The organism is Bradyrhizobium macuxiense (genome assembly GCF_007993935.1).
In the GTDB taxonomy this organism is placed as follows: Bacteria; Pseudomonadota; Alphaproteobacteria; order Rhizobiales; family Xanthobacteraceae; genus Bradyrhizobium; species Bradyrhizobium macuxiense_A.
Map to the genome: position 1 here is coordinate 1 of NZ_VITY01000001.1, position 57,182 is coordinate 57,182.

Sequence of the window (57,182 nt, forward strand, 5' to 3'; positions counted from 1 at the left end):
CATCCCGCGGTTTGCTCATCGCATTCCCCAATGTCGACGACGCCGTCAGGGAATCACGAACCGCCCAAAAACGAAATCCCAAAACGCAGGAAAGCGAGGTCCCACACACCGCTTTCCTGCAAAATCGAATACTTTCTCAACACAATTTTTGCTTATTTTTCAGGTCAATCCGCATTCTTCACGGACGACTGATAAAGCGACTTCCCGCGCGCCAACAAGTGGCCGCCGGATCGAGCTGATCCGTCCGGCATCAACATGCGCAGCCGCCTGACATCTGATAGCCGCTCTGGAGAGAGTTTGCCTAGATAGGCGGTGTCTGGCGCATCACGGTATTGACCTGAGAAAAGAGCCTCCGTCTCGGACACGGCAAGCGTGTGGCACCCAGCTAGACTTGTCTTGTGGAAAGTTAGCTCAAAGCGGCCGCGGATCCTACAGATCGGAAACTCTGTGTAAAAGAAGGCTGTGGCGTCGGCCCCGGACACGTTCAGCGCGTAACAATCCGCAATCGAGTAAGAGCTTTCCGTTGGAAACTCCCACACCTTCTCGCCAATATCGGAGAAGCAAACGAGCCCAGCTGCGCCGATTGGCTTCGGCCCAACTCGAAATCCCCAACCAAAATTGCCGAATACTCCTTCGTCGAGATAACCGACCCAAATGCGACCGAGATCGTCGACCTGCACGGCACTTATGCCGTCCCCCAGCAGCATCCGAGCTACCTTCCCGGTGCTCGGTTGGATAATGGCGCCGTTCAGATCGAAGTCGTTTTCGCCGCGCCACTCACACCTCGGCCCCGCGATGAGAATTCGCCCATCGGTAAACACGTCGACAAATGGAGCTGTCAAATCCAGCCCGGGAAGCTCGACCACCTGCGACTTCTCTGAAGTCATCCTCACGAGGTGAAGTCGCACCGGCATTTGTGTTCGCGTACGCGAAAATATGCCAATGCCTTGCTGATACGTTTCAAACAGATGCTTGGTCGCAGCCTTCTCGGCGAAAAGAAACAGCAGCGAGCCATCGTTCGCAATGGAGATCCTAATGAGCGCAAGGCCAGGCAGAGCTGGGATCGCGCAGACGTCTTGGAATCGGATCGATGCAGCCAACGGCTTGCTCCCGATATTGCTTAACTCGGAATACCGCATCGGCGATCATTGGCAAACTAGGGGTCACCCACTGTCGTCGAACACTCATGCTTGACACCGCCGCCCTTTCGGCGGTATGGCCCTGCGCCATGAAGCTGAACCGGACCCACCGCCGCGCCATCTGCCGTCGTCGCACCCGCGACGATGCTGGGCTGCGCCGTGTCCGACGCCATCGCTGATTAGCTGACATCAGCCAAGGTTTTCGAGAAGGCCGCGCCCGCAAAGCGCGGCCTTCTTGCTTTTCGGCCTTTCCCCAATCCCCACACCGACCCCAGAGGAGATCGATATGACCAACGCCGCCCATCCGTTCGACGCGCTGATGGACATCACCGCCCGCCCCGAGGTCGTGTTCGTGCGCGGCGCCGGCTCCTATCTGTGGGACGCCAACCGCAACCGTTATCTCGATTTCGTGCAGGGCTGGGCCGTCAATCCGCTCGGTCACTCGCCGGTCATCGTGGCCGACGCGCTGGCCGCGCAGGCCCGGCGGCTGCTGACGCCGAGCCCGGCCTTCTACAACGAGCAGAGCCTGAAACTGGCGAAAGCACTGGTCGACAACAGCTGCTTCGACCAGGTGTTCTTCGCCAATTCCGGCGCGGAGGCCAATGAAGGCGCAATCAAGCTCGCGCGGAAATTCGGCGCCAAGTACAAGAATGGCGCGCACGAGATCATCACCTTCGAGGGCGGCTTTCACGGCCGCACGCTCGCGACCATGTCGGCCTCGGGCAAGAGGGCATTCGAGCCGTTGTTCGAGCCGAAGGTCTCGGGCTTCCGCAAAGCCAGGCTGAACGACATCGTGTCGGTGCGGCAGTTGATCAATTCGTCGACGGTCGCGGTCATGCTGGAGCAGATCCAGGGTGAGGCCGGCGTGTGGCCTGCGAGCGACGCATTCTTGCAAGAGTTGCGGGCGCTGACCCAGCAGCGCGGCCTGCTGCTGATCGTCGACGAGATCCAGACCGGCATGGGCCGGACCGGAAAATTGTTCGGCTACGAGCATGCCGGGATCGAGCCCGACATCATGACGCTCGGCAAGGGCATCGGCGGCGGCGTGCCGCTCGCAGCGCTGCTCGCGACCGAGCATGCCTCCTGCTTCGATCACGGCGATCAGGGTGGCACCTTCAACGGCAATCCGCTGATGTGCGCCGCCGGGCTTGTCGTGCTCGATCAGATCAGCCAGCCCGATTTCCTGAAGTCGGTTGTCGACACCGGGCTGCTGCTCGAGCGCGAATTGCAACGGCTGTCGGCGCGGCACGGGCTCGGCGAGATCAGGGGCCGCGGCCTGCTGCTCGCGCTCGACCTCAAGATGCCGATCGGCGCCGCCGTCGTCGCCGAGGCATTCGCCGCCGGTGTGCTGGTCAACTCGCCGCAGCCGGACACGCTGCGCTTCATGCCGGCGCTCAATGTCACACGGGAGGAGATTTCCTTGATGATCGACTGTCTGGATACCGTGCTGACGAAAGTCGGTGCAGCAAGAAGGGTGGCGTAACGACCGGCACGTCCGTCATTGCGAGCGCAGCGAAGCAATCCACGTCCCCGCTCGGGGATAGATGGATTGCTTCGTCGCTTCGCTCCTCGCAATGACGTGGAGAACTACGGCCTTAAAATCGCCGCGCCGGTGGTCGCCCGGCTTTCCAGGTCGACATGCGCCTTCGCCGCATCCTTCAGCGCATAGGCGTGGTTGATCGGGACGTGCAGCTTGCCGTTGATCACGGCCGCGAACAGCGTGTCGGCGCCTTCGAGCAATTCCTTGCGGGTGCCGACATAGTCGTTGAGCTTGGGCCGCGTCGCGAACAGCGAGCCGTGGTTGTTGAGCTCGGCGAGCGGGAACGGCGGTACCGGACCTGAGGCATTGCCGAACGAGACGAACAGGCCGCGTGGCCGCAGGCAGGACAATGATCCGGGAAATGTGGTCTTGCCGACGCCATCATAGACCACGTCGCAGAGCTCGCCGCGGCTGATCTGCTTGACGCGTTCGACGAAGTTCTCCTCGTTGTAGAGGATGACATGATCGCAGCCATTGGCGAGCGCGAGATCGGCCTTCGCCTTCGAGCCGACGGTGCCGATGACATGCGCGCCGAGCGCCCGCGCCCACTGGCAGGCCAGCAGTCCGATGCCGCCGGCCGCGGCGTGGATCAGCACCCGATGGCCCTGCTCGACCTTGAAGGTCTTGTGCAGCAGGTACCAGACCGTGAGCCCCTTGAGCATCAGCACGGCGCCCTGCTCATAAGTGATGTGGTCGGGCAGTTTTACAAGTTTGTCGGCCGGGATGACGCGCTCGGAGGCGTAACCGCCGAGGTTGTAGTAGTAGGCGACGCGATCGCCGGGATGGAAATTCGTCACCCCCGGACCGACCGCCAAAACCTCGCCCGCGGCCTCGTTGCCGGCGATGAACGGCAGGCCGGGCGCCTTGTAGAGGCCGGTGCGGAAATAGACGTCGATGAAGTTCAGCCCGACCGCATGCTGGCGGATGCGGACCTCACCGTTCCCGGGTGCGCCCACCTCGACGTCCTCATAGGTCAGGACCTCCGGGCCCCCAACCTTGTGCACGCGCACAGCCTTGGTCATGTCGTCGCTCCCCTCAGATATCAGCGTCAAGCGAGCGAATGCCATCGGCGCCGCCTTGTCAACCAAGCGGGGCCGGAACTGGCCTGGCGCCCCCCTACGCCCTCTTGCGGTTGCGCTTGGCCATGACGTTGAACGCCTCGACCGCTGCCGAGAACGCAATCGCGAAATAGATGTAGCCGCGCGGGATGTGGAATTTGAATCCGTCGGCGACCAGCGCCACGCCGATCAGCACCAGGAAGGCAAGCGCCAGCATCTTGGTGGTCGGATGCTCCGCGACGAACCGCGCCACCGGTCCGGACGAGAGGTACATGATCGCGCAGGCGATCACGACCGCTGCGATCATGATCTCGATGTCCTGCGCCATGCCGATCGCGGTGATGATCGAGTCCAGCGAGAACACCAGGTCGATGACGATGATCTGCACGATCACCCAGAAGAACGCACTGGCGCTCGGCTTGTCGTCGGCCTCCCCCTCGCGCGCCTCGACCTCGCCGTGAATTTCGTGGGTCGCCTTGGCGATCAGGAACAGGCCGCCGCCGATCAGGATGATGTCGCGCCAGGACAGCGCGACGTCCGTGATGGTGATCACCGGCTGCGTCAGCCCGATCAACCAGACCAGGATCGACAGCAACAGGATGCGGAACACCAACGCCAGCAGCAGGCCGATCTGCCGCGCGCGGTTGGCCTGCGCCGGTGGGATCCGCGACACGATCACCGAGAGGAAGATCACGTTGTCGATGCCGAGCACGATCTCGAGCGCAGTCAGGGTCAACAGCGCAGCCCAGGCTTCCGGGCTGGTGATCAATTGCATCATGCTCTGAAGGCTTTCATCCGGCGGATCACGGTATCGCTGCCGACGATGTAGACGGCAATGGCGCAGAGACCGAAGGTGATCGGGGCCCCGACCACGAAATCGTTGGCGAGGGTGTAGGCGCCGAGCAGTGCCCAGGCGCCGAGCAGCCACAGCGTCAACCAGCGCAGTCGCACCACCCGGAACGGGTGCAGCACATGGAACGGCGCGAAGGTCAGCACGATCAGGAGCGCGACCACGATGGTCGACAGCACCGGCGGCAGATGCAGCAGGAACAAATAGAACGCCGCCGCATTCCACAGCGCCGGGAAGCCGCGGAAATGGTTGTCGTCGGCCTTCATGCGACGATCGGCGAAATACAGCGCGCTGGAGACCACGATGCCGATGCCGAGGATCGGCGCGGCCAGCGGCAGCAGCATGCCGCTCGCGGTGATCGCATAGGCCGGCACGAACACATAGGTGACGAAATCAACCACCAGGTCGAGCACCTCGCCCGACCAGTTCGGCTGCAGCCGCACCACGTCGAGCCGGCGCGCCAGCGGGCCGTCGATCCCGTCGATGATCAGCGCGACCCCGAGCCAGGCGAACATGTTGGCCCAGTGCTCCCGCACGGCCTCCAGCATCGCCAGCAGCGCCACCCCGGCGCCGAGTGCCGTGAAAATATGAACGGAGAATGCGGCGGTCCGCATCCGTTCTGGCAACGCATCCGGCTGGCTCGAGTGCTCCATCGGCCGAAGTGCTATCAGGAATCGGCCAGCTTTGCATATGCAGTCTTGCGGCGTTCCGCCGCGCAAGGCGCTGGAAACTCTTGGTGGTTACCGATGGCTTGAAAATCGGGCCAAGCATGTCAAATGTCCTGATATGACCGACAGCTCGCAGGATTATGACGTTATCGTAATAGGCGGCGGCCCGGCCGGATTGACGGCTGCGATTGCCCTCACTGAGGCCGGCGCCCGGACCGCGCTCCTGGCGCGCCGCGCGCCCTATGCCGACAACCGCACCACCGCGCTGCTCGGCGCCTCGACCGACATCCTGGAGCGGCTCGACGTCTGGCGGCGCTGCAGCGACAAGGCTGCCGCGCTCAAGACCATGCGCCTCGTCGACGACACCGGCCGCCTGATCCGCGCACCGGAGGTGCGGTTCAATTCCGACGAGATCGGCCGCGAGCAGTTCGGCTTCAATATCGACAATCGCGCGCTGGTCGCAGCGCTCGAGGACCGCGCCGGCGAGATATCAGCGCTGACGCGGTTCGACGACGAGGCCGCCTCGGTGCAGCCGGATGATGCAGGGGTCACCGTTGTGACGCGGCAGGGCCAGTCGCTCAGGGCCCGGCTTGTGGTCGGCGCCGACGGACGCAATTCATTGTCGCGCGAGGCTGCCGGCATCGAGGTGACGAGCCGCGCGCTCGGACAGTCCGCCCTCACCTTCAACATCACCCACACCAGGCCGCACCGGAATATCTCGACCGAGTTTCACACCGAGCACGGCCCCTGCGTGTTCGTGCCGCTCGCCGGCAATCGCAGCAGCGTGGTCTGGGTCTCGGCACCCAAGGAGGCCGAGCGGCTGATGGCGCTCGGCGACGCTGAACTGTCTGACGCGGCGGAGCGGCAGTCGCATTCGATTCTCGGCCGCGTCGAGGTGCAGGGCGGCCGCCACGTGTTTCCGCTCGCCATCGAACGGCCCCGGCAATTCGCCAGGGACCGGATCGCGCTGGTCGGGGAATCCGCCCATGTGCTGCCGCCGATCGGCGCGCAGGGCCTCAACATGGGGCTGCGCGATGCCGCCGATATCGCCGAGATCACGGGCCAGGCGATCGGCCGCGGCGAGGATCCCGGCGCGCCGAACGTGCTGGCGCGCTACCAGGCGGCGCGGCGTCCGGATGTGGCCAGCCGGACCTGGGCGATCGACATCGCCAACCGCTCGCTGCTGAGCGATTTCCTCGGCGTGCAGACCGCGCGCGCCGCCGGTCTGCATCTGCTCGGCGCCGTCGGCCCGCTGCGGCGGCTGGCGATGCGCGAGGGGCTCGCGCCGTCATGGCGGCGCTGATTTTCGTCTTAAGGAAACACCAGCCGTCCGCTCTGGATGAACCACATCACGCTGGTCAGCGTGACCACCGAGGCGAAGGTGCCGATCAGCACGGCAACCGACGCCGGCTCGATCCAGGTGTCGTTCTGGCGCGCGATCACGAACACGTTGAGCGCCGGCGGCAGCGAGGCCATCAGCACCGCGGTCGCGGCCCAAGGCTGCGCGAACGGGCCGAACAGCAGCATCAGTCCGAATGCCAGCAGCGGATGGATCAGGAGCTTGATCGCAACCACGCCCGGCACCTCCCACGGCACCCGCTCGAACGGCCGCAGCGCCACGGTGACGCCGAGCGCGAACAGCGCCATCGGTGCTGCGGCGTTCTGCAGGAACTGGATGGTGCGGTCGAGCGCTGTCGGCAGCGGGATGTGAAACGCGGCGACCAGCGCGCCGAACACCGCCGACATGATCAGCGGGTTCTGCACGATCTGGCGCAGCACCACGCCGAGCGCGTGCAGCAGCGAGGGATGGTCGCGGTCGGTGAGCTCGATCAGGAGCGGCACGATCGAGAACAGGAAGATGCTGTCGCAGCAAAAGATCAGCGCGGTCGGCGCCGCCGCCTTGGCTCCGAGCACGGCGAGCGCGAGGCCCGGGCCCATATAGCCGATGTTGCCGTAGGCACCGGACAGGCCGGCGAGCGTCGCCTCGCGCAGCGAGAGGCGGCCCATCAGCTTGCCCGCGACCATCGCCAGGAAGAACGCGATCACGGTTCCGAGCGTGGTCGCGATCAGGAATGGCGGGTTGTTCAGCTCCGCAAACGGCGTCTTGGACATGATCCCGAACAGCAACGCCGGCAACGAAACGTAAAGCAGGAAGAAATTCATCCAGGCGAGCCCGCTCTCGGGCAAACCCTTGGCTTTTCCGCACGCATAACCGATGAAGATCAAGCCGAAATACGGCAACGCCAGATTGAGGATATCGATCATTCTGAATGTAGTTTCTCGGCCGGTTTTCGGGGCGTTTTTGCAGGCCTGGAATCGGTAAACCGGGGGTTAATTCGAAGCTTAGCCCCTAGCATCGGCCACAATGTTGGTCTATCGACGAACCATGATCAAAGCGCGCACCGCCAAGTTTCAGATCGGGCAGATCGTCCGTCACCGGGTGTTCTCCTTCCGGGGCGTGATTTTTGATATCGACCCGGAGTTCAACAACACCGAGGAATGGTGGCTGTCGATCCCCGAGGACATGCGGCCGCACAAGGACCAGCCGTTCTATCACCTGCTCGCGGAAAACTCGGAGACCGAGTACGTCGCCTATGTCTCGGAGCAGAACCTGTTGCCCGATGATTCCGGCGAACCGATCCGGCACTCGCAGGTCGCGGAGATCTTCATCAAGGACAAGTCGGGCGGCTACCGTCCGCGCAATCCTTCGCTGAACTGACATTTGGCGCGGGCGCTCACACGCCCTCGCGCCTGGCCAACACCACCGCAATCGCCCAGACCACGAACCCCGCCAGCGCCAGTCCGGCGCCGACGAGCCCGGTCGACGTCCAGCCGTAGCCGGCCGCGACCGCCATTCCACCGAGCCACGGCCCCAGCGCATTGGCGACGTTGAAGGCGGAATGGTTGAGCGCTGCAGCGAGACTCTGCGCCTCGCCCGCGACATCCATCAGCCGGGTCTGCAGCACGGTGGCGAGCGCTCCGCCGAGCCCGATCAGGAACACGTCGGCGCTCAGCGTCCAGAAATTCACCGCCGCCAGCGGATACAGCGCCAGCGTCGCGGCCGACCACAGCAAGAGGCCGCCTGCGGTCGCCATCAGCGCGCGGTCGGCAAAGCGCGGCACGATGATGTTACCGGCGGTGAGGCCGGCCCCGAACACGCATAGCGTGACCGGCACTAGCGCCGGCGAGGTGTGCGTCACCGCCAGCATGGTCGATGCGAGATAGGTGTAGACCGAGAACAACCCGCCGAAGCCGATCGCACCGATCGCCAGCGTCAGCCAGACATGCTTGCGCCCGAGCGCCGACAGTTCGCGGAGCGGGCTCGCATTGCTATTGGCGACGTCCCGCGGCGCGAAGATCAGGACCAGGATGGCGGTGAGCAGCGCCAGGCCGGCAACGATCGCAAAGGCCCAGCGCCAGCCGATCGCCTGCCCCACCCCGTTGGCGAGCGGCACGCCGATCGTCGTCGCAATGGTGAGGCCGAGCAGGACGCGGCCGACCGCCGCCGTGCGTTTATCCATCGGCACCAGCGAGGCCGCGACCAGCATGGCGATGCCGAAATAGGCGCCATGCGGCAGCCCGGCGAGGAAGCGCAGCGCCAGCATGGTGTGATAGTCGGGCGCGAGCCCCGAGAGGCCGTTCATCAGCGCGAAGAAGCCCATCAGCGCAATCAGCAGATTCCGCCGCGTCATGCGCGCCGACAGCACGGCGATGACGGGCGCGCCCACCACGACGCCGAGCGCGTAGGCGCTGATCGCGTGACCGGCCTGGGGCTCGCTGACATGCAAGTCGTGGGCAAAGAACGGCAGCAGGCTCATGGTTGCGAATTCGGCGATGCCGATCGCAAAGCCGCCCATCGCCAGCGCGAGATGGACGATGCCCGGATGAAAGGCGCCGGGGACGTTGTCCTGGTCGACGCGCCCGCCCGCACCGGCCGAAGCGCGGCCGGTCGGCTGCTGCAAGTCCTCGTTGTTGGGCCGGGGGAGCGGTTCCCGCCGCTGCGTGTTGACTTGCTGCGACATTCGGCGACTTCCATGACAGCGAACGGCGGCCAGGGTCCGCGAGAGAACCACGCGCGCATTTGCGCATCGACAGCGCGCATTGCGCGCTTTCGTCTGGCCTCCCGGTTCGGATTTATGATTGTGCTTCGGCGCCGGACTTTATCCGGACAAGGAAACGACGATGCGGCTTGGCGCGATCGATGTGCCCTGACAAACCATCGCACACGATGTGCACGATCACCAGCGCGGCAGGCTGCCACCAGCCAGTCCGTATCGCATGACAAAAAAGGCGCCCTTTCGGGGCGCCTTTGATTTGCGATGATCTCGCGATGTCGTGAACGCTTGATCGAAAGTTTACTTGGCCGCCGGGTTGGCCGGAGCCGGCGTCGCACCAGCAGCGCCCGCGCCTTCCAGCTTCTTGCGCTGCTCTTCGGCGCGCTTCTGCAACTCTTCCTGCAGCTTCTTCGAGTTTTCCTCGAACACCTTCGGATCGGTCGGCGGGCCGTCGAAGGCCTTGGCGAATTCGGTGTTGAGCGGCAGCGGCAGCGTCAGCGGCGCGCCGTTCGAATTGATCGCCTGAACAACGAGGTTCTGGCCCTTCTTCATGTTGGCGATCAGCTCGGGGGTTGCCTCATAGTCGGACATGCAGCCGTTCTGGAAGCAGATCACATAGGGCGCCTGCTGCGGCGGGTTGTTGTCGACGATGATACGGGTGCCGTGCACGAGCTGCATGCCGAGCGGCAGCGTGACGCGCAGGATCTTCTTCGGCTCGCCTTCCGGCTCGATGATCACGGCGGCGATGACGGGCTGGCCGGACTCGATGCGGCCGTCCTTGCCGGTGAAGCAAACCTGCTTGGCGTTGGCTTCCTGACCCTTCAGACAGAACTTGGTCCAGGGGGCGTAGATGAGCTGGATCTGCTGATCCTGGGGCGGCTGCTGGGCGGCGGCAGCGGGCGGCTGACCTGCGGCCGGTGCTTGGGCCGCTGGTGCCTGGGCCGGAGCCGGCGCTGCCTTCGGAGCTGCCTTGGGTGCCGCCTTGGGCGCAGCCTTCGGTGCCGCGGGCGCCGGCGCTGCCGGCTGCTGGGCCTGAGCGGCAGGAACCAGGAGCGCTGCAGAGAATGCCGTCGCCGCCATCAGGGCAACAATTCGCCCATGCGGCCGGACCGGGGCGGCCAAGATACGGAAATTCATTGCGGAAAACCCTTTCTGAACGGCAGCGCCCGAAACCGCTGCAGGCGCCGACACATAGCCGTTTGGGCGGCTGTCTCCTAGTCAATTGAGGCGGATACGTGACAGGCGTTCCCGCCTTCGAATTGCACGCCTTCAATACAGCGGCGCGCGGAAAGATCAATGCCGACAAGCGCATTTGCGCCTATGTGACGACGAGTTTCGGCGGCCTGTGATAAACCTCGGCCGTGACGTTTCGCGAATCAAATCCGGCGCCTCACGCACGTGTTCCCGGGCACGGTTGGCGCGCCGCATTGGCCGCCATCTGGCTCGGCTTGCTATTCGTCCCGGCGCTGCTGACGGGCGCGCCTGTCCCGGCTTTGGCCGCCGAGAGCCACGCGATCGCGATGCACGGCGCGCCCGCGCTGCCTGCCGATTTCACCCATTTGCCCTATGCCAATCCCGACGCTCCCAAGGGCGGCCGCCTGGTCCTGAGCCCACGCGAAGGCACCTTCGACAGCCTCAACCCCCTGATTGTCCGTGGCCTCGCCGTGCAGCAGCTCCGGGGCTACGCCTATGAGCGCGGCTACGTCTACGAAAGCCTGCTGGTGCGGAACAATGACGAACCCTTCACGCTCTATGGCCTGCTCGCCCGCAGCGTCGAGACCGACGACGCCAGAAGTTATGTGACATTCCATATCGATCCCCGGGCGCGCTTCTCCGACGGGCACGAGGTCACGGCCGACGACGTGGTGTTCTCGCTCGAATTGCTACGCGATCACGGCCGTCCGCTGCATCACCAGTATTATTCGAAGGTCGCAAAGACCGAGGTGCTCGACCCGCTGACGGTGCGGTTCGACTTTGGCGGCGTTGCGGATCGCGAGTTGCCGATGATCCTCGGCCTGATGCCGATCCTGCCGCGCCACGCCACCGACGTCGCCAGATTCGAGGAGACCACATTGGCGCCGCCGATCGGCTCCGGCCCGTATCGCGTGACGGCGGTCAAGCCCGGCACCAGCGTGACCTTCACCCGCAATCCCGATTACTGGGGCCGCGACCTGCGGGTGAACCGCGGCCTCTGGAATTTTGACGAGATCAGGCTCGACTACTACCGCGACGCCAACGGCCAGTTCGAGGCGTTCAAGCGCGGTCTCTATGACTTCAGGACCGAGCCCGAACCGCTGCGCTGGCACGATGGCTACGATTTCCCCGCAGCAAGAAACGGCGAGGTGATCCGCGAGGCCATCAAGATCGGCACCCCGCAACCGTCTGAATTCCTGGTGTTCAACACCCGCCGGCCGAAATTTGCCGACGTCAGGGTGCGGCAGGCCCTGCTGATGCTGTTCGATTTCGAATGGATCAACCGCAATTACTATTTCGGGCTGTATTCGCGCTCCGGCGGCTATTTCGCCGGATCGGAGCTGTCCGCCTATGGCCGCCCGGCCGATGATCGCGAGCGCGAACTGCTGAAGCCGTACCTGTCGCATATCCCGCCCGATATTCTCGAAGGCCGCTATCGCCTCCCCGTCACCGACGGGTCAGGCCGCGACCGCACCATCCTTCGCGACGCGCTCGCGCTGCTGTCCGAGGCGGGCTACGCGCTCGACGGCACGGTGCTGAAGCAGCGCTCGACGGGAACGCCGCTCCGGATCGAGATCCTGGTGACGACACGCGAGCATGAGCGGATCGCCCTCGCCTACCAGCGCGACCTGAAGCGCGCCGGCATCGACTCCGCGGTGCGGGTAGTCGACGCGGTGCAGTTCGAGCAGCGCAGGGTCGCCTATGATTTCGACATGATCCCCATTCGCTGGGACCAGTCGCTGTCGCCCGGCAACGAGCAGTGGTTCTACTGGGGCAGCCAGGCGGCCGACGTACCGGGCACCCGCAACTACATGGGCGCCAAGGATCCGGCCATCGACGCCATGATTGCCGCGCTGCTGACGGCGCGGGAGCGGCCGGCCTTCGTCTCGGCGGTGCGGGCGCTGGACCGGGCCCTGACCTCGGGCTTCTACGCTATCCCCCTATTTAACTTGGGAGAGCAATGGATCGCGCGGTGGAATCGGATAGAACGGCCTTCGACCACGGCGTTGACGGGCTACCTGCCGGAAACTTGGTGGCAGAAGCCCGGCGCGCAATCAAAGTGATCTGCCACGTAATTTTCCAGGTGATGCAGACCGACGCGGCATGACCTGGTCCGATCGAAGCGATGCAACCGACGTTGAACCTGTGAACCAGTCGATCACCTCGCCCACGCTCGACACGCTGTTCAAGCGCACCCTGGCGCGGCAACCCGAGGCGCTGGCGCTGGTCGATCCGCTCAACAAGCAGCGCATCACCGGTCAGACCCGCAAGCGCCTGACCTACGCGCAGGCCGACCGCGCCATCACCGCAATTGCAGCCCATTTCGTCGAGATCGGATTGCCGGCCAATACGGTGATCGCGGTTCAGCTGCCCTCAACGGTCGAGTTCGCGCTGACGGTGCTCGCCGCGCATCGGGTCGGCCTCGTCGTGGTGCCGATGCCGCTGCTGTGGCGGCAAGCCGAGCTGACATCCGTCCTCAACCGCACCGCGGCACGTGCGATCGTCACTTGCAGCAAGATCGACGGCGTCTCCTACGCCGACATCGCCATGAACGCCGCGGCGGAAGCCTTCTCGATCCGGCATGTCTGCGGCTTCGGCGCCGATCTGCCCGAAGGCATGTCCTCGCTCGACGAAGCGATCCTGCAGGACTCCCGGACCACGCGCCGCATGATCGAGGACGGCCGCAAGCCGGCGCTGATCTCCTTCGACGTCACCAGCGACGGTTTCCGTCCGGTGCCCCGCGCGCATTTCGGCCTGATCGCCGGCGGGCTCGCGATGTCGTTGGAGAGCGACCTGCCGCAAGGCGCGACCATCATGTCGGCGTTCGCGCCGATGTCGTTTGCCGGCATCTGCGCGTCGCTGGTGACCTGGTTGCTGTCGGGCGGAACGCTCGTCATGCATCACCCGTTCGACGAGGAGACGTTCGAAGCCCAGTTCAACGATCACGCCTGCGATACGTTGATCGCGCCGGCGCAGCTCGCACTGCGGCTCGACGAGCAAGGCCTCTCGGAGCGGCTGCCCACCCTGCGCAATGTGATCGGCCTCTGGCGGACGCCGGAACAGGTTGCCTCCAGTGCGCACTGGACCTCGCGGCGGGTGACCATGACCGACGTCTACCTGTTCGGCGAGGCCGGGCTGTTCGGCGCCCGCCGCACTGCCGAGGACGGGTCGCCGGCGCCGATCAAGCCCGGTCCGCACAGCGCACCGCGCGAAGCGCCGGGCGCATCGATCGCCGGCGAGATCCTGCTGACCCCGAAGGGCACGCTTGGCCTGCGTGGCCCCATGGTGCCGGTCGCGGCCTACGCGCCGCCGCCGCCTCCGGGCGACAGCCTGATCGCGCCGCCGCCGCGCGATTACGTCGACACCGAATATGCCGCCCGGCTCGACCGCGTAACCGGCGCCGTCAACATCACCGCCCCGCCATCGGGGGTCATGACGGTCGGCGGCTACCGCTTCCTTGCCCAGGAGCTGCAGGAATGGTCGCGCCGGCTCGGCCAGGGCGCGCTGTTGACGGCATTGCCGGACCGCCTCAGCGGCCACCGGCTCGCCGGACGGGCGCAGGACAACGCGCGGGCCCGCGACGCCCTGACAGAACTTGGGCTTAACCCGTTGATGGTCGAGGCATTTCGCGACCGTAACGGCACCGGAATGCCGTAAAATCTTATCATTGTGTTAGTCTTAGCATTGTGTTGACGCATGATTAAGCCATGCCAACTAGCATCGCAGCCGTTGCTGTTCTTAAGCATTGGTTTCGAGCGTTCGAATGTCTCAACAAGGTCCGGTCCTCATCGTCTCGGCGTCGGCAAAGCCGCCGTTCGCCGCGGTCCTCGATGAGACCAAGCTGTTTCCGGTCGTCGTCTCCGACTGGAACGAGGTCGGGCGCGCCATCGAGCAGGTCAAGCCGGCGGCGATCATCGCGGCCGCCGAGGGCGTCGACTTCATCACCCTGTCGGGCCTGGCCAAGCGCGCCGCCGCCCGCGCGCCCTATCTGCCGCTGATCGCGGTCGATCCCGCGACCACCCTGCCCGACACCGTGATCGCGTTCTTCCAGCACAAGGGCGTGCCGGATCGCCTGGTGGCCCGGCTCAACGCGTCCTTACGCATTCGCGCGCTGCATGCGACCGTGATGCGCCGCCTGGTGCCTCCGGCGCCGATCGCAATGTCCGATATCGATCCGGTCGGAGAGGCCACGGCGCTGCTGATCGGCCGTGGCGGCGCCTACCCGGCGCTGTCGGTCGCGCTCGGCGAACGCGCTGGCGTGGTTGGCGCGCTCAGCATCGAGGCGGCCGCCAAACATCTCTCCAACCGCGACATCGACGGCATCGTGCTGGCCGAGGGATTCACGCCGCGCGTGATGGATGCGTTCCTGACGGTGCTGACCGAGGATGTTCGCTTCCGTCCGTTGCCCGTGATCGTCGCATCCGGCGATTTGGCGCCGCGCTACGAGCTGCCCAATCTCGAGATCGTCACCGCCGGGCCGACCCGTGTTGCCGACATGGCATTGCCGATGATCCGCCAGCATGCCTTCGAGGCGCGGCTCGGGCGCATGCTCAAGGCGATCGACGCCAAGGGCCTGATCGATCCCCGCACCGGCCTGCTCACCAAGGCCGCGTTCGAGCGCGACTTCGCGACCGCCGTCTACCACACCGCCGAGGGCGGCGGCGCGCTCTCGGTGGCCCGCTTCACCTTCGACAACGCGCAACCGCGCGCGCAATTCGATGGTGCGCGGATCATCAGCCGGCTGATGCGCCAGGCCGATTTCGGCGCCGTGTATGACGACCGCTCGCTGATCGTGGCGTTCGCCGGCACCGACCTGCGCAACGCGCAGGCGATCACGCGGCGATTGGCGAGCGTGATGCGCCACACCCAGAACGGCCGCCGCGACGTCAGGGCCGAGCCCGCCGTCAGCGTCGCCACGCTGCTGCCGAGTGATTCCGCGATGTCCCTGCTGGGACGCCTGTTCGCGGCGCCGGAGCGCGCGGCGTCGTAGCAGCGCCTTAGCGCCTATCTGTTGTTGCGATAGCTGCATGGGCATCGCCGACAGGCGGAGCCACTACTCATCGTGGCGGCTCCGCATGCCTATCCTTCGCGCCCTCACGCGTGCTGCGGTTGCGCCAGCTGGCTGACCTGCGTCGCCGGCGGATCGACAACCAGGGTACCGCCATGGCCATCGCTCGACGTCGTGAATGTCGAGGTCATGTAGTTGCCCAGCAGCGCAATGCTCGCCGTGACGGTGCCGTCCGTCACCGTGAGCGTTCCACCCGATGTGTTGCCGCTGAAGCTCGGGGTTTGAACGTTCGCGAAACCGATGTTCGCGAAATCGATCGCGTCCGAATCCGTCATCCCGGCGACGGTGCCGCTAAAGCTCGCGGAATTGTCGAGCTTCAGCGTTCCCGTCGAACCCTGGAACGACACGGCAGCGTTCGAAGCCCCGGGCAATTCCAAGGTAGCGCCCGCTGCGATGCTGGCGCTGCTCGGGCTCTCCCCCGTTACGTTGAAGGACTGCCACGCCCCCCACGCGATGCCATCATACGCCCGGATCCACAATTGGTCGGTACCCGAGCCGGCCTGATAGGTCGCCTGGGAGAGCTGCGCCGCGGTGACGTCGATCTCGGTATTCGCCGGCTGATTCAATCCACCGACGGTCCAACGCCCGTTCGTGTTGGAATCCCACAACGCATATTTCGTGATGGGATCGCCGTCCGCGTCCGTCGCCGTGACAAGGTTCGCGGCAGCAAAGGTCTGCCCCGAGACCGTCAATACGTTTGCGACTGCTACCGTCGGCGCCTGGTTCGTCGCGGTGGCCGTGAAGGCCGTCCAGCTGCTCCACTCGCTGCCATCGTTGGCCCGCACGTAGAGCGTATCCGACGGCGAGCCGCCGGGACCGAACACGTAGCTGACCTGTGACAGGTTCGCCGCCGAAACATCGATCTCAGTGTCGGCGGCCTGGACGACGCCGTTGACCACGAAGTGGCCGTTGCCGCCGGTGTCCCAGAACGCGTACTGGGTCATCGTATCGCTGTCGGCGTCGGTGACCGAGAACAGGCCGGTCGCTGCGATCGAATGGTCGTGAATTCCGCTGACATTCGCCGCCGTCACGACCGGAGCATGGTCGGGTCCCGGAGTTGCCGTGAACGCGGTCCAGCTGCTCCACTTCGATCCGTCGTTGGCGCGCACGTAAAGCGTGTCCGACGGCGAGCCGCCGGGACCGAACACGTAGCTGACCTGCGACAGGTTCGCCGCCGAGACATCGATCTCGACATTGGCGGCCTGGGCGACGCCATTGACCACCCAATGGCCGTTGCCGCCGGTGTCCCAGAACGCGTACTGGGTGATCGCATCGTTGTCGGCATCGCTGACCGAGAACAGGCTCGAGGCGAGCACCGAGAACTGGCCGTGATTGGCGGCGACGTTCGCTGCCGTGACCACCGGAGCCGTATCGACCCCTGATGCTGCCGTGAACGCAGCCCAGGCGCTCCACTTCGATCCGTCGTTGGCCCGCACGTAGAGCGTATCCGGTGTCGAACCGCCGGGACCGAACACGTAGCTGACCTGCGACAGGTTCGCCGCGGAGACATCGATCTCGACATTGGCGGCCTGGGCGACGCCATTCACCACCCAATGGCCGTTGCCGCCGGTGTCCCAGAACGCGTACTGGGTGATCGGATCGCTCTCGGCATCTGAGACCGAGAACAGGCTCGAGGCGAGTGCCGAGAACTGGCCGTGGTTGGCGGTCACGTTCGCTGCCGTCACCACCGGGGCCGTATCGACCCCCGGCGCTGCCGTGAACGCGGTCCAGGTGCTCCACCGGCTGCCGTCATTGGCCCGCACATAGAGCGTATCCGGTGTCGACCCGCCGGGCCCGAACACGTAGCTGACCTGCGACAGGTTTGCTGCCGAGACATCGATCTCGACATTGGCGGCCTGGGCGACACCATTCACCACCCAGTGACCATTGCCGCCGGTGTCCCAGAACGCGTACTGGGTCATCGTATCGTTGTCGGCATCCGTCACCGAGAACAGGCTCGAGGCGAGCGCCGAGAACTGTCCGTGATTGGCGGTCACGTTCGGCGCCGTCACCACCGGGGCGGTATCGGGGCCCGGCGATGCCGTGAATGCAGTCCAGGTGCTCCACGGCGATCCGGCGTCCTTCGCCCGCACGTAAAGCGTATCGGACGCCGAGCCGCCGGGGCCGAACACATAGCTCACCTGCGACAGGTTCGCCGCCGCGACGTCGATCTCGACATTGGCCGCCTGAGCGACGCCATTGACCACCCAGTGGCCGTTGCCGCCGGTGTCCCAGAACGCGTACTGGGTGATCGGATCGCTCTCGGGATCCGTCACCGAGAACAGGCTCGAGGCGAGAGCCGAGAACTCCCCGTGATTGGCGGTCACGTTCGGCGCCGCCACGACCGGCGGATCATCGATCCCCGGAGTCGCCGTGAACGCAGTCCAGCTACTCCACAACTGTCCGTCGTTCGCCCGCACGTAGAGCGTATCGGGCATTGAGCCGCCGGGACCGAACACGTAGCTCACCTGCGACAGGTTCGCCGCCGCGACGTCGATCTCGGTGTTGGCGGCCTGGGCGACACCATTCACCACCCAGTGGCCGTTGCCTCCGGTGTCCCAGAACGCATACTGGGTCATCGTATCGTTGTCGGCATCGGTGACCGAGAACAGGCTGGAGGCAAGGGCCGACACCTCCCCGTGCGTCGCGGTCACGTTCGGGGCCGTCACGACCGGAGCGGTGTCGCCTCCCGACATTGTCGAGAATGCGGTCCAGCCTCCCCACAACATCCCGTCGCTTGCCCGCACGTACAGCATGTCGGGCGCCGAGCCGCTCGGACCGAACACGTAGCTCACCTGCGACAGGTTCGCCGCCGAGACATCGATCTCGGTGTTGGCCGCTTGGGCGACACCATTGACCACCCAGTGACCGTTGCCGCCGGCATCCCACAAAGCATATTGTGTGATTGGATCGCCGTCGGGATCCGTCGCCGAGAAGATACTCGTAGCCGGAACCGACAGCTGCAGGTGCTGTCCTACGAGGTTTGCTGCCGTCACGACCGGAGCCCGATCGGGCCCTGGAGTTGCCGTGAGCGCGGTCCAGCCGCCCCACAATGTTCCGTCGTTCGCCCTGATGTACAACGTATCAGGCGTCGACCCGACCGGACCGAACACGTAGCTCACCTGCGACAGCTGCGCCGCGGTAATGTCGATCTCGGTGTTGGCGGCCTGGGCGACGCCATTCACAACCCAGTGGCCGCTGCCGCCGGTGTCCCAGAGCGCGTACTCGGTCATCGAGTCGTGATCCGGATCGCTCACCGTGAACAGGCTGGATGCCGCAACCGACGTCTGGCCATGCACCGCAGTCACGTTGATTGCGTTCACGGTCGGCGGAGTGTCAACGAATCCCGTTGCCGTGAATTGAGTCCAGCTGCCCCAGGCCGTGCCGTCATTGGCCCGCACGAACAGCGTATCGGTCGAACCGCTCGGACCGAACACGTAGCTCACCTGCGACAGGTTCGCCGCGGGAACATCGATCTCCGCGTTGGTCTGCTGGGCGACGCCGTTGATCGCCCAGTGTCCGTTGCCTTGCGTGTCCCAGAACGCAAATTGGGTGATGGCATCGCCATCGGCATCCGTAAAGCCGAACAGGGCGGAGGCCAGCACAGAGATCTCACCGAGCACTGCAGTCACATTGGCCGCCGTCGTGACCGGCGCGACATCGGCACGCGTCGTGACCAGCGTGCCGGTGCCGGAATCCGCGCTGACGCCGAACCGCACGCCGGGCGTCTGATCGAGCTGCAGATCGTAGGAGGTCCCGCCCTCCGTGACCTGCAGGACATTGCCCGGGAGCAAGGTCACCGACCCGCCGGACGAGAAAGTGACGCCGGCCAGATCGATGCTGTCGCCCAGCACCAGGCTGCTGATGGTCGTGGTCGGCATCGACGTGGCGTCGATCTTGAGCTGACCGCCGGAGCCGCTGAAGGTGATGCCGCCGCTCGCGACGCTTCCCGCCTGCAGTTCGACCGTACCGCCGGAGATCGTGACAGGCCCTGTGGAGCCGCCCGAAGATACAACCTCAGTACCTCCGGCAAACACCGTCACGTTGCTGGCTGCCGCGCCGGCCACGTTGAACATGCCGCCGCTGGAGACGGCAACATGGTGCGCAGTCGCGCCGGACAGAATGTTCAATACGCCGCCACTGCTGACGGTCGTGTGATCGATCGCACCTCCCGACGACACGTTGACCGTGCCGCCCGAAATCCCGGTTCCGGAGCCGGTCACGCCGGTCACCACGCCTCCCGAGAGCACGTTCTCGACGCCGCCGGCAAGGACCGCGACGTTGCTCAGAACCGTGCCGCCGACATTGAAGATGCCGCCGTTCGAGACGGAGATATGGTCAACCGTGGCGCCGGACGAGACATTCAGGTCGCCGCCGCTGAAGATGGTCGCATATTCGAAGGACGCTCCGGAGAGAACGTCGACCAGTCCGGAAATTGCGGTCCCCGAACCGGTGACGCCGGTGACCGAACCACCCGCAGAGACGATTTCATGGCCACCGCTCTGGATAGTGACATTGCTGGTGATCTTGCCCTGCACATTGAGCGTGCCGGACACGTTGATCATGCTGGCCGAACCTCCGGCCAGCACGTTGAGCGTCGCGCCGGCTGCCACGGACGTTCCGGTGCCGGTCGTGCCGCTGATGGTGCCCTGAATGACGCCACCGGACGAAACGTTCTCGACGCCACCGCTCAACACCAGGACTGTATTGGACGTGGTCCCCGTCACGTTGAGCGTGCCGCCTGCCGAAACCGTCGCGCCGGTGGCGAACCCGCCAGCCAGCACGTCGAGCGTTCCCCCGGACACAAGCGTTCCGCTGGCCCTGCCGCCGCCGCTGACATACATCGTCGCGCCGCTTGCAACGAGGGCATTCGTATCGCTGCCCGCAACCGTTTCGGTACCGCCGGACGAGACGGTCGTGCCCGTGTCGCTGCCGCCGTTGCTGATGGTCAGAAGCCCACCGCTGCTGACGGTGGTGCTGACGGCCGACCCGCCGGAGGCAACGAACATCGAACCGCCATTGAGCACGATGTCGCCGGTGTCGCTTTGGCCGCTCGAGACGGTGTAGGACGATCCGCTGCTTACGGTCACGGGGGCGCTTTCGATCACGACCGTGCCGCCATTGCTGGTCACGCCCGTGACGCTGGCGCCGGCAACGATAATCAATGTGCCGCCGCTATTGACGGTGATGCCGCTCGCAGTCCCGCCGGACGAAACCACTTCGGTGCCACCGGAACTGATCACTGTGCTGCTGGCGATGCCGCCCGCCATAACGGTCTCGGTGCCGCCGGCGCTGATCACCGTGGTCCTGGCGATGCCGCCGGACGAAACGATTTCGGCTCCGCCGGAGCTAATCACCGTGTTGCTGGCGATGGGGCTGTACACGCCGCCGCCCCACACGATCTGTTCACCGCCCGCGATCAACGTGGTGGAGATCGCCGTTGCGCTTCCACAGTATTGGCCACTGCCGACGTATTGGATACTGCCGCTGCCGGTGACCGTCGTGTTGATAGCGGTGCCGGTTTCAATGTAGCCGTACGGTGCAATATACTGGATTCCACCGCTGGTGATGGTGGTATTGCTTGCGACACCAGTCGCCGCGGATCCGAAGACGGCATAGCCTATGTACTGCGTACCGCCCGCGACGATGGTGCTGACCGCAGAGCCGGCCCCAAGAAATCCTACATACTGTTCAGAGCCGCTTCCCGTCACCGTGGTATTGGACGCGACTGCGCTGCCTTCAAAGTATCCGTCGTATTCGGTTGAGATGTATTGATTTCCGCTCACGAGCGTCGTGTTGGTCGTGGTGCCGCCATAGATTTCCACTCCACCGCCACTGACGATATTGTTGATTGCGGTCCCGTTGAAAAGGGTCAGCCAACCGTTCCTGGCCGTGGTGTTGCTCGCAACTGAACCACTGTCAACGGACAGCCGGCCGCCACTGATCGTGGTGTCAATCGCGGTTCCACCGGATATGGCGACCATGTTGCCGCCGCTGATCACGGCGCTGATCGCGCTGCCGTAAACTTCTAGCTGCGCGGCGCCATTTGAATCGTTGGAGACGGTGTCGGCGAAATCGGTGCCGCCCGAGGAAACAATGACGGTGCCAACATCGAGGGTGTTGCTGATGTATCCGCCATTCAGCACGTAGAGCGTGCCGCCGTCCTGGACCGTGTTGTTGGTCTCCATATCGGACACAAAACCGCTGGTTCCGCTGGCAACGTTCACACCCATAGACCCCTCCCCGAAAAATGATTCCAACGAAATCCAATACGCCTGCCGGCAATTCGACCCCGCAGCCGACCGTCGCCGATGCCCTGCGGACAACGGAATCAAACGCCTGCAAGCCCTCGCCAATTCACTTGGCTCGAGCTCTCGATCTCTGAGTTTTGGAGAGCAGTTGAAATGCTGGCGGGACGCGAACCAGATTCAAGTTGCTACGTCATCCAAAATATAAAAGCCGGTCTGAATTAAAAACACGATCAGCTTACGATTCGTCGAAAAGCCGTCAAGACCCGGTTGGCCTAAAGTTCAACGTTTCTCGCCTGTTGTTCACATTGTGGAACCGTCGCGCCCGCCTCGGATCTTCGGTTCACTCTCAGTCGAATCCACCTGCGCGAAGAAATGTTTCTGAAGATGAACTGATGTTTCTGAACCGTCATGGCCGGGCTGGTCCGGGCAACGACGCGGTCGACGCATCCGGGAAGCGACAGGCCGTTTCGCCATTCAGCACCAAGCCCATCTGCAGCCGACGAAGCGGTAGTAGTAGATCCGGCGCACGTGATGGCCGCCGGACGCGCGTCGCGGCCCGCTTGTATTCAGCTGCTTTGGCACGTTCGGGTCCTGGCTGCCCGGATCGACCTGGACAGCCCTGCGCCGCAGCTCGGCCGCCTTGGCGGCATCGGGCGCGCCGAGTAATCCCCGCTCCTGCATGACGGCAAGGTATTTGAGAGAAAATCCGTCGTTGAGATCGGCCGCCTGCTGAAAATATTGCGCAGCCGTCGCGTAGTCGCGGGGCGTTCCCTTGCCGTAGAAGTACATCAAGCCGGTCTGGGCGAGGGCGAAAGGATTACCCGCCTCGATTGCCTTCTGATAGAGCTCGAGCGCTCTCGCCTCGTCCTTCTTGACGAAATTGCCGTTGGAATACATCGCGCCGAGATTGCTGATCGCGCCCGGCTCTCCCGCTGCGGCCGCCTTGCTGAACAGCTCGAATGCCCGCGGCATGTCTTTGACGACCCCGCGCCCCGTCGCAAAATAGACCCCGAGCTTGCCTTGCGCCGGCGCGTAACCGGCGTCAGCAGCTTTGGTCAGATAGCGTTGCGCCGCCAGGTAGTTTTTCGTTCCGCCATAGGCAAGGCCGAGCAGGAATTCGAGACGTGGCTGATCGGGATTGGCGCGCACCGCCGCTTCGCAGATCGGGACCGCGGCCGCAAAATCGTGCGTGTTGTCGATCTTCAGCTGTTCAGGACTGGCGAACGGCGGCGCAGGCGCGGCCGCGCGCTCGCATTCGCTGTCGGGGCCGCCGGCGGCAAGCGGCGGCGCCTGGGGTGTGACGCGCTGCGCGTCGGCTTGTGGCGTCACCTGCACCGCGCCAGCGGTCACATGCGCCACGTCGCCTGCCGCCGATAAGGCTGAAGGAGCCGGTTGCGCGGGAGCCGAGGCTGGCGAGGCCGTGGCGGCCGGAGACGGCGGAGCCGCCAGATAGACGTCGCCGACCAGAGACGAACTGTCCCAGGGCGTCTGCTTCTGATCGGTTGCCGCGAGCACGTCGCCGCGAACCCTCGACAGCATCTGGCGCACTTCGATGCCGGGTGTCGCGATATGCTTCAGGAGCGCCGCGGTGAATGGAGAATTTCGCCCGGCACCGTCGAGCGCAACGTTGTTCGGCTGCGTCGAATAGACGATCAGCGACCCCTGCCCGCTGGCGTCGACGCGGCCGAGCCCACGGCTGGGCGCCGCGCGGCTACCGCGCGCGAGCTTCTCGAGAAACGGATTGTTGCGGCAGGCATCGAGGATGATGATGTTGGCGCGTCCCGTCCCCTCCATCTCCTGCTGGATGTCGGACAGGTTCACGGTGTTGAAGCGCACATCGGCCGGCGTTTCGATTTTCGCGTCGACCGGGACCAGATAGTTTTCACCGTTCATCTGCAGACCGTGACCTGCGTAGAAGAACAACGCAACGTCGGCTCCGCCCAACCGCGCGGAAAAATCGCGTACTGCGTTGGCCATGGCCTCGCGGGTCCCGTCGCGCGCTTCGATCACGTTGAAGCCCATGCCGCGCAAAGCCGTCGCAAGATCGGCTGCGTCATTGGCGGGATTGCCGAGGGCGGGAACGGCCCGATACTTGCTGTTGCCAAGCACCAGCGCCAGGCGCGTACCAGCGAAGGCTTTCATCGGCAGGACGGTCAGCGCGAAACAAAGCCCGATCAAAAGCAAGCGGCAATGTAACTTATGCATGGTGGCTTGCTTACAGCCTAGGCGGCTGAACCCGATTTCCGCTGCCAAACTTACCGGCAAAGCTGATGCCAGTCAAAACCCTCATCTGTGATGCTCGCACAGTCGCATCACTGTGCGCGTCGACTTGCTCAACGCTGACGCGCTGTTGCCCGGCGATTCCGCGATGTCGTTGCTGGAACGACCGCTCCCTGCCACAGCGTCATTGCGAGCGAAGCGAAGCAATCCATCTCTCCGCGCTCGCGGAACTAATGGATTGCTTCGTCGCTTCGCTCCTCGCAATGACGTGGAGAGTTCGCGCCTCACGCCGCCTTCTTGCTCTCCGCGAGATTGGCGAGCTGTCGCAAGATCTCTGTCGTGCCGGCGAGCCGCTCTTCCGGCGTATCCCATTCCTGGAAGAACACGACCTTCATGTCGGGCCGCACCTTGGCGGCCTGGCCGTGCTGGCGGATGAAGGTCACCAGCCGCTCCGGATGCGCAAAACTGTTGTCGCGGAATGCGATCACGGCGCCCTTCGGGCCGGCATCGACCTTGCCGACATTGGCCCGGCGGCAATAGGCCTTGATCGCCGCCACCTTGAACAGATAGCGCACCTCGTCCGGCAGCACGCCGAAACGGTCGCGCATCTCGGCGGCGAAGGCATCGATGTCCTCGTCGGTGTCGAGATCGGCGAGCCGCCGATAGAGCGACAGTCGCACGCTGAGATCGTTGACGTAGTCTTCGGGGATCAAGACCGGCATGCCGATCGTGATCTGCGGCGACCAGCGGTCGGCGGCAGGCTCGGCGACGCCGGCCTTGAGGTTGACGATCGCCTCCTCCAGCATCGACTGGTACAGCTCGAAGCCGACTTCCTTGATGTGGCCGGACTGCTCCTCGCCGAGCAGATTTCCGGCGCCGCGGATGTCGAGGTCGTGCGAGGCGAGCTGGAAGCCCGCGCCGAGCGTCTCCAGCGATTGCAGCACCTTGAGCCGCCGCTCCGCCTGCGCGGTGATCTTCTGCTGCGCCGGCAGCGTGAACAGCGCATAGGCGCGCAGCTTGGAGCGGCCGACGCGGCCGCGCAGCTGGTAGAGCTGGGCCAGGCCGAACATGTCGGCGCGGTGCACGATCAGCGTGTTGGCGTTCGGGATGTCGAGACCGGACTCGACGATCGTGGTCGACAGCAGGATGTCGTATTTGCCATCGTAGAACGCGGACATGATGTCCTCGATCACGGTCGGCGGCATCTGGCCGTGGGCGACCGCGACCTTCATCTCCGGCACGTTCTTGTCGAGGAAGTCCTTCACGCCCGCGAGGTCCTCGATCCGCGGCACGACGTAGAACGCCTGCCCGCCGCGGTAGCGCTCGCGCAAGAGCGCCTCGCGGATCATCAGCGGATCGTGCGGCGCGACGAAGGTGCGCACCGCGAGGCGATCGACCGGCGGCGAGGCAATGATCGAGAGCTCGCGAACGCCGGTCAGCGCCAGTTGCAGCGTGCGCGGGATCGGGGTTGCCGACAGAGTCAGGACGTGGACCTGGGCGCGGAGCTGCTTCAGCCGCTCCTTGTGGCTGACGCCGAAATGCTGCTCCTCGTCGACGATCAGGAGGCCAAGGTCCTTGAACTTGATCGCCTTGCCGAGCAACGCATGGGTGCCCACCACGATGTCGACGCTGCCGTCAGTGAGCCCCTTCTTGGTCTGGCTCAACTCCTTGGTCGACACCAGCCGCGAAGCCTGCGCGACATTGACCGGAAAGCCTTTGAAGCGCTCGGTGAAGGTCCGCGAATGCTGGCGCGCCAGCAGCGTGGTCGGCACCACGACCGCGACCTGCCGGCCCTCGAGCGCCACGGCGAATGCCGCGCGCAATGCCACCTCGGTCTTGCCGAAGCCGACGTCGCCGCAGATCAGCCGGTCCATCGGGCGGCCGATCTCGAGGTCCTTCAGGGTCGAATTGATCGCCCCCAACTGGTCCTCGGTCTCGTCATAGGGGAAGCGCGCGCAGAACTCGTCATAGACATGCGGCTGCAGCGGGAATTTCGGCGCCTCGTGCAGCTGCCGCTCGGCCGCGATCTTGATCAGTTCGCCCGCGATCTCGCGGATGCGGTTCTTGAGCTTGGCCTTGCGGGCCTGCCAGCCGCCGCCGCCGAGACGGTCGAGCTCGACATTGGCGCTGTCGGAGCCGTAGCGCGACAGCAGCTCGATGTTCTCGACCGGCAGGAACAGTTTCGTCTCCGCCGCATAATGTAGCTCGAGACAGTCGTGCGGCGCGCCGGACACTTCCAGCGTCTGCAGCCCGACGAAACGGCCGATGCCGTGCTCGACGTGCACCACGAGATCGCCGGTCGCAAGGCTCGTCACCTCGGAGATGAAATTGTCGAGCTTGCGGCTCGCCTTGCGCGGCCGCACCAGGCGGTCGCCGAGGATATCCTGCTCGCTGATGACGGCGAATTCGCTGGTCTCGAAGCCGGACTCCATGCCGAGCACGGCCAGCATGGTCTCGTTGCGCGGCGTCGCCTGCACGATCCGCCAGGTGTTGACGCTGGTGGTGTTGAGCAGCTTGTGGTCGTGCAGCATCGCGCCCATGCGGTCGCGCGAGCCCTCGCTCCACAGCGCGACGATGACCTTCTTGCGCTGCGACTGCAACGCGCCAATATGCCCGACCACCGCCTCGAACACGTTGACGTTGCTGTCGGCGCGCTCCGGCGCGAAATTGCGGCCCTGGCGCGCGCCGGCGTCGAAAACATCTGCCGTGCCTTCGGGCACCGCGAACGGCGTCAGCCGCGCCAGCGGCGCGTCGCCGAGCAGTTTGGTCCATTCGGCTTCGGTCAAATACAGCTTGTCCGGCGGCAGCGGCTTGTAGATCGCGCCGCTGCCCGGGTGCTCCAGCGCCTCGCGCCGCGCGTCGTAATAGTCTGATATCTGCGAGAAGCGTTCGCGCGCGGCATCCTCGCCCTGCGGCTCGATCGCGATCGTTGCGCCGTCGAGATAGTCGAACAGCGTGTCCATCCGCTCCTGGAACAGCGGCAGCCAGTGCTCCATGCCGGGATGGCGGCGTCCTTCCGAGACCGCCTCATAGAGCTGGTCGTCGCGTCCCGGTGCGCCGAACGCCGCGACATAGCCCATGCGGAAGCGGCGGATGGTTTCGGTGGTGAGCTGGAATTCCGACACCGGCACCAGGTCGAGCCCGCGCATGTCCAGATGCGTGCGCTGGGTCTCGGCATCGAAGGTGCGGATCGACTCGAGGCTGTCGCCGAAGAAGTCGAAGCGCACCGGCTGGTCGAGGCCGGCCGGAAACAGATCGAGGATGCCGCCGCGCACGGCATATTCGCCGGGCTCGCGCACCGTGGACGAGCGGGTGTAGCCATTGTGCTCGAGCCAGGCCACGACCGAGTCCATCGGCACCACGTTGCCGGGCGCGACCGACAGCGCTTGGGCCGCGACCTGCTCGCGCGCCGGCACCCGCTGCACGGCGGCGTTCACCGTGGTCAGCACGATCAGCGGCTTGTCGGAGCCCGCCAGCCGCGACAGTTTGGCCAGCGCGGTCAGCCGCTGCGCCAGGATGCCCGAATGCGGCGAGACGCGGTCATAGGGCTGGCAGTCCCAGGCCGGAACCTGCATCACCGCGATATCGGGGGCGAAGAACTCCAGCGCACGGGCGAGCTGCTGCATCCGCGCGCCGTCGCGGCACACCACGGCGAGGCTGACCGCGGGCCGCTTCGGCTGCGCGGCGATGGCGCGCGCCAGGTCGGAGATCACGAGCCCTTCGGCGCCCTCGGCGACGTTGGCGATGGTCAGCACCCGGCCGGGCGCGAGCATCGCCGCCGGCGATTTCATCGGCTGCTTCATGCACTGGGATCCGCGACCTGGAACGCCTTGATGCGGGCAAACAGCGCGGTCTGATGCTCGGCAGCCAAAACCTTGTCGCCGGTCAGCGCGGCGTAGAGGTCGGGATCCGGTACCTCGATCAAATGCTCGAGTTCGCCGAGCTCCTGGTCGGTGAGGCCAGCGATTTCAGCATCGGCAAAGCGGCCGAGGATCAGGTCCATCTCCCGGGTGCCGCGATGCCAGCAGCGAAACAAAAGCCGCTTGCGGCGGTCATCGAGCCCGCTGCTCGATCGTGTCGATCCCGTCATGTCCCAAAATCCATCAAACGCCAAAAGCCCGGACGTGCCGGGCGAGCTTGATATAGCGATGGCGGAGGCCGATGTCAGCCCTCATTCGCCGCCTTTTGGGGTTTCCTTGCGCGCATGCCGTGAGTCGTGTGTAAAGGCACCGATGCGCCCAGCCCTGCTCAATCCGCTGTTTGCCCAGGTCACGACGCTTTCGGGCGTCGGCCCGAAGCAGGACAAGCTGCTGCGCTATCTGCTCGACCGCAGCGAGACGCCGCGGCTGGTCGATCTGCTGCTGCATCTGCCGGCGAGCGTGATCGATCGCCGCGCGCGGCCGAAGATTCGGGATGCTGTGGTCGGAACCATGGTGACGCTGGAGGTCACCGTCGACCGTCATCGCCCGCCGCCGCCGCGCAATTCGCGCGCGCCCTACCTCGTCTATGCCAGCGACGACACCGGCGACGTGGTGCTGACCTTCTTCCGCGCCCAGCCCGGCTATGTCGAGAAGCTGCTGCCGGTCGGCGAGAAGCGCTACGTCTCCGGCACGCTGGCGATGTATGACGGCATCCCGCAGATCGTGCATCCCGATCGCGTCGTCGACGAAGCCGGCTTTGCAAAACTCTCCGGCATCGATCCGGTCTATCCGCTGACCGAGGGGCTGGCGATCGGCTCGCTCCGCCGCGCCATCGCGCAGGCGCTGACCAAGCTGCCTGACTTGCCGGAATGGATCAGCCCCGAGGTGCTGCGCCGCTGCAACTTCCCGCCGATCCGGGAGGCGCTGACCCGCGTCCATGTTCCGGTCGAGCTGACCGACATTTTGCCCGATGGACCGTTCTGGTCGCGGCTGGCGTTCGACGAACTGCTCGCGGGCCAGCTCGCGCTCGCCCTGATCCGCGCCACGCTGCGCCGTCCCGCCGGCGTGCGCAACGCCGGCGACGGCCATCTGCGCAACCGGATCATCGATGCGCTGCCCTATGCGCTAACCAAATCGCAGCAGGAGGCCGTCGCGGCGATAACAGCGGACCTGCAACAGCCGGTGCGCATGCTGCGCCTCGTGCAGGGCGATGTCGGTTCCGGCAAGACCGTGGTGGCGCTGCTGGCGGCCGCCGCCGTCAATGAGGCCGGCAAGCAGGCCGCGCTGATGGCGCCGACCGAGATCCTGGCGCGCCAGCACATCAAGACCATCGCGCCGCTGGCTGAGCGCGCCGGCATGCGGGTTGCGATCCTCACCGGCCGCGAGAAAGGCAAGGAGCGCCGCGAACTCCTGGCGCAGCTCGAGGCCGGCGAGATCGACCTCCTGGTCGGCACTCATGCGCTGATCCAGGACGACGTGATCTACAAGGCACTGGCGCTTGCCGTGGTCGACGAGCAGCATCGTTTCGGCGTGCGCGAGCGCCTCGCACTGACCTCGAAGGGCGAGGCCGTCGACGTGCTGGTGCTGAGCGCGACGCCAATCCCGCGCACGCTGGTGCTGACTTACTTCGGCGACATGGACGTCTCGGAGTTACGTGAGAAGCCCGCCGGCCGCCAGCCGATCGATACCCGCGCGGTGCCGATGAGCCGGATCGAGGACGTGATGGACGGCGTCGGCCGCGCGCTCGGCGCCGGCAAACTGGTGTACTGGATCTGCCCGCTGGTCGATGAATCTGAGGCCGAGGGCACCGAGCACCTCACCAACGCGACCGAGCGTTTCGAGAGCTTGCGAGAGCGGTTCGGCGATCGTGTCGGCCTCGTGCACGGCCAGATGAAGGGCACCGAGAAGGACCGCGTGATGGCGCAATTCGCCGCGCACGAGATCGGGCTCCTGGTCGCAACGACCGTCGTCGAAGTCGGCGTCGACGTGCCGGCGGCGACCATCATGGTGATCGAAAACGCCGAGCGCTTTGGCCTCGCACAACTGCATCAATTGCGCGGCCGCATCGGCCGCGGCTCGGAGGCCTCGACCTGCCTGTTGCTCTACAAGGAGCCGCTCGGCGAGATGTCGAAGGCGCGGCTCAAGGTGATCCGCGAGACCACCGACGGCTTCCGGATCGCCGAGGAAGATCTGAAGCTGCGCGGCGAAGGCGATGTGCTCGGCATCCGCCAGAGCGGCCTGCCCGGCTACCGCATCGCCCGCTCCGAAGTGCACGGCCAGCTCATCACCCAGGCCCGCGACGAGGCGCTGCGGATCATGAAGGACAATCCAAAGCTGAAGGGCGAACGCGGCGAAGCGCTGCGCGTCCTGCTCTACCTCTACGAACGCGACGAAGCCGTGCCGCTGATCGGCGCGGGCTAGCGCCCACCACCGTCATTGCGAGCGAAGCGAAGCAATCCATGGTCCGACTCGGGGATAGATGGATTGCTTCGTCGCTATCGCTCCTCGCAATGACGATGTAGGATAGAGTCCGGGAGAATGCCGTGAAGCAACCGTGCGTTTACATTGTTGCCAACAAGCGTCACGGCACTATTTACACTGGCGTTACCGCTAATCCGCCGAAGCGTTCGTTTGAACATCGCGAGGGCTCGGTGAAGGGCTTCTCGGCGAAGTACGGCTGCAGAATGCTGGTGTGGTACGAATTGCACGAAACGATGTACGACGCGATCACACGGGAAAAGCAGATCAAGGCCGGCAGTCGGGCAAAGAAGATTGCGCTGATCGAGGCGCTGAACCCGGGTTGGAATGATCTCTACGACACGCTGATCTGATAGTGTCGTCACCGATCCTTCCCCACCGTCATTGCGAGCGAAGCGAAGCAATCCATCGCTCCACATATGCGGAACGATGGATTGCTTCGTCGCTTCGCTCCTCGCAATGACGGGGAGAGAACTCGGCTTTGCCCCCAAAGCCCGCTAAGGGCAATGGTGGCGCTATTTGTTATGGGGCTCGTCAGACCCCGCATACGCCACCAGCTCGTGTCCGGCCGCCTGCCAGCCGCGGCAGCCGCCGTGGATCACGGAGACATCCTCGAAGCCGATCTCGCGCAGCGCCTCTGCGGCGCGCTTGGCCTTGCCGCCACCGCCGCAGGTCAGGATGATCGGTTGCTCGCGATCGGCGAGCGCCGCGTCGGCAACCGCGACGGCCGCGATCTCTTCGTGGCTGATATTGCGCGCGCCTGCGATGGTGCCTCGCTCGCGCAACTGCCAGGGCTCGCCGACATCGATCAGCGTCACGCCGCCCTGTTCCAACTCGTGTTTGGCCTCGTCGGGCGACAGCAACCGCGCGCCCGCGCCTTGCTGCGTCGCCTCGGAACCCATCAGCCCTCGACCTTGGCCGGCGTCGCCGGCTGCAACGAGGCCTGGTTGGCGATCCGTGCCGCATTGGCCATGCCGGCAAGCGCCGCGGCGCGCTTCTGGTCGTTGGTGCCGGGCTGCACCACGCCGGCCGACATGATCAGCGTCGCGGCATCCTCGGTGCTCATCTCGATCTCGATGATCTTGCTCTTCGGCACGTAGAAGAAGAAGCCGGTGGTCGGGTTCGGCGCGCAGGGCAGGAACACCGAGATGTGCTCTTCGTCGCCGGGGAAGGCGGCGGCGAGCTCGGCGCTCGGCGCCTGCGAGATCAGCACGATCGACCACATCCCGGGCGAGGGAAACTCGACCAGGCCGACGCGGCGGAAGCTCGAGCCGTTACCGGAGAACAGCGTCTCGAACACCTGCTTCAAGCCGCGATAGATCGCACGCACCGCCGGAATCCGCCCGAGCAGCCGCTCGCCGAGATCGACCAGCGTGCGCCCGATCAGATTGGCGGTGAGGAAGCCGAGCAGCGTCAGCGCGATGACGGCAACGATCAGGCCGGAACCGGGCAGCCCGAACGGCAGATAGGTTTCCGGCCGGTAGGCGGTGGGCACGAACGGCCGGACCAGATTGTCGACCCAGTTCACGAACCACCAGGTCAGGTACAGGGTGATCGCAACCGGCCCGGCGACCACCAGGCCGGTCAGGAAATAGTTCCGGAAACGCGCCATCAGCCCGCGGGGGGCATCCGGGGGCAAATCACCCGTGACGGGAGGCACTTGGTTGGAAGTCATTGCGGTTCCAAGGTCGTCGAAGCGGCCGTAGTCCACCACCCAGCTAAGCCATTCTGTCGCATTTTTGAAGAGCCGCGTGACGGCCCGGCTTGCGACTATTCGACCGTGACCGATTTGGCCAGATTCCGGGGCTGATCGACGTCGGTGCCCATCACCACGGCAGTATGATAGGCGAGCAGCTGCACCGGAACGGCATAGACAATCGGCGCGAAGGTCGCCCCCATGTCCGGCATCACGATCGTCACCAGCGACTGGATGGTGGCTTCCGCGGCGCCCTTGGCGTCGGTCATCAGGATGATCTTGCCGCCGCGGGCGGCGACCTCCTGCATGTTGGAGACGGTCTTCTCGAACACCTTGTCGTACGGCGCGATCACCACGACCGGCATGTGCTCGTCGATCAACGCGATCGGCCCATGCTTGAGCTCGCCGGCGGCGTAGCCCTCGGCGTGGATGTAGGAGATTTCCTTCAGCTTCAGCGCACCTTCCAGCGCCAGCGGATAGCTGGTGCCGCGGCCGAGATAGAGCACGTCGCGCGACTTCGAGATCTCGCGCGCCAGCTTCTCGATCTGCAGCTCTGACGTGAGCGCTTCCGACATCAGGCGCGGAATTTCGACCAGGCCGTGTACCAGCTTGGCCTCGTCGGCATCGGACAGTTCGCCGCGCGCCTTGCCGGCGGCAACCGCGAGCGAGGCCAGCACCATCAGCTGGCAGGTGAACGCCTTGGTCGAGGCGACGCCGATCTCGGGACCGGCAAGCGTCTGCAACACCGTCTCGCTCTCGCGCGCGATCGTCGAGGTCGGCACGTTGACGACCGACAGCGTGTGCGCACCCTGCGCCTTGGCGTAGCGCAGCGCCGCCAGCGTGTCGGCGGTCTCGCCGGACTGCGAGATGAAGATCGCGAGATCCCCCTTGCGCAGCGGCGCCTCGCGGTAGCGGAACTCGGACGCGACATCGAGCTCGACCGGCAGCCGTGCCAGCCGCTCCAGCCAGTATTTGGCGACGAAGCCGGCATAGCTCGCGGTGCCGCAGGCCGTGATCGAGACGCGCTGGATATCCTTGAAGTCGAACGGCAGCTTGACCGGCATGGTGACGCGCTCGGCCGCCAGGTCGACGTAGCGGGCGAGCGTGTGCCCGACCACTTCGGGCTGCTCGTGGATCTCCTTGGCCATGAAGTGGCGATAATTCGCCTTGTCGACCAGCGCGGTCGCCGTCGTGTGCTTGATCGCCTCGCGATGGACGATGGCGTTGTCCTTGTCGAAGATCGTCGCGCCCTTGCGGTTCAGCACCACCCAGTCGCCGTCCTCGAGATAGCTGATCGTGTCGGTGAACGGCCCGAGCGCGATCGCATCCGAGCCGAGATACATCTCGCCGTCGCCATGACCGACCGCAAGCGGCGGGCCGTTGCGGGCGCCGATCATCAGGTCGTCCTCGCCGGCGAAAATGAAGCCGAGTGCGAACGCGCCGCGCAGTTCCGACAGCACCGCCCTCACCGCCTCGACCGGCTTGACGCCGCCCTTGAGCAGATTGTCGACCAGATGCACCACGACCTCGGTGTCGGTCTCGGTCGAGAACTCCGCGCCCTTGGCTTCGAGGTGCTCGCGCAGCTCGCGGAAATTTTCGATAATGCCGTTATGCACCACGGCGACGCGTTCGGTTGAGTGCGGATGCGCGTTGTTCTCGGTCGGCCGGCCGTGCGTGGCCCAGCGGGTGTGGCCGATGCCGGTATGGCCGCCGAGCGGCTTGGCCTCCAGCCGGGCCTCGAGATTCCTCAGCTTGCCCTCGGCGCGGCGCCGCGCCACCACGCCGTTCTCGAGCGTAGCGACCCCTGCGGAATCATAGCCGCGATATTCGAGCCGCTTGAGCGAATCCACCAGTTGCTCCGCGACCGGAGCGCGTCCAAGAATGCCGACGATGCCGCACATGCGGTTCAATGTCCCCAAAAATCGCCGAAAATTTGCCAAAGCGGCGACACGGTCCCTTAACGGGAATCGCCGGCCGCAAGATACTCAATAATTATTGCCGATTGCGACAGTCTTAAACGGCAAGGTTGATGCGAAAGGCTGGTTAATCGGGGCTAACCAATTTGGCAAGAGTGCGTCAGCGGGCCCCCGACGGCACAGGCCACGGTTTCGCCTCCCAGATCGTGGTCCATTCCCGGCCCGTGCCACAGGCAGGCGCGCTGACCTCGACGCGAACCACGATAAGGCTTTCGCGATTGGTCACGCCCAGCCGATAGACGTGCCGCAGATGCGAGCTGGGACATTCGTCCGATGAGGTTTCGGCCTGCAACAAGCCTGCGTCATCCTTCCACGTGATGAAACCAGGAGTGTCCGTCGTGCCGAACCCCTGCTCCGCGATGTAGGGGAACTCCAGTGGTTTTGGTCTGCTGACGTCGGAAAGATCGAACGCTTGATGCGATCCCGTCACGGTCAAGCGACAGAACATCAGCACGAGGCGGCGGCCGGCCACTTTCATGAACCGAACCGGTAGCTTTTCGATGTCATCCTTGTACTTGCAGCCAGATTGTTCGGCCGCAAGCGCAAGCGGTCTTGGCACCAGGGCCGGATCGGAGATTTCAAAATCCGTACGCCCATTGGCAAGGCTGGCCCACTCTCGAAGCGCCTCGCGGCGCGCGTCAACGCTTGAACTTTCATCGCCGCGCGTAGCCGTCATGCTGCCCGCCAGAAGGCATGCGAACAGCGTGAAGATGGTGCGCGACCCAAGGCTCTGACGAAACGCTTTGCTTGCCACTCAGACCTCCGATTCTGCTGTTCAGGCCGCGGCGACCTATCCGTAAGTCTTGCTGTAGACGAACAGGAAGACAGCGCCCCAAAATATCATTCCGCTGATCATCGCCACGATCTCGTACGGCAGCAGAGGAGGCCCCAGAGCCCGCGACCGGTCTTTGTGAAGAACATTTCGACCAGAGGCTGGAGCAGAGAAAGGATCAGGTCGTTCACGGTTCCCAGCCCCGACCACGCAGCCAGACGTCGCGGCACGTCACCAGCATGCCGTGCAGTCCGTTCTTGAGGAAAAACAGATAGAGCGCGAACAGCAGCACGAAGCTGACCCGATCGTCGCCCCAGGACATAAACTCCGGTTGATCGGATGTCTTCCGCGACAGCACCGCCAGCTGTCCGGTTTCGGCCCATTGGTAGAGTCGTGCGGCGCTGAAATACGTCACCAGGCTGCAAAAGAGTCCGGTCAGAATGGTCGCGGCATGTTTGCGCATGATGTGTTTTGCACGACCGCCGCCTAAGAGCGATGAAACCGTCGACGGCAAACGCCGCCAAGTGTGTCAACGGAGCATTAACGCCTTTCGGCGAGGGTGCCGCCGCCGGAGGTAGCCCGATGCACACTGCGCATGATCGCGAGGCCCGTCGCCTCGATACGCTCGTGGAACTCGACATCCTCGACACACCGCGTGAACTGGCGTTTGACCGGCTGACCTCGCTGTGCCGCAAGATGTTCCGCGTGCCGATGTCGACGCTGACCTTCATCGACGGCCATCGGCAATGGTTCAAGGCCTCCGATGGGCTCGACCTGCGCGAAACCGACCGGCGGCCGGCGCCATGCAATGTCACCATCACGCTGGACGAGCCGCTGGTCGTCGCCGACATGCTGCGCGACGCCCGCTTCGCGGACAACATGTTCGTCCGCGGGGCACCGTTCGTCCGCTTCTATGCCGGCGCACAGCTCAAGCTGTCCGGCGCCGTGATCGGAAGCCTGTGCGCCATCGACACCCGCCCTCGCGATGACTTCGGCGCCGAGGCGACCAGCATGCTGGTCGATCTCGCCGAGATCGCCGTCGACGAATTGAAGCTGCGGAACCTGTCCATGCAGGACGCCCTCACCGGTTGCTCCTCGCGGCGCGCCTTCCGCGGTGAAGGCGAACGGCTGACCGCGCTGGCGACACGGCATATCAGCCCGCTCTCCTGCGCGGTGCTCGATGTCGATCACTTCAAACAGGTCAACGATACCTACGGGCATGCGGTCGGCGACATGGTGCTGGGGGCAGTGGCAGCGGCCGCACGCGGCGCGCTGCGCGGCTCCGATTTGATCGGCCGGCTCGGCGGCGAAGAGTTCGGCATCCTGCTGCCGCACACAAAGCTCGATCAGGCGATGGGCGTGCTCGAGAAGGTGCGCGCCGCCGTTGCGGCGACACGGATCGAGACGCCGGCCGGCACGATCGGCGTCACCTGCAGCCTCGGCGGCGCCATGCTCTCGCCGGGCAATTGCTTCGACGACATGCTGCGCAACGCCGACCTTGCGATGTATGGCGCCAAGCAGGCCGGCCGCAATCAGGCGCTGGCCTGGGTCGACCGGGCGCCGTCGATTGCGCCGACCGCGCGGCGCGTGTTCAAGGCCGGCACGATCAGCTTCAACGCCGGCCATTCCACGATCGACTGCACGGTGCGCGGCCTGTCGCGCGACACCGCGACGATCGAGGTGTTGTCCACCTCGGGGATTCCCGATCAGTTCAAGCTCGCGATCGCCACCGACGCGCTGTCACGCGCCTGCCGCATCACGGCGAAGGCCGACAACCGGATCGAGGTCGCCTTCACCTGAGTACTCTCCGATCGTCATTCGGGGGCGACGCGTTAGCGTCGAGCCCGGAATCCATCGGGCCTCAGAACAAGTGGTGAAATGGATTCCGGGCTCTCGCGTCGCGAGCCCCGGAATGACGAGAGCAGGCGTCGCACCAGCGCCCTAATGTTCGACCCGGTACAGCCGCCAGCGCTCCGGCACGCCCTTGAGCTGATGCGCGCCGCGATCCTTGAAAACGACTTCGGACTCCAGCATCAGGTCCTTGACCGCGCTCGAGACCAGGACCTCGCCGGCACGCGCTTTCGCAGCGACGCGCGCGCCGATGTGAAACGCGAGACCGATGACCTCCGCCCCGCTCACCTTGTACTCGCCCGCGTGCAGCCCAATCCTGATCTCAAGCCCCAGCGTGCGCACGGCCTCCCGGATCGCGGTCGCGCAACGGATCCCGGCCGCCGGCTTGCCGAACGTCGCCAGCACGCCATCCCCGGTCGTCACGACTTCCTTGCCGCGCAGGGCCTTCAGCTCCCTGCGGACGGCGGCATAATAGTGATTCATCACCGTCGCCCAGCGCGAATCCCCGAGCCGTGCGGCCTTTTCGGTGGACCGGACGATATCGACGAACAGGATCGTGGCGAGTGCCTGCTTGAGCTCCGCGTCACGTGCGGCGGTCCGGCGCCGGTTCGCGATATTTCCCGTCAGCGGTTCATAGCGATGGCTGCGCCGCCGTGCGACGGCCGCCTTGGTGTAGTTCTGGGCACGCTGCACCGTACGGCAGCGAATGGTCTTTTCCTGCGGTGGAAACGTCCAGTAGACCTTTCGCCCGCTTCCGGCGCCCTGAACCTCGACGGCGCCCCACTTCAGGAAGACCGTCGAGCCGGTCCGCCGAATGCACCATGCCTTGGACGTGTATCCGGAGACGTTCGATTGATGGACTCCGATGCGAAGGAATTTGGGCATGAGCGTCCGGCCGAGAGCGCTTGGGGTCCTACCTCCGGTAAAGCGTAGTCAGACATGCGCGCGTTGGCAACAGGACTGGATCGAGGGCTAACCGATCCGCTGCCCGTTCGATCCGGCGTCGGCATCGACGGACAGGATCGCCTGCGCTTCCGCGCCTGGCTGTTGTTCATCGCGAAATCGTGCCGGGGTCAGCCGGCTGCGGTCGACCGTCACGCCAAAAATGTCGAAGCGGTTGTAGTAACCGACCACGTCGTGAAACTGCTTCGGCTCGACGCAACGATTGAGGTCGATCTCGGCGTAGGCGATCCCCTCCTGATCCTGCAATTCATCGCCAAACACGACCCCCGTCGGATCGACGAAGAAACTCGCCGCACGTGGCGTCCGGTCGATCACGTCGGCGATGGCTCTGTCGCGTTCGATGAGGAAGGCACGCATCGGCTCATCCATGTAGCCGGCGGTGACGATCCCGAACACCTTGGCTTCGAAGCAGTGGGCGCTGGCCCGGATGCGATTGGCGGCGACATTGTCGAAATTGCCGCCGCCGACCGGGCGCCGGGTCGGCCACATCGGCGGCCAGCTCGAGATGTGGACCTGTTCGCCCTGCGCCATCAGCGCGAAACGAGCCAATGGATTGGTGTTCTCGCCGCAGATCAACCCGCCGATGCGGCCCTGCCGTGTCTGTGCGACCACAAGGCCCGCACCATCCCCGGATGACCACACCAGCTTCTCGTAGAATGTCGGAACCAGCTTGCGGTGATGGACCAGAATTTCGCCGGTCTCGCCGATCAACAGGTTCGCATTCCACAGCCCCCCGACGCTGACGGCCGAGCGCTCGCTGATGCCGATCGAGACGGTGACGCCGAGGGCGCGCGCCTCGGCGCAAACCCGCGCCACTTCCGGTCCGTCCACCAGCACGGATTGCTCGGCCATGCGCACGAACAGGTCGTGATTGTCGATCGGAGGCCACAGCGCCGCCCAGACCGGAAAGGCGGGAATATAGGTTTCCGGAAACGCGATCAGCTCGGCGCCGGCCCTGGCCGCCTCGCGCATGATCGAGATTGCCTTCTCGGTGGTCGCCTGACTGTCGAGGAACACGGGCGCGGCGTGGACGGCAGCAGCCTTGAAGCGCGGAAGCATATGAAAATCCCGGCTAGGATTGGGGGAGCGAAGCGGTATCATCCTTGCCTCGCAGGCATGCATGGGAATTGTCGCAAGGCCGGTTGCGAAGGATCGGAGCCGCCGCGCGTTGGAACGGGAATTGCTTTGCTGACGACGGCTGCAATCCGGAGGCAGGTGATGTTCGATACGATCAACTGGGACGATCTGCGGGTATTCCTCTGTGCCGCTCGCGCCGGGAATTTGAGCCAAACAGCAAAGCGACTACGGCTGGACCACTCCACCGTCAGCCGGCGCATTGCGCAGATGGAAGCCTCGCTCGGGATCGCGGTGTTCGAACGCCACCGCACCGGGCTCAAGCTCAACGAAGTCGGCGAGCGGCTGCTGCGTCACGCCGAGCGGGTCGAAAGCGCGGTCATCGCCATTCGCGAGGAAGCCAGCGCCAGCGACACCCAGGAGCTCGCCGGGACCGTGCGGCTCGCGACCATGGAGGGGATCGCCTCGCTCTATCTGGCGCAGCGCTTTGCCAAACTGCGGCGCACGGCGCCGCGACTCTCCGTCGAACTCGTCACGTCGGCCCAGACGGTCTATGTCCATAAGCGTGAAGCCGATCTGTTCGTGTCCTTCTTCCGGCCACCCGGGCCGGGCCTGATCTCGGAGCGCATCGGCAAGTTCCGGCTCGGGCTATTCGCGAGCCAGGACTATCTCGACCATCACGGCGTGCCCAAAACCCTGCGCGATCTCGGGGATCATTGGTTCGTGTCCTATATCGAGGACTTGCTCCAGGTCGATTCGGTGCGCTGGCTCGCCGACGTCATCGAGGAGCCGAAGATCGCCTTCCACTCCAACAGCATGATCGCGCAGATGAACGCCGCGGCGGGCGGCCTCGGCATCGTGATGCTGCCGAGTTTCGCCACCAGGGACCGGCCCGACCTGATCCCCGTGCTGCCCGCCCTCGCCGGCACCGTTCGCGAGGTCTGGCTCAACGTCCACAGCGACCTGCAATTTGCCCCGCGCATCCGCGCCGTCCGCGCCTTCCTGAAAAACACCCTGAAGCAGGACCCCGACATGCAGGTCACGCTGGCCGACGCCGTGCCGCAGCTGCGCACAGCAGATTGCAAAAATCCATAATTCCCTTCCGTGGGAGCCCGGCTGAAGCTCGTCCGATTGGCGCAAGGCAAAGCGCGCTTAAGTCTTAAGGGGCCAATATGGACAGGGTTATTCCCGGCAATGCCGGTCCGGCGCCGAGCGGCGTCGCATTGGCCAGGAAGCTGGCCAAGACGCGGCTGACCGTCGCGCTCGTTCTCAGCGTTACAATGATCGTGATCTATTTCGGTTTCATGGCGCTGTTCGCGTTCGACAAGCCGCTGCTCGGCACCATCCTGATGCCGGGCCTGTCGCTTTGCATTGTGCTCGGTCCGCTCGTCATCATCTCCTCGTTCGTGCTCTGCCTGGTCTACGTGCTGTGGGCGAACCGGGTGCTCGATGCCGGCATCCGCGACCTTCGCTAACGGGGCAGACAAAGATGGGCAGCAGCACGCTTTCGATCGGGTTCTTCTTCGCCTTCATGGCGTTGACGCTGGGGATCACCTATTGGGCCGCGCGGCGCACGCGCACCACCGAGCACTTCTTTGCCGCCGGCGGCCAGGTCACGCCGTGGCAGAACGGCTGGGCACTTGCGGGGGATTTCCTGAGCGCCGCCGCCCTGCTCGGAATTGCAGGAATCGTCACCTCGAACGGCTTCGACGGCATGATCTATTCGATCGGGTGGCTGGTCGGCTGGCCGATCATTCTGTTCCTGATCGTCGAACCCCTGCGTAACGTCGGCCGCTTCACCTTCGCCGACGTCGTGGCCTATCGCCTGCGCCAGCGCCCGGTGCGCCTCGCCGGCGCCGTCGGAACGCTGGCCGTCATCCTGTTCTACCTGATCGCCCAGATGGTCGCGACGGGATCGCTGATCAAGCTGCTGTTCGGCCTGCCCTACACCTGGTCGGTCGTCGTGGTCGGCAGCGTGATGCTGGTCTACGTCCTGTTCGGCGGCATGTTGGCGACGACCTGGGTGCAGGTGGTGAAGGCTGCGCTGCTGATGGGCGGCGGCATCCTGCTCGCCTTCCTGGTGTTGACCCATTTCGACATGAACCCGCTGAAGCTGTTCGCCGCGGCGTCCGAGAAATACGGCACCAAGGTCCTGCAGCCGGGATCGAAGGTGGTCTCGGGCCAATGGGACGCTATCTCGCTCGGGCTCGGCCTGATGTTCGGGACCGCCGCGATGCCGCATGTGCTGATGCGGGCCTATACGGTGAAGGATGCCAAGGCCGCGCGGCTGTCGATCCTCTATGCCACCGGCCTGATCGGCGTCTTTCATCTCATGGTCTTCATCATCGGCTTCGGCGCCATGGTGCTGGTCGGCGCCGACGCCGTGGCCAAGGCCGGAGGTGGCGGCAACATGGCCGCGCCGCTGCTCGCACTCACTGTCGGCGGCAATGCGTTCTTCGGCTTCATCTGCGCGGTCGCGTTCGCGACCATGCTCGCCGTCGTCGCAGGGCTGACGCTGTCGGGCGTCGCCACGCTCTGTCACGACGTCTGGACCAATGTGATCCGGAACGGCGCCGCTTCCGAGCCCGAACAGCTCAAGGTCGCGCGCATCGCAACCGTTCTGATTTCCATCTTCGCCATCATGCTTGGCATCGCGTTCGAAGGCCAGAACGTCGCCTTCATGGCGGGCCTCGCGTTCTCGATCGCCTGCGCCGCGAACTTCCCCTCGCTCGTGCTCTCGATCACCTGGCGCCGCTTCACGACGCCCGCGGCGGTCGCGAGCATCCTGGTCGGCACGCTGAGCTCGCTGGTGCTGATCTATCTGTCGCCGACCATCCAGGTCGACATCCTCGGCAAGCCGCTCACCGCGATCGAGCACCAATGGTGGTTCGTGTCGCTGCGCAATCCGGCGATCATCAGCATGCCGCTCTCCTTTGCGGTCGCGATCCTGCTGTCGCTGGTCACGCGGGAGAAGAACGCAAATCTCGCCTTCGACGAGATGCAGCGGCGCATCCTGCTCGGACCGGTCCCGCCGACCACGAGCGAGCCCGCCCGGGCGAAGAGCGCGGCCTGATTCACCGAACGCGCAAAACATTCGGTGTCGTCCCGGCCTTGAGCCGGGACCCATAACCACGAGCGCCAATTAGTTTGCAGCGCTGTGGCCGCAGCTTGCTCCAACAACACGACCCTGTGGTTATGGGTCCCTGCTTTCGCAGGACGACGTCTTGGTGTGGAGACAGACTCGCGATCACGCGCGGAGAAGAGTCACTTCCCCTTCGCCGCTTTCTCTTTCAGCTTCGCCGCGCGGTAGCGTGCCGCGCCGCCTTCGCGGATCGATTGTTCACTGCGCTCAATGGACATCGCGTCGTCGGGGACGTCCTTGGTGATGACGGAGCCCGAGCCGATATAGGCGCCCTTGCCGATCGTGACCGGCGCCACCAGCGACGAATTGGTGCCGACAAAGGCGCCCTCGCCGATCAGCGTCTTGTGCTTGAGGAAGCCGTCATAGTTGCAGGTGATGGTGCCGGCGCCGAGGTTGGAATTGGCGCCGACATGGGCGTCGCCGACATAGGAGAGATGGTTGACCTTGACGCCGGCCTCGAGCACGGCCGCCTTGGTCTCGACGAAATTGCCGATCCGCGCGCCGTCGCCAAGCGAGGTGCCCGGCCGCAGCCGCGCATAGGGACCGACCGACACCTTCTTGCCGACCTTCGCCTCGACGATGTGCGAGAACGAATGGATCACGGCGCCGTCGTCGATCGACACGCCCGGTCCGATCACCACGAACGGCTCGATCGTGACGTCCTTGCCGAACTTGGTGTCGGCGGCGAGATGGACGGTGTCCGGCGCGATCAAGGTTACGCCGGCCTCGAGCGCCTGCTTGCGCAGCCGCGCCTGCATCACGGCCTCGGCCTCGGCGAGCTGCGCTTTGGTGTTGATGCCGCGCACTTCGTCTTCGCTTGTTTCGATCACGACGGCCTCCAGTCCCAATTCCCTGACAATGCCGACGGCATCGGTCAGATAATATTCACCCTTGGCGTTGGCATTGCCGATCCTCTCGATGATCGCGAGCGCCTTCCTGCCGTCGAACGCCATCACGCCGGCATTGCACAGCGTGATCTTGCGCTCTTCGGGGCTGGCGTCGGCCTGCTCGCGGATCGCAACCAGTCTGCCGTTCTCGACCACCAGCCGGCCGTAGCCGGTCGGGTCGGCAGCCTGGAAGCCGAGCACCGCAAGCGCCGCACCGTCGCGCAGCGGCGCACGCAGGCGCGCAAAGGTCTCGGCCGAGATCAGCGGCGTGTCGCCGAACGCGACCAGCAGGTCGTCGGCGCCGCCGGCGATCGCCTCGCGCGCCGCCAGCACCGCATGCGCGGTGCCGAGCCGCTCGCGCTGCACGAAGGTCTGCGCATCGGGCCGCACCCGGCGGGCCTCGGCGGCGACCGCCTCATGGTCGGGGCCGATCACGACCGCCAGCTGCGAGCCCTCGCCGGAGGCGGCGGCGTTGAGCACGTGCGCCAGCAGCGCCTGCCCGGCCACGGGATGCAGCACTTTCGGCAGCGACGAGCGCATCCGCGTGCCCTCGCCGGCCGCAAGCACCACTGTCAGGCTCGTTCGCGCAGTCATTCGAAAATCCCCAATGTCTCGCGCAGCTCGCTGCGCCAGGCTTGCCTACAAAGCTTACGTTCAAAGCATTCTTGGAGGCCGTCTTTAATTGTTTTCCCCGGCAGAAGAAACCGTTTCGCCCTCTTGGTCCTCCGGATTCAAGTTCCGGGTCCATTTCCTGTTAATCTTTGCCTCGTGATTCGGCGGGCCTTGAGGAGGGCCAAGCGGGCTTTGGCCAAAGATCGCGACAATCTGGCGGCGGAATTCGACACCGAGAGCACCTCCGGCTTTTTGGCCGAGGAGGATGCTTTCGATCGCCGCATGCTGTGGCGGCTCGGCTCATGGGGCGTGGCCGCGGTCGGCGCCGTCACCATCGCCGTGATGGCCAACCAGTCGGCGCTGACAATGCGGCGCGACCTGGTCGCCGCATCAGACATCGCGCGCCAGGCTCAGCAGTTGCAGACGCTCGCGAAGGAAAGCCATAACGAGACGCGCCGGCTCGCATCCGCAATCGATACGCTGAACGGCGACCGCGACCGGCTCTATTCGCGTATGACCACGCTGGAACAGGGGCTCGACTCCGTGACCGGCACGATCGGCAAGCAGCCTGCGGCACTCGTGCCGGCGCCAGCAACATCGGCAGTCGCGCCCGGCACGCCGCCGGCCTCCGCCAATTCGGCGCCTGCGGCACCCGCCGTTGCCGCGGTCGCAACCACGCCGCCTGCCGCATCGGACAAGCCGGTCGCGGCCGAGAAGGTGCCTGTATCCGCCGACAGCAAGGTCTCGGCACCGATCGAGAAGCCGGTAGCGGCGGCCGAAAAGCCCGCGGTGGCCGACAAGAAGCCGTCACCCGCCACAACCAGGCAACAGGCTGCGGAGAAGCCGTCGGCATCCGACAATCCGCTGCCGGCTTCACCCAACACCCCATCCGTTGCCAGTCCGATGAGCGCCGCGGCCGCCGCAGCCAGCGCCGAGGATGCGAAAACGGCCGTACCGGTCGCCGACAAGCCGCCTGCCGAGAAGCCGATGCTGGCATCGCTCGAACCCGCGGCGAGCAAAGCAAGCGAAGCGGTCAAGCCGCCGACCGCCAACGACGTCAGCGCCGCGCCGATCCCTCCGCTGGTGATCACGCCGGATCCGGACTCCGACGCCGAAGACGATGCGCCGAAGGCGCAGATCCACCGCACCGAATTCGGCGTCGATCTCGGCACCGCAAATTCGGTCAATGGACTACGCGCGCTGTGGCGCGGCTTGCTGAAGTCGAAGGCCAACGCGCCGCTGGCCGCGCTGCGGCCGATCATCGTCATCAAGGAGAACAGCAACGGGCTCGGCATGCAGCTGCGCCTGGTCGCCGGACCGCTGAACGACGCCGGGACCGCCGCCAGGATCTGCGCCGGCCTCAGCCTGGTGCAGCGGACCTGCGAGACCGCGGTCTATGACGGCCAGCGGTTGGCCGTCAACGAGCCGCCCGCCGGAGCCAGGCCGGCGCAACCGCACCGGCGGCTGGCGCCGAAGCGCACCACCATCGCTCCGCCGCAACCGGCCGCCGAGGAAAAGAAGCCGGAGCCTGCGACGATCTCCTCGATGTTCCGGCGGAACAGCCAATAATCATGCCCGGCGAAGCGATTGCGGCCAAGTTCTCATCCGATTTCGCTGCTTCTCCCCGAGCCTTGTCCCAGCCTCCGTTCCCGACCATAGTGCCGCAATGACAAAACCTCCGTTCCGCCTCTCCCCCTATCAGGTCCAGTTCCTGATGGTCGTGGGCTTCGTCACCGTCGGCTACGCGCTCTACGTGCGCTATCTGGCTATCGAGTTCTCGCCCGTCGCGCTGGCCTGCGACGCCGGCACGCAGACCATGCTCTGCAAGGCCCGCGCGCTCTCGACCGTGCTGTTCAAGAACTCGGTGTTCGGAATCACCGCGCTGGTGATTGCACTGTTGAACCTGATGCGACCCTCGATCGTGCTGCTCACCGGCGGGCTGATCGCCGCCGGGCTCGGGATCGTGCTCTACAACGTCGTGTTGTCTGGGCTTGCGATCGGGCTGTTCATCCTGGGTTTTGCGCGGCCCGCGCCCGCCACAGCGTAGCTGATAGCAAGAGGTACATCACGCAGGTCCAGTCCGACTGCCAGTTGATCGTGCCCTCGTTGTAGATCGTGTAGAGGGCGGCGATCGCGAGCAGGCCGGCGAACACGGATTCCGCGAGCGGCCGGCTGCCTTCCTTCGGGCGGTTGAGCATGGTCAGCAGTGCGAACGGCACCACGGCCATGGTCAGCGAAGCATACGGGAAGTCGCGATAGCGCGGATCGAAGGTGAAGCCGAGCGCGGTCTCGGCGGCGATGACGGTGATGATGGCCAGCACGATCGCCAGCAGCGCCCCGATCGCGCCCTTGCCGCGATAGTCGCGCGGCCCGATCAGTTCCAGGAAGGTCGGCAGCGAGCGTCCGGCGATCAGCGCATGCGCGGTCAGCAAGGGCGCGAGGATCGCAGCCGCGAGCAGCACGCCCCAATGCAGAAAGCCGCTGGTGCCGTAGCTCTCGTAATAAATCTTGTCGCCGGCGATCCCGAGCAGCGTCCCTGCCGTGGTCGCCGAAATGCCGACCGCGATCCAGGCCGACGGCCGCGGCGTCCACGGCCGGCGGCGCAGCGTCAGCCAGGCCACCAGGAAGGTGGCGACCGACAGCGCCATGCCGCCCGCCATCTGCAGCTTCCAATCCGGATAGTTGGTGATCGCAACGCCGGGCGGATACTTCACCTGTCGCTTGACCGAATCGAACAGGCCCCAATTGCCGCCGACGGTGCCCTCGAGCATGCGCTTCCAGGGCTGGTCATAGGCCTCGATCAGGTTGACGCGAAAACCCTCGCGCCTGGCGAGGTCGAGGATCTCCGACACCACCCGCGCCTGGTTGGTGCGCGACGGCAATGCGCCCTCCCGCATCCGCCCCTGGCTCGGCCAGCCGGTCTCGCCGATCAGGATCTCCTTGCCCGGGAACGTCACCGCCATCCGCTTGCGGATCTCGTCGACATGCGCGGCGGCGTATTTGGCCTTGACCGGGATGTCCTCCCAATACGGCAGGATGTGAATGGTGATGAAATCGACCGCGTCATAGATCTCGCGGTTCTTCACCCAGTATTCCCAGACGTCGGCATAGGTGACCGGGATATTGCCTGCCGAAGCCTTCACCGCGCGGATGTTGCCGGCAAGATCGGCAGCCGTCATCTCGCCGCGCAGCAGCACCTCGTTGCCGACGATCAGCGAGGTGACGACACCCGGATATTCCTTGGCGAGCCGCACCGCGATCGCGATCTGCTGCAGGTTCTTGAAACGGTTGCTGCTGAGCCAGATGCCCTGCATCACCTTCAACCCGACCTTGGCCGCGACGCCGGGGACCTGGTCGAGGCCGTTCTCGATCGAATAGGTGCGCACGCAGTCGGTGACCTTGGCGAGATCGGCAAGGTCCTGCTCGATCTGCTCGACCGGAATCTGCGTGGTGGGGTCCAGCGGCGTCTGGGCGCCGCGGAACGGCGTGTAGGACACGCACTGCAGCTTTGCGGCAGGATCGATCGGCGCACGCGCGAGCGTAATCGGCGTGGCGAGCCACCACCACACGGATGCAATCACGGCGAGCGAGATCAGGAGAAGCGCCAGCGGCGTACGAAGCGAAATCGGTTCCATCCTCCGGGGGACCGTCGAATTAGCCGGTCACAGCCCGTCTGCCAAGTGTAGGATTAGGTCATTACCATGGTTGTCCTGCGACAGTTTTGCGCCGGATCGATAAAGTTGTGAGTTTGCTGGACAAAATACCAAATTCCAGTCATCTGACTCCGCCAGAGTCTCCGCCGCACTGGAGACCTATTTGGACGGCATCACGCGAGCCGTTAGGATGATCCCGCGGGGGCAGGAACATTATCGGGGAATACATGCGTCGACGGCTGCTTGAGTTGAAGAACACCACTTTGCGCCACCTTGTCGTAACCGGCCTTGTGGCCAGTCTTGCGCTCCTCACCGGAGCCGGTGGCGCGTTCGCCCAGAGCGGCACGCCGAATCCGCCGGACCAGGCCAAACAGCAGCCCGGACAGGCCGACGCCAATGCAAATGCCGCGCGGGAGGCCAACCAGCGCAAGGTCGAGGAATTCGTCGAGGCCCAGCAGGCCATCAACGGCCCGGCCGGCAATCCGGAATGCGTCTGGCTCGGCCGCCGTGTGGTCCGCCTGATGTGGAACGACGACCTCGACACCGCCTTCCGCCACCTCGACCTCTATGACCGGTTCGGCTGCCCCGGCGGCCACGTCCAGGCCGCGTTCCGCTGCCTGACCCGGTTCGGCGCCCAGATCGACGACAAGGTGCGCGGCAGCCTCGACGGCCGCATCCACGCCTGCTGGATCAATCCGGGCGCCCAGCCGCAGGCCGCGGCGGCCGCCGCACCCAGCCCGGCGCCGTCGACGGCCGGCAATGCCGCGCCCGCGCCGGCAGCGTCGCCCTCGCCTGCGCCGACCCCGTCGGCGACACCCGCGCCGGCGTCGAAATAGCCGCGTCGCGCGATCGGAGCCGGTCGCGAATTTTTTCGCGGCTGGAACGGCTTGCGCCCTTAAAACGCCATCGCGGCACACCAGTTGTTAAATCGGATGGCGGAGATATCTTTCGCTCCGCCGCCATGTTGGTCGAACCCAGGGGACGGGTTCGCTTAGTCCTCAATCTCAGGCCCCGTATGGTTTAACCGCGATGCGCGCCGTCGTCGCCGTCCTGTTGCTTGTCACCGCCGCTCACGCCGCCCTGTGGGGTCTCTTCCAGGAGAAACAGGCAGCGCCCGATTTCCGTGGCACGCTGCCGAGCCTGTCCTACGCTCCGTTCGAGTCGGGCCACACCGTTGCTGATGTTGGCGCCGACACCGAGAAGGTGCGCACCGACCTCAGGAAGCTCTCGACGCTGACCAAGGCGGTCCGTCTCTATTCGTCGACGGAAGGCAACGAACTGGTGCCGCAGGTTGCCGCCGAGTTCGGCATGAAGGTCACGGTCGGCGCCTGGATCGACAAGGACGCCAACCGCAATAGTCGCGAGATATCGCAGGCGATCAGTCTCGCAAAGCGTAACAGCAATGTCATCGGCATCGTCGTCGGCAATGAAACTGTGTTCCGCGGCGAGCAGGTTCCGATTGAGAATCTCGGACCGCTGCCAAAGGACGATCCCAGCGCAGACGAGGCAGAGCGCTATCGCGAGGATTTTGCTCGCTTCCTTCGCGACGACGCCCCGCGCATTCAGCGCGAGGAGGACGCACGGCTGCACGACGCCGAATCGCAGCCCGAGGACAAGCGGGCCGAGGCGATAAAGTGGGCGATCGCCGAGAACAACGTGCACCGACTGATCAGGGTGATCCAAACGGTCAAGAAGTCCGTCAACGTTCCCGTCACGACCGGTGAAATCTGGAACATCTGGCGCGATCACCCGCAGCTTGCCAATTCGTCCGACTTCGTCGCCGCGCACGTGCTGCCGTACTGGGAAAACTTCACCGACAAGCAGGCGGTGGATCAGGCGGTCGACCGCTACAATTTGTTGCGCGACTCCTTCCCCGGCAAGCGCATCCTGATCGCCGAATTCGGCTGGCCGAGCCAGGGCTACAATCTTCGCAATGCCGAGCCGGGCGCGTTCCAGCAAGCCACGGTGCTGCGCAACTTCGTGACCCGCGCCGAAGCCATCGGCATGGACTACAACATCGTCGAAGCCATCGATCAGCCGTGGAAGTACTTCGAAGGCGGCGTCGGTCCCTATTGGGGCATCCTCAATGCCGACCGCGAGGCGAAGTTCGCCTGGACCGGTCCGGTCACCGATCTGAACTACTGGAAGATCGCGCTGGTCGCGGTCCTAGTCGGCCTCTTCATGTCGCTGCCGATCCTGCGGCTGGACCAGCCGACCGTGATGCAGGCGCTGCTGCTGTCGGCCGCGGCCAACGGCGTCGGCGCCTGGGTTGCGACCGTATTCTCATATTGGACCACGCATTATTTCGTCTGGGGTTCGGCCTTCGCGCTCAGCCTCGGCCTCGTGCTGCTGGTGCCGCTGGTGCTGATCGCGATGGCGCGGATCGAGGAGATCGCGGCGGTGGCGTTCGGCCGCGGCCCGCGCCGGCTGATCGCAAGGAGCGAGCCGCTGGCGCCCGCCACGATCGGCGAGGACGTCAAATTCCCCAAGGTCTCGATCCACATCCCGGCCTATTTCGAACCGGTCGAGATGCTGAAGCAGACGCTCGATGCGGTGTCGCGGCTCGACTATCCGAACTTCGAGTGCGTCTGCATCATCAACAACACGCCCGATCCCGACTTCTGGCGGCCGATCCAGGATCATTGCCGGCAGCTCGGCGAGCGCTTCAAGTTCATCAACGCCGAGAAGGTGCAGGGCTTCAAGGCCGGAGCGCTGCGGATCGCGATGGAGCGGACCGCGGCGGACGCCGAGATCATCGGCATCATCGATGCCGACTATGTCGTGCACCCGGACTGGCTCAAGGATCTCGTGCCGGCCTTCGCCGATCCGCGCGTCGGCCTGGTGCAGGCGCCGCAGGAGCATCGCGACGGCGACCGCTCGCTGATGCACTACATCATGAACGGCGAATATGCCGGGTTCTTCGACATCGGCATGGTCCAGCGCAACGAGTTCAATGCCATCATCGTGCACGGCACGATGTGCCTGATCCGCCGCGCGGCGATGGACAAGGCCGGCGGCTGGTCCTCTGACACGATCTGCGAGGACACCGATCTCGGCCTGTCGATCCAGCAGCAGGGCTGGCTGACGCACTACACCAATGTGCGCTACGGCGAAGGCCTGCTGCCCGACACCTACGAGGCGTTCAAGAAGCAGCGCCACCGCTGGGCCTATGGCGGCTTCCAGATCGTCAAGAAGCACTGGCGGCGCTTCCTGCCCGGCGCCAGCCGCCTGACGCCCGATCAGCGCCGCGAATTCTCGCTCGGCTGGCTCAACTGGCTCGGGGCGGAAAGCCTCGGCGTGGTGGTTGCGATCCTCAATTTGATCTGGGTCCCGATCGTCGCCTTCGCCGACATCGCGATCCCCGACAAGATCCTGACCTTGCCGATCATCGCCTCCTTCGTCGTCTCGCTGGTGCATTTCGTCGCGCTCTACCGGCTGCGCGTGAACATCAAGGCCGGGCAGATGCTGGGCGCCATGATCGCGGCGATGAGCGTGCAGTGGACGGTGTCGCGCGCGGTGGCGCAGGGCCTGATCACCGAGCACCTCGCCTTCGCCCGCACCTCGAAGGGCGGCCTGTCGCGGATGTCGATCGAATTCCAGGCGTTCTGGGAAGCCGTGATCGGCGTGCTGCTCCTGATCGGCGCCATCGTGCTGGTCGTCACCAATGGCTACAAGCAGGTGCGCGAGATCTACATCTTCGCCGGCGTCCTGGTGTTGCAGAGCCTGCCATTCCTGGCGGCGGTCTCCATCGCGATCCTGGAGAATTCGCGGATCAACGAGTTCGCATTCTGGCGCAACAGCGCGATCCGCACCGCGGAACTGATCGGGTTGCGCCCGGTCAGCCTGCCCTCGGTCACCGCCCCGTCGCAGCCGGTCGGCTCGGAAATCGGCCGGGACAACTGAGCTACTTCAAGAAACGGCCCTAAACACAGGCACCGGAATGGCAAATCCGCCCCAACGGTGCACAATTGACCGCCCCTCGGCTATTGACCCGATGGGCCCTGCCCCCTACACAGCGCGGGCTGGAGCATGATCCGGAGCGGTTTCACCGCTCGGTCCGGATCGGATGTTCAGGTGAGTGAGCGCGTAGCTCAGGCGGTAGAGCACGTGACTTTTAATCATGGGGTCGAGGGTTCGAGTCCCTCCGCGCTCACCAAACAAATTCCGACAGCTTGCGCCAAGCCACCCGGCCGCTGGCCGGATCAGCGAACCGGCGGGTTGTAGCGATCCCAGATGACGGTTCTCGAGCCACTCTGCGCAGGTCGCGAGATGGCGTCGTCGAACTTGTGATAGTGGTCGAACTGCTGCTGCTCATCGCGCAGCTGCGGCGCTTGGGCAGGCGAGTAAGGACTATTCGTACCGTTCCAATGATCAGATCCCGACACGACACAACCCCATCCTGGTTCAGATGCAGGCTGGTTAGCACTGTTGCGCGTGTATCACTGTATCGTCGTCGCAACAGGGCCGGCAATCCGAGCAAATATGCGCACACGGATTGTTTCCGTGGTTCTCCGTGCGTGAACAGCGCGCCAACCCCTGATTTCCGTGAGATCCTGCAAAATGCGGTGCCAGGAGCCAGCACATGAAACTTGCCAGGGCCGTCGCAGTCTGGATCGCGCCTTGTGTGCTTGCCGCAACGGCCAATGCACAAAGCTGCCTCACCGGCCCCATCAAAACGAAGGACGACACGTTGCAGACGTGGACTGTCGTCAATCGCTGCGGCGCACCGGTAACGCTGCGCTATTCGCTGGCGGGTCCCCTGGGTAAGGAGCCAAGAAGCGCAATCGTCTCCGCCTGCAGCAGACAGCGGATCGTGCAGACCTTCGCGACGGACCAGGTTGATTTTCTGGACACGGCCTATGGTCCAGGCTGGGAGAAGACTTGCCCGTCATTGGACGATGAGGTTCGTCCCAAGACACGACCCGCAAAATCCACCAACGAAACAGACCAGATCCCGTTTCCATCCATCAGCCCGCCGCCCCTGGCAGGTCCCAAGCCAATAGGTCCTCCGGGAGGGAAACCGATTCCCAAGGGATAGCCTGAGAGCTGCGGAATCAATCGGGCGTGCTTCAGCACCGCCTCCGGCGCAGCGGCCAGATCAGCGTCGATCGAAGTTCACGTTGTTCACGATGACAACGGCAGTTCGCCCTGCCCGCCGGTCCAGTCGATGATATCGACCTGCAGCCCGCGCTTCAGCATCTCGGCTTCAAGACTGCCGGCATGCCGCTTCCACTCGGCCGTCGAGCGGACCCGGAATTTCGGCTCCTCGCCGTTGACCTCGAATTCATCGTCGGCCTTGAGCGCGCCGCGGACGGCTTCGTACATCATCTTCAGGCTGGCGTCGGTGAAGGCGCCGTAATCCATCGGTCGTCTCCCTCAGCACTCTCGGAACGCAAGAGGCCGCCACGGAGCACCTCGTGACGGCCTTCTGCTTAGCGGCCCATCCAGACGGCCCAACATCAGCGTTGCGTGAGTCGGGTTAATGAAACGTTGCCGCGCGACGGCGCACCCCTTCTCGGGGCTCGCCGACAGTGCCGACAAAAAAGGCCTCGCCGAAGCGAGGCCCCCTTTGATTGTGCGAGATGCGTCCGGCACCCGTTAGTCGTCGTCGTCCCAGTCACGACCACGGATGACGACGCCACGGTCGCGGTAGTAATCGCGATGATGGTACCAGCCGTGGTGCCAGCCGTGATCGTAATCCCGGTACACGCGCGGGCCGTCATATCGATAGCCGTAATAGCCGGGGCTGCTGCCGATATAGACGCCAACACCCTGCGCGCTGGCAATGGTGGGTGCCGCTATCGAGAGCGCCGCCGCTGCGGCAAGAGCGTAAGCAAGCTTCGTCATGACATCCTCCTTTCCAGTACCGGGCTAACGGCTGACGTCCGCGCATGTTGCAGGAACATGTTCGGAACTTTCGTGAACGCCTGTTCAACATCATGGCGAGTTCGACGCCACCGTCAGGGGCGCGCGGAGGAAAACCGTTAGAGCCGTTTGCGGTCACGGATTCCGCTTTGGTCGCAAACCGCGCTACCAGCCCGGAACCGAGACTCGTTCCATCCAGTTCGCAGTTTCCAGATTTGCCGGTCGGGGCCGTGGCGTGACGCGGCCCTTTTCATTTGGCCGCGTGTCGAAGCGAGGGAGTCCTTCGTCTTTGACGCGCTGAGGCATTGTAGGGTGTCGGTAGCCGAGCCTGCCTTGATCTACGTCGGCCGTAGGGGCCGTCGCGGCTCACAGCTTCAGGCATCGAAACAATTGGGCGAGCGCCGTGTTGGCGGATTGCGCGCGCCGTTCGAGCATTTCGGCCGCCGTGGCGTAGTTGCGGGCGAGGATCTGGAGCGCATGTCGAGCATCCGGCAGTGTCGACTGCTTGGCCATCTCCAGGCACTGGTGCTCGAAGTATCGAAGCTCCTCAAGTTCGGTCATTGCGATTCGTCCGATTCCGTTCAGCATTTTTGAACTCACTGCGCCAACGGCCTAGTGAAAGTTTGGCAAGATTGTTGCGAACGCCGGACTATCTGGTCGGAGTGTTGCTGGACGCATGATTTGATAATCACCGCTCCGTGACCAGCGCGGATGCGCGCCGGGCGCGAGTGCGCGCCGGGCTGATCGACAAGCGCACCCGATCGCTTCAGGCACCCGATCGCTTCAGTATGCGTGAGTCTTGTTTCGGACGCAGCAACTCTCGACCGGAGTGCAGGGGCATCTTCGCGAGGATGGCAGCGGCGCGGCGCAATCGCGTTTCTCATCGCCACACCGCCTAAGCCCAGGCCAGGTCTGCGACGACGGCGCCGTCATCGTCGTCATTCCCGGCACGCGTGAGGCGCCTGCGGCGCGCGCTGTCCGTTGCGCGACCATGGCGCATGTCAAACCGGTGCAGCGCCGCCGGCACCCGCGCCGCGATGTCGCGAACGAACGCGATGGCCTGCCTGACGACGGCCATCACGGTCGTGACGCGTGTGAACAAGCCGATCAGGAAGATCATCGAGAAGACGTCGATATAGGCCAGCACATCGCCGACCAGCATCAATTCGGGAGGAAGCGGAATCCGGTGCAGATAGGCGACGATCAGGATGACGACCGGGATCAGTGCAATCAGCTTCCGGAGTGTCAGCCGATCCAGCAAGGCGGCGAGCTCGACGACCAGAACCTGCCACAGCCAGTCGCCAAGCGCGGCTGGCTTGTCGATCGTCCAGGTCTGCCACAACCGTTTCCACATCACGGCGTCCGCCTTGTCCCCGGGGCCATGCGGCTACGGCTTTGCCGTCGCCTCGCCGCCGTCGCCCTCGATCGCGGCGCCTTGCGGATCAGCCGGATCGGCCGATGGAAAGATGCGCTCGTAATTGGCCCGGGCCTCGCGGATCAGACGCGCGCGCTCCAGTTCCGACTTCGAGATGAACCTGATGATCTCGCCCATGTGCTCTCCAACGCAGGGGGAATTATTCGACCATCGGCGATGCAACCATCGTGCCTGATGGCTGCCCGGCCGACATGCGCGCGGCGCTTACCGGGGCGCCCGCGGCGCTATCCGCTGCTGGCTGAACGCAACGCGCGGATTGATGCCGCAATAGGCATCGCGGCCTGACGCCGACGCCTGGCACTGCTCGTAGGTCTGGTAGCCGCAATAGCCGGGATATCCCTCGTCCCGGCCCTGGATGCACCAGGGATAATCGTAGGGATCGGCCGCCGCCGGCTGCACGGAGCCGGCAATCCAGCTCATCCCGAGCGCCGCGAACGCGACAATCGCCCAACTCGTCCTGCGCATGATCCTGCTTCCTTCGTCGATCGGCACCCAGCCATCGATGTAGGTACGCCGGCGAGATCTGCGAGGTTTCTGCTCACGGCCTCAAGAAGCTGTGACCCGGACGCGACGGCGCGCATCGGGGGACAAAGGCGCCCCGGATGGGGATCCGGACCATACAAAAAAAACACGAGGCCCGGTGTGCCTAGGAGACCGGGCCTCGTGTCTGATGTCCCCCGCCTCGTGGCGGATCAGGTGTTGTGGTTACGCGAGCTTGCGCGCGCGATCCATCCCGGATGACTACGGGGATCGGCCGCGCGCGGAGGTCACTTGCTGTAGCTGTAGAACCCCTGCCCGGTCTTGCGGCCGAGATGGCCGGCATCGACCATCTCCTTCAGCAGCGGCGCCGGCCGATATTTGGGATCGTTGAAGCCGGTGTAGAACACCTCCATCACCGACAGCATGGTGTCGAGCCCGATCAGGTCGGCGAGCGCGAGCGGTCCGATTGGATGGTTGCAGCCGAGCTTCATGCCGGCATCGATCTCCTCCGCGGTCGCAATGCCTTCCTGCAGCGCGAAGATCGCCTCGTTGATCATCGGGCACAGGATGCGGTTCACGGCGAAGCCCGGGCTGTTCTTCGCGGTGATCGCGACCTTGCCGACGCGCTTGGCGAACGCTTCGGCCTTGGCGACCGTGTCGTCCGAAGTCTGCAGTCCGCGGATCAGTTCGAGCAGCGCCATCACCGGGACCGGATTGAAGAAGTGCATCCCGATGAAGCGGTCGGGACGATCAGTCGAGGCCGCGAGGCGGGTGATCGAGATCGACGAGGTGTTGGTCGCGACCAGAGCGCTCGGCTTCAGCCCGGCGCAGAGATCCCTCAGGATCTTGACCTTGAGCTCCTCGTTCTCGGTCGCTGCTTCGATCACGAGATCGCAGGCGGCAAGCTTGGACTTGTCGGTGGTCGCGGTGATCCGCGCGAGCGTCGCGTCGCGATCGGCGGCGGTCATCTTCTCCTTGGAGACCAGGCGCTCGAGGCTGCTCCCGACCGTCTTCAGGCCGCGTTGCACCGCCGCGTCCGAGATATCCACCATGGTCACGTTCAGTCCTGCGGCCGCGCAAATCTGCGCGATGCCGTTGCCCATGGTCCCGGCGCCGATAATGCCAACCGTCTCAATCATTGCGTTCGTTCCTCGCAGCTAGCGCGGCCGCACGGCCGCATCCTCAAACACGGCGGACCCGTGGGGTCCGCGGATGGCGCAGGAATAGCAGTCCGGCCGGGTGGCCGATACAGGACGCGACGGTATCCTGGTGAGGTTTATTCGGGGCGTGGGGGCAGCGGCCGCCGTGGCGGAACGGCGGTGCGCGACGGCAGCTCGGTCCGCGGCGGATCGGCCATCCGCGACGGCTCAAACACGCGATTGAGCCGCACGATCCACCAGGCCAGTCGCCCGTAGTTGCGGCGAAGTGCCGATCCGAATCCCTCGTCGATGTCCTGGTCACGATCCATACCCCGATCGTTAACGTGCATCCTTGAAGGAACGGTGAGTGCCATCACGAGCTGCGCCGGCAATCGTTAGGAACTTGGCAACTATTTCGCGCAAGCCTTGGTGCGTTGACGGCGCCGGCACCGGTATCGTCCGGATTGCGGATTGAAGACCCTGCGCCGCAGCATCGCCATAGCGGTGCGACTCGCATTTAGTTGATCGAATTTTCCGCGGCGCGCCGCGACATAAGGACATTAGACGACGAGGGCTACGCCCATGCTTTCTGAAAAGTTCTTTTTGGTTCTCGAGACATTGCTCAACGGTCAGACCCATTCCGACGGAGCCCCGCGCGTGGTGAGCACTTCGCCGCACGTCCCGATCAAGCTTCCGCGTGAAGGCAAGCCCGAAGGCAACCAGCCTCGCTAGGCCGCTTGCGGGCGGCAGGTGAGCCTCCGCCGCCCATCCGATTTCTCGATCGCCGCGGCCACCCCGGCGGAAGCGGGATCGTTGCTCTCCGGCTCGCCGGCCGGACCGATCGCCATGACGTGCGAAGCCGATCGGCGGCCTCGCACCTGATCGCGCTGGATTGCTGTGCACCGACGCGTGCGACGCCCGCCGACGCAAGCGGTCGCGCGCCTGCCGCATCCGATCTCCCCCGTCGTACCCGCGCCGAAGCAACATAGCGCTAGGTGAAGCGACGCGAATCAGCGTTACTTTGCAACTGATCACTTCGTGGGATTTGGCTGCATGACCCAGCCCGGCGTGGATCAGAAGCTTTTGGATCAGAACATTCGCGAGCTGCAGGAATGGCTCCGCAACGCCTGGCAGCAGCTTGCGGACCCCTCGCTCACCGCATTCTCCCGGCGCGAACTGCGCAACCAGATGAAGCA

The 57,182-nt window shown here is 64.9% G+C and carries 47 protein-coding genes and 1 tRNA gene (1 of these 48 running past the window's edge); 20 read left to right on the forward strand and 28 right to left on the reverse strand.

The window, feature by feature from the left end; genetic code table 11:
* Positions 1–164 precede the first annotated feature (164 nt).
* A complete protein-coding gene (locus FBZ93_RS00005) occupies positions 165–1,100 on the reverse strand; it encodes a hypothetical protein (protein WP_246667317.1) in 936 nt (311 codons plus the stop codon).
* Positions 1,101–1,425: 325 nt separating this feature from the next.
* Between FBZ93_RS00005 and FBZ93_RS00010 the strand changes: the two genes are divergently transcribed.
* The gene (locus tag FBZ93_RS00010; protein WP_146983949.1) at positions 1,426–2,622 is read left to right on the forward strand and encodes an acetylornithine transaminase; all 1,197 of its coding nucleotides are present in this window, start codon (positions 1,426–1,428) and stop codon (positions 2,620–2,622) included.
* A gap of 104 nt (positions 2,623–2,726) precedes the next feature.
* Here the strand turns inward: FBZ93_RS00010 and FBZ93_RS00015 are convergent, their stop codons facing one another.
* From FBZ93_RS00015 to pcsA, 3 genes are all read right to left on the reverse strand, one after another.
* Positions 2,727–3,701, reverse strand: a complete 975-nt coding sequence (locus tag FBZ93_RS00015; protein ID WP_146983950.1) for a quinone oxidoreductase family protein — start codon at positions 3,699–3,701, stop codon at positions 2,727–2,729.
* A gap of 94 nt (positions 3,702–3,795) precedes the next feature.
* Positions 3,796–4,515 (reverse strand): TerC family protein, encoded by a 720-nt coding sequence (locus tag FBZ93_RS00020; RefSeq protein WP_146983951.1) that lies wholly within the window; start codon positions 4,513–4,515, stop codon positions 3,796–3,798.
* Positions 4,512–5,240 (reverse strand): phosphatidylcholine synthase, encoded by a 729-nt coding sequence (gene pcsA, locus FBZ93_RS00025; RefSeq protein ID WP_146983952.1) that lies wholly within the window; start codon positions 5,238–5,240, stop codon positions 4,512–4,514. The genes FBZ93_RS00020 and pcsA overlap by 4 nt, the downstream gene beginning before the upstream one ends.
* Before the next feature lie 133 nt (positions 5,241–5,373).
* Between pcsA and FBZ93_RS00030 the strand changes: the two genes are divergently transcribed.
* Positions 5,374–6,558, forward strand: coding sequence for a UbiH/UbiF family hydroxylase (locus FBZ93_RS00030; RefSeq protein WP_146983953.1), 1,185 nt, complete (start codon positions 5,374–5,376; stop codon positions 6,556–6,558).
* Positions 6,559–6,566: 8 nt separating this feature from the next.
* Here FBZ93_RS00030 and FBZ93_RS00035 read toward each other — a convergent pair whose 3' ends face one another.
* Positions 6,567–7,520, reverse strand: coding sequence for an AEC family transporter (locus FBZ93_RS00035; RefSeq protein WP_146983954.1), 954 nt, complete (start codon positions 7,518–7,520; stop codon positions 6,567–6,569).
* Positions 7,521–7,641: 121 nt separating this feature from the next.
* Here FBZ93_RS00035 and hspQ point away from each other — a divergent pair, with 121 nt between their 5' ends.
* Positions 7,642–7,974, forward strand: coding sequence for a heat shock protein HspQ (gene hspQ / locus FBZ93_RS00040; protein WP_050406639.1), 333 nt, complete (start codon positions 7,642–7,644; stop codon positions 7,972–7,974).
* 16 nt (positions 7,975–7,990) lie between these two features.
* On the opposite strand, the gene FBZ93_RS00045 is transcribed toward hspQ, so the two are convergent.
* Positions 7,991–9,277, reverse strand: coding sequence for an MFS transporter (locus FBZ93_RS00045; protein ID WP_208763939.1), 1,287 nt, complete (start codon positions 9,275–9,277; stop codon positions 7,991–7,993).
* A 333-nt stretch (positions 9,278–9,610) separates the two neighbouring features.
* Positions 9,611–10,447: an invasion associated locus B family protein gene (locus FBZ93_RS00050; RefSeq protein WP_146983955.1), complete on the reverse strand. Its 837-nt coding sequence runs from the start codon at positions 10,445–10,447 to the stop codon at positions 9,611–9,613.
* Between the two features lie 383 nt (positions 10,448–10,830).
* Here FBZ93_RS00050 and FBZ93_RS00055 point away from each other — a divergent pair, with 383 nt between their 5' ends.
* The 3 genes from FBZ93_RS00055 to FBZ93_RS00065 all read left to right on the forward strand — a co-directional run bounded on the left by FBZ93_RS00055 (position 10,831) and on the right by FBZ93_RS00065 (position 15,494).
* Entirely contained in the window at positions 10,831–12,567 is a 1,737-nt protein-coding gene (locus FBZ93_RS00055) for an extracellular solute-binding protein (protein WP_146984683.1), read from the forward strand.
* Positions 12,568–12,607: 40 nt separating this feature from the next.
* Positions 12,608–14,161 (forward strand): AMP-binding protein, encoded by a 1,554-nt coding sequence (locus tag FBZ93_RS00060; protein ID WP_146983956.1) that lies wholly within the window; start codon positions 12,608–12,610, stop codon positions 14,159–14,161.
* 106 nt (positions 14,162–14,267) lie between these two features.
* Complete coding sequence (locus FBZ93_RS00065; RefSeq protein ID WP_146983957.1) at positions 14,268–15,494, forward strand: GGDEF domain-containing protein; 1,227 nt, start codon at positions 14,268–14,270, stop codon at positions 15,492–15,494.
* A gap of 104 nt (positions 15,495–15,598) precedes the next feature.
* Here the strand turns inward: FBZ93_RS00065 and FBZ93_RS00070 are convergent, their stop codons facing one another.
* The 4 genes from FBZ93_RS00070 to FBZ93_RS00085 all read right to left on the reverse strand — a co-directional run bounded on the left by FBZ93_RS00070 (position 15,599) and on the right by FBZ93_RS00085 (position 28,133).
* Positions 15,599–21,805 (reverse strand): AIDA repeat-containing protein, encoded by a 6,207-nt coding sequence (locus tag FBZ93_RS00070; protein ID WP_146983958.1) that lies wholly within the window; start codon positions 21,803–21,805, stop codon positions 15,599–15,601.
* A 492-nt stretch (positions 21,806–22,297) separates the two neighbouring features.
* The gene (locus FBZ93_RS00075; RefSeq protein WP_146983959.1) at positions 22,298–24,028 is read right to left on the reverse strand and encodes a caspase family protein; all 1,731 of its coding nucleotides are present in this window, start codon (positions 24,026–24,028) and stop codon (positions 22,298–22,300) included.
* A 299-nt stretch (positions 24,029–24,327) separates the two neighbouring features.
* A complete protein-coding gene (mfd, locus tag FBZ93_RS00080; RefSeq protein WP_146983960.1) occupies positions 24,328–27,846 on the reverse strand; it encodes a transcription-repair coupling factor in 3,519 nt (1,172 codons plus the stop codon).
* Positions 27,843–28,133: a succinate dehydrogenase assembly factor 2 gene (locus FBZ93_RS00085; RefSeq protein ID WP_146983961.1), complete on the reverse strand. Its 291-nt coding sequence runs from the start codon at positions 28,131–28,133 to the stop codon at positions 27,843–27,845. The genes mfd and FBZ93_RS00085 overlap by 4 nt, the downstream gene beginning before the upstream one ends.
* Before the next feature lie 142 nt (positions 28,134–28,275).
* On the opposite strand from FBZ93_RS00085, the gene recG reads away from it, so the two are divergent.
* Positions 28,276–30,384, forward strand: coding sequence for an ATP-dependent DNA helicase RecG (recG, locus tag FBZ93_RS00090; RefSeq protein ID WP_146983962.1), 2,109 nt, complete (start codon positions 28,276–28,278; stop codon positions 30,382–30,384).
* Between the two features lie 122 nt (positions 30,385–30,506).
* Entirely contained in the window at positions 30,507–30,794 is a 288-nt protein-coding gene (locus FBZ93_RS00095; protein WP_146983963.1) for a GIY-YIG nuclease family protein, read from the forward strand.
* Positions 30,795–30,956: 162 nt separating this feature from the next.
* Here the strand turns inward: FBZ93_RS00095 and FBZ93_RS00100 are convergent, their stop codons facing one another.
* The 5 genes from FBZ93_RS00100 to FBZ93_RS00120 form a co-directional block, all read right to left on the reverse strand.
* A complete protein-coding gene (locus tag FBZ93_RS00100) occupies positions 30,957–31,343 on the reverse strand; it encodes a rhodanese-like domain-containing protein (RefSeq protein WP_146983964.1) in 387 nt (128 codons plus the stop codon).
* Positions 31,343–32,116 carry a DUF502 domain-containing protein gene (locus tag FBZ93_RS00105; RefSeq protein WP_146983965.1) on the reverse strand — a complete coding sequence of 258 codons (774 nt, stop codon included), beginning with the start codon at positions 32,114–32,116 and terminating at the stop codon, positions 31,343–31,345. The genes FBZ93_RS00100 and FBZ93_RS00105 overlap by 1 nt, the downstream gene beginning before the upstream one ends.
* 95 nt (positions 32,117–32,211) lie before the next feature.
* On the reverse strand, positions 32,212–34,038 hold the full coding sequence (gene glmS / locus FBZ93_RS00110) for a glutamine--fructose-6-phosphate transaminase (isomerizing) (protein ID WP_146983966.1): 1,827 nt from the start codon (positions 34,036–34,038) through the stop codon (positions 32,212–32,214).
* A 175-nt stretch (positions 34,039–34,213) separates the two neighbouring features.
* A complete protein-coding gene (locus FBZ93_RS00115) occupies positions 34,214–34,867 on the reverse strand; it encodes a hypothetical protein (RefSeq protein WP_146983967.1) in 654 nt (217 codons plus the stop codon).
* Positions 34,868–35,072: 205 nt separating this feature from the next.
* Positions 35,073–35,348: a hypothetical protein gene (locus tag FBZ93_RS00120; RefSeq protein WP_146983968.1), complete on the reverse strand. Its 276-nt coding sequence runs from the start codon at positions 35,346–35,348 to the stop codon at positions 35,073–35,075.
* A gap of 119 nt (positions 35,349–35,467) precedes the next feature.
* Between FBZ93_RS00120 and FBZ93_RS00125 the strand changes: the two genes are divergently transcribed.
* On the forward strand, positions 35,468–36,685 hold the full coding sequence (locus tag FBZ93_RS00125) for a GGDEF domain-containing protein (protein WP_146983969.1): 1,218 nt from the start codon (positions 35,468–35,470) through the stop codon (positions 36,683–36,685).
* Between the two features lie 141 nt (positions 36,686–36,826).
* Here the strand turns inward: FBZ93_RS00125 and FBZ93_RS00130 are convergent, their stop codons facing one another.
* Entirely contained in the window at positions 36,827–37,621 is a 795-nt protein-coding gene (locus tag FBZ93_RS00130) for an adenylate/guanylate cyclase domain-containing protein (RefSeq protein WP_146983970.1), read from the reverse strand.
* Positions 37,622–37,708: 87 nt separating this feature from the next.
* The gene (locus FBZ93_RS00135) at positions 37,709–38,758 is read right to left on the reverse strand and encodes a carbon-nitrogen hydrolase family protein (protein ID WP_146983971.1); all 1,050 of its coding nucleotides are present in this window, start codon (positions 38,756–38,758) and stop codon (positions 37,709–37,711) included.
* 159 nt (positions 38,759–38,917) lie between these two features.
* On the opposite strand from FBZ93_RS00135, the gene FBZ93_RS00140 reads away from it, so the two are divergent.
* The 3 genes from FBZ93_RS00140 to FBZ93_RS00150 all read left to right on the forward strand — a co-directional run bounded on the left by FBZ93_RS00140 (position 38,918) and on the right by FBZ93_RS00150 (position 41,846).
* On the forward strand, positions 38,918–39,868 hold the full coding sequence (locus FBZ93_RS00140; protein ID WP_146983972.1) for a LysR family transcriptional regulator: 951 nt from the start codon (positions 38,918–38,920) through the stop codon (positions 39,866–39,868).
* 77 nt (positions 39,869–39,945) lie between these two features.
* Positions 39,946–40,248, forward strand: a complete 303-nt coding sequence (locus FBZ93_RS00145) for a DUF485 domain-containing protein (protein WP_146983973.1) — start codon at positions 39,946–39,948, stop codon at positions 40,246–40,248.
* 14 nt (positions 40,249–40,262) lie between these two features.
* The gene (locus FBZ93_RS00150) at positions 40,263–41,846 is read left to right on the forward strand and encodes a solute symporter family protein (protein WP_146983974.1); all 1,584 of its coding nucleotides are present in this window, start codon (positions 40,263–40,265) and stop codon (positions 41,844–41,846) included.
* Between the two features lie 191 nt (positions 41,847–42,037).
* Here FBZ93_RS00150 and glmU read toward each other — a convergent pair whose 3' ends face one another.
* Positions 42,038–43,396 carry a bifunctional UDP-N-acetylglucosamine diphosphorylase/glucosamine-1-phosphate N-acetyltransferase GlmU gene (glmU, locus tag FBZ93_RS00155; protein ID WP_146983975.1) on the reverse strand — a complete coding sequence of 453 codons (1,359 nt, stop codon included), beginning with the start codon at positions 43,394–43,396 and terminating at the stop codon, positions 42,038–42,040.
* Between the two features lie 210 nt (positions 43,397–43,606).
* Here glmU and FBZ93_RS00160 point away from each other — a divergent pair, with 210 nt between their 5' ends.
* Positions 43,607–44,983 carry a hypothetical protein gene (locus FBZ93_RS00160; RefSeq protein WP_146983976.1) on the forward strand — a complete coding sequence of 459 codons (1,377 nt, stop codon included), beginning with the start codon at positions 43,607–43,609 and terminating at the stop codon, positions 44,981–44,983.
* Between the two features lie 97 nt (positions 44,984–45,080).
* Positions 45,081–45,461, forward strand: a complete 381-nt coding sequence (locus tag FBZ93_RS00165) for a hypothetical protein (protein ID WP_021081300.1) — start codon at positions 45,081–45,083, stop codon at positions 45,459–45,461.
* Here FBZ93_RS00165 and FBZ93_RS00170 read toward each other — a convergent pair.
* The gene (locus tag FBZ93_RS00170) at positions 45,421–47,049 is read right to left on the reverse strand and encodes a beta-(1-6) glucans synthase (protein WP_146983977.1); all 1,629 of its coding nucleotides are present in this window, start codon (positions 47,047–47,049) and stop codon (positions 45,421–45,423) included. The two genes, FBZ93_RS00165 and FBZ93_RS00170, sit on opposite strands and share 41 nt — an antisense overlap.
* Before the next feature lie 245 nt (positions 47,050–47,294).
* Here FBZ93_RS00170 and FBZ93_RS00175 point away from each other — a divergent pair, with 245 nt between their 5' ends.
* The 4 genes from FBZ93_RS00175 (at position 47,295) to FBZ93_RS00190 (ending at position 52,105) form a co-directional block, all read left to right on the forward strand.
* Entirely contained in the window at positions 47,295–47,903 is a 609-nt protein-coding gene (locus FBZ93_RS00175) for a beta-1-3, beta-1-6-glucan biosynthesis protein (RefSeq protein ID WP_146983978.1), read from the forward strand.
* 193 nt (positions 47,904–48,096) lie between these two features.
* A complete protein-coding gene (locus tag FBZ93_RS00180; RefSeq protein WP_146983979.1) occupies positions 48,097–50,970 on the forward strand; it encodes a glycosyltransferase in 2,874 nt (957 codons plus the stop codon).
* 177 nt (positions 50,971–51,147) lie between these two features.
* Positions 51,148–51,223, forward strand: a tRNA-Lys gene (locus tag FBZ93_RS00185).
* Positions 51,224–51,649: 426 nt separating this feature from the next.
* A complete protein-coding gene (locus FBZ93_RS00190; protein ID WP_146983980.1) occupies positions 51,650–52,105 on the forward strand; it encodes a hypothetical protein in 456 nt (151 codons plus the stop codon).
* A gap of 86 nt (positions 52,106–52,191) precedes the next feature.
* Here the strand turns inward: FBZ93_RS00190 and FBZ93_RS00195 are convergent, their stop codons facing one another.
* The 8 genes from FBZ93_RS00195 to FBZ93_RS00225 all read right to left on the reverse strand — a co-directional run bounded on the left by FBZ93_RS00195 (position 52,192) and on the right by FBZ93_RS00225 (position 56,315).
* Entirely contained in the window at positions 52,192–52,431 is a 240-nt protein-coding gene (locus FBZ93_RS00195; protein WP_146983981.1) for a hypothetical protein, read from the reverse strand.
* A 234-nt stretch (positions 52,432–52,665) separates the two neighbouring features.
* Positions 52,666–52,914 (reverse strand): hypothetical protein, encoded by a 249-nt coding sequence (locus FBZ93_RS00200; protein WP_146983982.1) that lies wholly within the window; start codon positions 52,912–52,914, stop codon positions 52,666–52,668.
* Between the two features lie 384 nt (positions 52,915–53,298).
* On the reverse strand, positions 53,299–53,493 hold the full coding sequence (locus FBZ93_RS00205; RefSeq protein WP_208763940.1) for a hypothetical protein: 195 nt from the start codon (positions 53,491–53,493) through the stop codon (positions 53,299–53,301).
* Between the two features lie 334 nt (positions 53,494–53,827).
* Positions 53,828–54,286: a hypothetical protein gene (locus FBZ93_RS00210; RefSeq protein WP_146983984.1), complete on the reverse strand. Its 459-nt coding sequence runs from the start codon at positions 54,284–54,286 to the stop codon at positions 53,828–53,830.
* A gap of 33 nt (positions 54,287–54,319) precedes the next feature.
* On the reverse strand, positions 54,320–54,484 hold the full coding sequence (locus FBZ93_RS40400) for a hypothetical protein (RefSeq protein WP_167528854.1): 165 nt from the start codon (positions 54,482–54,484) through the stop codon (positions 54,320–54,322).
* A gap of 87 nt (positions 54,485–54,571) precedes the next feature.
* Complete coding sequence (locus tag FBZ93_RS00215) at positions 54,572–54,832, reverse strand: DUF3551 domain-containing protein (RefSeq protein ID WP_167528855.1); 261 nt, start codon at positions 54,830–54,832, stop codon at positions 54,572–54,574.
* A 302-nt stretch (positions 54,833–55,134) separates the two neighbouring features.
* On the reverse strand, positions 55,135–55,986 hold the full coding sequence (locus tag FBZ93_RS00220; protein ID WP_146983985.1) for a 3-hydroxybutyryl-CoA dehydrogenase: 852 nt from the start codon (positions 55,984–55,986) through the stop codon (positions 55,135–55,137).
* A 137-nt stretch (positions 55,987–56,123) separates the two neighbouring features.
* On the reverse strand, positions 56,124–56,315 hold the full coding sequence (locus tag FBZ93_RS00225; RefSeq protein ID WP_050426568.1) for a hypothetical protein: 192 nt from the start codon (positions 56,313–56,315) through the stop codon (positions 56,124–56,126).
* Between the two features lie 253 nt (positions 56,316–56,568).
* On the opposite strand from FBZ93_RS00225, the gene FBZ93_RS40405 reads away from it, so the two are divergent.
* Complete coding sequence (locus FBZ93_RS40405) at positions 56,569–56,718, forward strand: hypothetical protein (RefSeq protein WP_167528856.1); 150 nt, start codon at positions 56,569–56,571, stop codon at positions 56,716–56,718.
* Positions 56,719–57,039: 321 nt separating this feature from the next.
* Positions 57,040–57,182, forward strand: partial view of a hypothetical protein gene (locus FBZ93_RS00230; protein WP_146983986.1) — the 5' portion only. 112 nt of this gene lie beyond the right edge of the window; 143 of the gene's 255 nt are visible here — the first part of the coding sequence; its start codon is at positions 57,040–57,042; its stop codon lies off the right edge, out of view.

What these genes read in the sequence shown, in the direction of transcription:
- FBZ93_RS00010 (WP_146983949.1), top strand. Translation starts at nt 1,426, where the DNA reads ATGACCAACGCCGCCCATCCGTTCGACGCGCTGATGGACATCACCGCC.
- FBZ93_RS00015 (WP_146983950.1), bottom strand. Translation starts at nt 3,701, where the DNA reads ATGACCAAGGCTGTGCGCGTGCACAAGGTTGGGGGCCCGGAGGTCCTG.
- FBZ93_RS00020 (WP_146983951.1), bottom strand. Translation starts at nt 4,515, where the DNA reads ATGATGCAATTGATCACCAGCCCGGAAGCCTGGGCTGCGCTGTTGACC.
- pcsA (WP_146983952.1), bottom strand. Translation starts at nt 5,240, where the DNA reads ATGGAGCACTCGAGCCAGCCGGATGCGTTGCCAGAACGGATGCGGACC.
- FBZ93_RS00030 (WP_146983953.1), top strand. Translation starts at nt 5,374, where the DNA reads ATGACCGACAGCTCGCAGGATTATGACGTTATCGTAATAGGCGGCGGC.
- FBZ93_RS00035 (WP_146983954.1), bottom strand. Translation starts at nt 7,520, where the DNA reads ATGATCGATATCCTCAATCTGGCGTTGCCGTATTTCGGCTTGATCTTC.
- hspQ (WP_050406639.1), top strand. Translation starts at nt 7,642, where the DNA reads ATGATCAAAGCGCGCACCGCCAAGTTTCAGATCGGGCAGATCGTCCGT.
- FBZ93_RS00045 (WP_208763939.1), bottom strand. Translation starts at nt 9,277, where the DNA reads ATGTCGCAGCAAGTCAACACGCAGCGGCGGGAACCGCTCCCCCGGCCC.
- FBZ93_RS00050 (WP_146983955.1), bottom strand. Translation starts at nt 10,447, where the DNA reads ATGAATTTCCGTATCTTGGCCGCCCCGGTCCGGCCGCATGGGCGAATT.
- FBZ93_RS00055 (WP_146984683.1), top strand. Translation starts at nt 10,831, where the DNA reads ATGCACGGCGCGCCCGCGCTGCCTGCCGATTTCACCCATTTGCCCTAT.
- FBZ93_RS00060 (WP_146983956.1), top strand. Translation starts at nt 12,608, where the DNA reads ATGACCTGGTCCGATCGAAGCGATGCAACCGACGTTGAACCTGTGAAC.
- FBZ93_RS00065 (WP_146983957.1), top strand. Translation starts at nt 14,268, where the DNA reads ATGTCTCAACAAGGTCCGGTCCTCATCGTCTCGGCGTCGGCAAAGCCG.
- FBZ93_RS00070 (WP_146983958.1), bottom strand. Translation starts at nt 21,805, where the DNA reads ATGGGTGTGAACGTTGCCAGCGGAACCAGCGGTTTTGTGTCCGATATG.
- FBZ93_RS00075 (WP_146983959.1), bottom strand. Translation starts at nt 24,028, where the DNA reads ATGCATAAGTTACATTGCCGCTTGCTTTTGATCGGGCTTTGTTTCGCG.
- mfd (WP_146983960.1), bottom strand. Translation starts at nt 27,846, where the DNA reads ATGAAGCAGCCGATGAAATCGCCGGCGGCGATGCTCGCGCCCGGCCGG.
- FBZ93_RS00085 (WP_146983961.1), bottom strand. Translation starts at nt 28,133, where the DNA reads ATGACGGGATCGACACGATCGAGCAGCGGGCTCGATGACCGCCGCAAG.
- recG (WP_146983962.1), top strand. Translation starts at nt 28,276, where the DNA reads ATGCGCCCAGCCCTGCTCAATCCGCTGTTTGCCCAGGTCACGACGCTT.
- FBZ93_RS00100 (WP_146983964.1), bottom strand. Translation starts at nt 31,343, where the DNA reads ATGGGTTCCGAGGCGACGCAGCAAGGCGCGGGCGCGCGGTTGCTGTCG.
- FBZ93_RS00105 (WP_146983965.1), bottom strand. Translation starts at nt 32,116, where the DNA reads ATGACTTCCAACCAAGTGCCTCCCGTCACGGGTGATTTGCCCCCGGAT.
- glmS (WP_146983966.1), bottom strand. Translation starts at nt 34,038, where the DNA reads ATGTGCGGCATCGTCGGCATTCTTGGACGCGCTCCGGTCGCGGAGCAA.
- FBZ93_RS00120 (WP_146983968.1), bottom strand. Translation starts at nt 35,348, where the DNA reads ATGCGCAAACATGCCGCGACCATTCTGACCGGACTCTTTTGCAGCCTG.
- FBZ93_RS00125 (WP_146983969.1), top strand. Translation starts at nt 35,468, where the DNA reads ATGCACACTGCGCATGATCGCGAGGCCCGTCGCCTCGATACGCTCGTG.
- FBZ93_RS00130 (WP_146983970.1), bottom strand. Translation starts at nt 37,621, where the DNA reads ATGCCCAAATTCCTTCGCATCGGAGTCCATCAATCGAACGTCTCCGGA.
- FBZ93_RS00135 (WP_146983971.1), bottom strand. Translation starts at nt 38,758, where the DNA reads ATGCTTCCGCGCTTCAAGGCTGCTGCCGTCCACGCCGCGCCCGTGTTC.
- FBZ93_RS00140 (WP_146983972.1), top strand. Translation starts at nt 38,918, where the DNA reads ATGTTCGATACGATCAACTGGGACGATCTGCGGGTATTCCTCTGTGCC.
- FBZ93_RS00145 (WP_146983973.1), top strand. Translation starts at nt 39,946, where the DNA reads ATGGACAGGGTTATTCCCGGCAATGCCGGTCCGGCGCCGAGCGGCGTC.
- FBZ93_RS00150 (WP_146983974.1), top strand. Translation starts at nt 40,263, where the DNA reads ATGGGCAGCAGCACGCTTTCGATCGGGTTCTTCTTCGCCTTCATGGCG.
- glmU (WP_146983975.1), bottom strand. Translation starts at nt 43,396, where the DNA reads ATGACTGCGCGAACGAGCCTGACAGTGGTGCTTGCGGCCGGCGAGGGC.
- FBZ93_RS00165 (WP_021081300.1), top strand. Translation starts at nt 45,081, where the DNA reads ATGACAAAACCTCCGTTCCGCCTCTCCCCCTATCAGGTCCAGTTCCTG.
- FBZ93_RS00170 (WP_146983977.1), bottom strand. Translation starts at nt 47,049, where the DNA reads ATGGAACCGATTTCGCTTCGTACGCCGCTGGCGCTTCTCCTGATCTCG.
- FBZ93_RS00175 (WP_146983978.1), top strand. Translation starts at nt 47,295, where the DNA reads ATGCGTCGACGGCTGCTTGAGTTGAAGAACACCACTTTGCGCCACCTT.
- FBZ93_RS00180 (WP_146983979.1), top strand. Translation starts at nt 48,097, where the DNA reads ATGCGCGCCGTCGTCGCCGTCCTGTTGCTTGTCACCGCCGCTCACGCC.
- FBZ93_RS00190 (WP_146983980.1), top strand. Translation starts at nt 51,650, where the DNA reads ATGAAACTTGCCAGGGCCGTCGCAGTCTGGATCGCGCCTTGTGTGCTT.
- FBZ93_RS00195 (WP_146983981.1), bottom strand. Translation starts at nt 52,431, where the DNA reads ATGGATTACGGCGCCTTCACCGACGCCAGCCTGAAGATGATGTACGAA.
- FBZ93_RS00200 (WP_146983982.1), bottom strand. Translation starts at nt 52,914, where the DNA reads ATGACGAAGCTTGCTTACGCTCTTGCCGCAGCGGCGGCGCTCTCGATA.
- FBZ93_RS00205 (WP_208763940.1), bottom strand. Translation starts at nt 53,493, where the DNA reads ATGACCGAACTTGAGGAGCTTCGATACTTCGAGCACCAGTGCCTGGAG.
- FBZ93_RS00210 (WP_146983984.1), bottom strand. Translation starts at nt 54,286, where the DNA reads ATGTGGAAACGGTTGTGGCAGACCTGGACGATCGACAAGCCAGCCGCG.
- FBZ93_RS40400 (WP_167528854.1), bottom strand. Translation starts at nt 54,484, where the DNA reads ATGGGCGAGATCATCAGGTTCATCTCGAAGTCGGAACTGGAGCGCGCG.
- FBZ93_RS00215 (WP_167528855.1), bottom strand. Translation starts at nt 54,832, where the DNA reads ATGCGCAGGACGAGTTGGGCGATTGTCGCGTTCGCGGCGCTCGGGATG.
- FBZ93_RS00220 (WP_146983985.1), bottom strand. Translation starts at nt 55,986, where the DNA reads ATGATTGAGACGGTTGGCATTATCGGCGCCGGGACCATGGGCAACGGC.
- FBZ93_RS00225 (WP_050426568.1), bottom strand. Translation starts at nt 56,315, where the DNA reads ATGGATCGTGACCAGGACATCGACGAGGGATTCGGATCGGCACTTCGC.
- FBZ93_RS40405 (WP_167528856.1), top strand. Translation starts at nt 56,569, where the DNA reads ATGCTTTCTGAAAAGTTCTTTTTGGTTCTCGAGACATTGCTCAACGGT.